General features: G+C 60.8%; 56 protein-coding genes, 3 pseudogenes and 1 other annotated feature (1 of these 60 only partly in view). Of the genes and pseudogenes, 30 read left to right on the top strand and 29 right to left on the bottom strand.

The annotated features are described in order from the left end of the window. The 3 genes in view from AC3WL8_RS29060 to AC3WL8_RS29050 are tightly spaced (at most 19 nt apart) and all read left to right on the top strand, a layout consistent with a single transcriptional unit that may run on beyond the window. Positions 1–446 carry the 3' portion of an MFS transporter gene (locus tag AC3WL8_RS29060; RefSeq protein WP_492379385.1) on the top strand. 925 nt of this gene lie to the left of the window's left edge, so the window shows 446 of its 1,371 coding nt (coding positions 926–1,371); its start codon lies off the left edge, out of view; the stop codon is at positions 444–446. A gap of 19 nt (positions 447–465) precedes the next feature. Further along, positions 466–1,224, top strand: coding sequence for an SDR family NAD(P)-dependent oxidoreductase (locus AC3WL8_RS29055; RefSeq protein ID WP_492379384.1), 759 nt, complete (start codon positions 466–468; stop codon positions 1,222–1,224). A gap of 7 nt (positions 1,225–1,231) precedes the next feature. Further along, positions 1,232–2,434 (top strand): acetyl-CoA C-acyltransferase, encoded by a 1,203-nt coding sequence (locus AC3WL8_RS29050; protein WP_492379383.1) that lies wholly within the window; start codon positions 1,232–1,234, stop codon positions 2,432–2,434. A gap of 61 nt (positions 2,435–2,495) precedes the next feature. Here AC3WL8_RS29050 and AC3WL8_RS29045 read toward each other — a convergent pair whose 3' ends face one another. The 3 genes from AC3WL8_RS29045 to AC3WL8_RS29035 all read right to left on the bottom strand — a co-directional run bounded on the left by AC3WL8_RS29045 (position 2,496) and on the right by AC3WL8_RS29035 (position 5,916). After that, positions 2,496–3,182 carry a Crp/Fnr family transcriptional regulator gene (locus AC3WL8_RS29045; RefSeq protein WP_492379406.1) on the bottom strand — a complete coding sequence of 229 codons (687 nt, stop codon included), beginning with the start codon at positions 3,180–3,182 and terminating at the stop codon, positions 2,496–2,498. 149 nt (positions 3,183–3,331) lie between these two features. Next, complete coding sequence (locus AC3WL8_RS29040) at positions 3,332–5,020, bottom strand: AMP-binding protein (RefSeq protein WP_492379382.1); 1,689 nt, start codon at positions 5,018–5,020, stop codon at positions 3,332–3,334. Positions 5,021–5,265: 245 nt separating this feature from the next. Beyond that, entirely contained in the window at positions 5,266–5,916 is a 651-nt protein-coding gene (locus AC3WL8_RS29035; protein ID WP_492379381.1) for a TetR/AcrR family transcriptional regulator, read from the bottom strand. A gap of 995 nt (positions 5,917–6,911) precedes the next feature. Here AC3WL8_RS29035 and AC3WL8_RS29030 point away from each other — a divergent pair. The 5 genes from AC3WL8_RS29030 to AC3WL8_RS29010 all read left to right on the top strand — a co-directional run bounded on the left by AC3WL8_RS29030 (position 6,912) and on the right by AC3WL8_RS29010 (position 9,949). Next, positions 6,912–7,343 (top strand): hypothetical protein, encoded by a 432-nt coding sequence (locus AC3WL8_RS29030; protein WP_492379380.1) that lies wholly within the window; start codon positions 6,912–6,914, stop codon positions 7,341–7,343. Positions 7,344–7,347: 4 nt separating this feature from the next. Then, complete coding sequence (locus tag AC3WL8_RS29025; protein ID WP_492379379.1) at positions 7,348–7,728, top strand: hypothetical protein; 381 nt, start codon at positions 7,348–7,350, stop codon at positions 7,726–7,728. Positions 7,729–7,962: 234 nt separating this feature from the next. After that, positions 7,963–8,244 carry a type II toxin-antitoxin system Phd/YefM family antitoxin gene (locus AC3WL8_RS29020; RefSeq protein ID WP_492379378.1) on the top strand — a complete coding sequence of 94 codons (282 nt, stop codon included), beginning with the start codon at positions 7,963–7,965 and terminating at the stop codon, positions 8,242–8,244. Continuing rightward, a complete protein-coding gene (locus tag AC3WL8_RS29015) occupies positions 8,241–8,561 on the top strand; it encodes a type II toxin-antitoxin system RelE/ParE family toxin (RefSeq protein ID WP_035825719.1) in 321 nt (106 codons plus the stop codon). The genes AC3WL8_RS29020 and AC3WL8_RS29015 overlap by 4 nt, the downstream gene beginning before the upstream one ends. Positions 8,562–9,292: 731 nt before the next feature. After that, positions 9,293–9,949 (top strand): GntR family transcriptional regulator, encoded by a 657-nt coding sequence (locus tag AC3WL8_RS29010; RefSeq protein ID WP_492379377.1) that lies wholly within the window; start codon positions 9,293–9,295, stop codon positions 9,947–9,949. Between the two features lie 132 nt (positions 9,950–10,081). Here the strand turns inward: AC3WL8_RS29010 and AC3WL8_RS29005 are convergent, their stop codons facing one another. After that, positions 10,082–11,008, bottom strand: a complete 927-nt coding sequence (locus AC3WL8_RS29005) for a LysR family transcriptional regulator (RefSeq protein ID WP_235205932.1) — start codon at positions 11,006–11,008, stop codon at positions 10,082–10,084. Between the two features lie 111 nt (positions 11,009–11,119). On the opposite strand from AC3WL8_RS29005, the gene AC3WL8_RS29000 reads away from it, so the two are divergent. The 3 genes from AC3WL8_RS29000 (at position 11,120) to AC3WL8_RS28990 (ending at position 14,576) form a co-directional block, all read left to right on the top strand. Then, complete coding sequence (locus tag AC3WL8_RS29000; protein WP_492379376.1) at positions 11,120–12,625, top strand: CoA-acylating methylmalonate-semialdehyde dehydrogenase; 1,506 nt, start codon at positions 11,120–11,122, stop codon at positions 12,623–12,625. A gap of 100 nt (positions 12,626–12,725) precedes the next feature. Further along, complete coding sequence (locus AC3WL8_RS28995) at positions 12,726–13,580, top strand: fumarylacetoacetate hydrolase family protein (RefSeq protein ID WP_492379375.1); 855 nt, start codon at positions 12,726–12,728, stop codon at positions 13,578–13,580. A 48-nt stretch (positions 13,581–13,628) separates the two neighbouring features. Beyond that, positions 13,629–14,576 (top strand): VOC family protein, encoded by a 948-nt coding sequence (locus AC3WL8_RS28990; RefSeq protein WP_492379374.1) that lies wholly within the window; start codon positions 13,629–13,631, stop codon positions 14,574–14,576. A gap of 357 nt (positions 14,577–14,933) precedes the next feature. Here AC3WL8_RS28990 and AC3WL8_RS28985 read toward each other — a convergent pair whose 3' ends face one another. The 5 genes from AC3WL8_RS28985 to AC3WL8_RS28965 form a co-directional block, all read right to left on the bottom strand. Further along, a complete protein-coding gene (locus AC3WL8_RS28985; RefSeq protein ID WP_492379373.1) occupies positions 14,934–16,037 on the bottom strand; it encodes a porin in 1,104 nt (367 codons plus the stop codon). A 182-nt stretch (positions 16,038–16,219) separates the two neighbouring features. Then, positions 16,220–17,380, bottom strand: coding sequence for an MFS transporter (locus AC3WL8_RS28980; RefSeq protein ID WP_492379372.1), 1,161 nt, complete (start codon positions 17,378–17,380; stop codon positions 16,220–16,222). After that, positions 17,377–18,732, bottom strand: coding sequence for an MFS transporter (locus AC3WL8_RS28975; protein WP_492379371.1), 1,356 nt, complete (start codon positions 18,730–18,732; stop codon positions 17,377–17,379). Before AC3WL8_RS28975 ends, AC3WL8_RS28980 begins: the two co-directional genes overlap by 4 nt. A 58-nt stretch (positions 18,733–18,790) precedes the next feature. Continuing rightward, positions 18,791–19,549, bottom strand: coding sequence for an SDR family NAD(P)-dependent oxidoreductase (locus AC3WL8_RS28970; protein ID WP_492379405.1), 759 nt, complete (start codon positions 19,547–19,549; stop codon positions 18,791–18,793). Between the two features lie 90 nt (positions 19,550–19,639). Further along, positions 19,640–21,397 carry an FAD-dependent oxidoreductase gene (locus AC3WL8_RS28965; RefSeq protein WP_492379370.1) on the bottom strand — a complete coding sequence of 586 codons (1,758 nt, stop codon included), beginning with the start codon at positions 21,395–21,397 and terminating at the stop codon, positions 19,640–19,642. A gap of 172 nt (positions 21,398–21,569) precedes the next feature. Between AC3WL8_RS28965 and AC3WL8_RS28960 the strand changes: the two genes are divergently transcribed. After that, positions 21,570–22,367, top strand: coding sequence for an IclR family transcriptional regulator (locus tag AC3WL8_RS28960; protein WP_035825971.1), 798 nt, complete (start codon positions 21,570–21,572; stop codon positions 22,365–22,367). A gap of 407 nt (positions 22,368–22,774) precedes the next feature. Here AC3WL8_RS28960 and AC3WL8_RS28955 read toward each other — a convergent pair whose 3' ends face one another. Together AC3WL8_RS28955 and AC3WL8_RS28950 are read right to left on the bottom strand one after the other, a co-directional pair. After that, entirely contained in the window at positions 22,775–23,149 is a 375-nt protein-coding gene (locus AC3WL8_RS28955) for a hypothetical protein (RefSeq protein ID WP_226798020.1), read from the bottom strand. A 596-nt stretch (positions 23,150–23,745) separates the two neighbouring features. Further along, positions 23,746–24,687 (bottom strand): AraC family transcriptional regulator, encoded by a 942-nt coding sequence (locus tag AC3WL8_RS28950; RefSeq protein WP_492379369.1) that lies wholly within the window; start codon positions 24,685–24,687, stop codon positions 23,746–23,748. 461 nt (positions 24,688–25,148) lie between these two features. On the opposite strand from AC3WL8_RS28950, the gene AC3WL8_RS28945 reads away from it, so the two are divergent. The 4 genes from AC3WL8_RS28945 to AC3WL8_RS28930 all read left to right on the top strand — a co-directional run bounded on the left by AC3WL8_RS28945 (position 25,149) and on the right by AC3WL8_RS28930 (position 28,102). Further along, the gene (locus AC3WL8_RS28945) at positions 25,149–25,973 is read left to right on the top strand and encodes an alpha/beta fold hydrolase (RefSeq protein ID WP_035825742.1); all 825 of its coding nucleotides are present in this window, start codon (positions 25,149–25,151) and stop codon (positions 25,971–25,973) included. Positions 25,974–26,052: 79 nt separating this feature from the next. Then, positions 26,053–26,550, top strand: coding sequence for a DUF2306 domain-containing protein (locus AC3WL8_RS28940; RefSeq protein ID WP_035825720.1), 498 nt, complete (start codon positions 26,053–26,055; stop codon positions 26,548–26,550). Positions 26,551–26,568: 18 nt separating this feature from the next. Then, on the top strand, positions 26,569–27,132 hold the full coding sequence (locus AC3WL8_RS28935) for a hypothetical protein (RefSeq protein WP_492379368.1): 564 nt from the start codon (positions 26,569–26,571) through the stop codon (positions 27,130–27,132). A gap of 31 nt (positions 27,133–27,163) precedes the next feature. Then, positions 27,164–28,102, top strand: coding sequence for an alpha/beta fold hydrolase (locus tag AC3WL8_RS28930; protein WP_035825723.1), 939 nt, complete (start codon positions 27,164–27,166; stop codon positions 28,100–28,102). Positions 28,103–28,724: 622 nt separating this feature from the next. On the opposite strand, the gene AC3WL8_RS28925 is transcribed toward AC3WL8_RS28930, so the two are convergent. From AC3WL8_RS28925 to purF, 5 genes are all read right to left on the bottom strand, one after another. Continuing rightward, positions 28,725–28,928: a hypothetical protein gene (locus AC3WL8_RS28925; RefSeq protein WP_492379367.1), complete on the bottom strand. Its 204-nt coding sequence runs from the start codon at positions 28,926–28,928 to the stop codon at positions 28,725–28,727. A gap of 394 nt (positions 28,929–29,322) precedes the next feature. Continuing rightward, the gene (locus AC3WL8_RS28920; RefSeq protein ID WP_492379366.1) at positions 29,323–30,531 is read right to left on the bottom strand and encodes an ISL3 family transposase; all 1,209 of its coding nucleotides are present in this window, start codon (positions 30,529–30,531) and stop codon (positions 29,323–29,325) included. A gap of 504 nt (positions 30,532–31,035) precedes the next feature. Then, positions 31,036–31,356, bottom strand: a complete 321-nt coding sequence (locus AC3WL8_RS28915; RefSeq protein WP_492379365.1) for a hypothetical protein — start codon at positions 31,354–31,356, stop codon at positions 31,036–31,038. Between the two features lie 130 nt (positions 31,357–31,486). Further along, the gene (locus AC3WL8_RS28910; RefSeq protein WP_492379364.1) at positions 31,487–31,816 is read right to left on the bottom strand and encodes a hypothetical protein; all 330 of its coding nucleotides are present in this window, start codon (positions 31,814–31,816) and stop codon (positions 31,487–31,489) included. Positions 31,817–33,168: 1,352 nt separating this feature from the next. After that, complete coding sequence (gene purF / locus AC3WL8_RS28905) at positions 33,169–34,626, bottom strand: amidophosphoribosyltransferase (RefSeq protein ID WP_492379404.1); 1,458 nt, start codon at positions 34,624–34,626, stop codon at positions 33,169–33,171. 404 nt (positions 34,627–35,030) lie between these two features. Here purF and AC3WL8_RS28900 point away from each other — a divergent pair, with 404 nt between their 5' ends. After that, complete coding sequence (locus AC3WL8_RS28900; RefSeq protein WP_492379363.1) at positions 35,031–35,303, top strand: ATP-binding protein; 273 nt, start codon at positions 35,031–35,033, stop codon at positions 35,301–35,303. A gap of 20 nt (positions 35,304–35,323) precedes the next feature. Here the strand turns inward: AC3WL8_RS28900 and AC3WL8_RS28895 are convergent. From AC3WL8_RS28895 to AC3WL8_RS28860, 8 genes and pseudogenes are all read right to left on the bottom strand, one after another. Then, positions 35,324–36,434: pseudogene (locus AC3WL8_RS28895) on the bottom strand (IS3 family transposase). Next, positions 36,096–36,212 (bottom strand) — a sequence feature (AL1L pseudoknot). Its footprint overlaps the pseudogene before it by 117 nt. Positions 36,435–36,567: 133 nt before the next feature. Beyond that, positions 36,568–36,831: a hypothetical protein gene (locus AC3WL8_RS28890; RefSeq protein WP_492379362.1), complete on the bottom strand. Its 264-nt coding sequence runs from the start codon at positions 36,829–36,831 to the stop codon at positions 36,568–36,570. 368 nt (positions 36,832–37,199) lie between these two features. Continuing rightward, the gene (locus AC3WL8_RS28885) at positions 37,200–37,457 is read right to left on the bottom strand and encodes a hypothetical protein (RefSeq protein WP_492379361.1); all 258 of its coding nucleotides are present in this window, start codon (positions 37,455–37,457) and stop codon (positions 37,200–37,202) included. 88 nt (positions 37,458–37,545) lie between these two features. Further along, entirely contained in the window at positions 37,546–38,016 is a 471-nt protein-coding gene (gene cynS, locus AC3WL8_RS28880; protein WP_492379360.1) for a cyanase, read from the bottom strand. A 38-nt stretch (positions 38,017–38,054) separates the two neighbouring features. Then, a complete protein-coding gene (locus AC3WL8_RS28875) occupies positions 38,055–38,717 on the bottom strand; it encodes a carbonic anhydrase (RefSeq protein WP_492379359.1) in 663 nt (220 codons plus the stop codon). Positions 38,718–38,785: 68 nt separating this feature from the next. Beyond that, positions 38,786–39,016 (bottom strand): DUF2798 domain-containing protein, encoded by a 231-nt coding sequence (locus tag AC3WL8_RS28870; protein ID WP_342916883.1) that lies wholly within the window; start codon positions 39,014–39,016, stop codon positions 38,786–38,788. A gap of 87 nt (positions 39,017–39,103) precedes the next feature. Beyond that, the gene (locus AC3WL8_RS28865) at positions 39,104–39,829 is read right to left on the bottom strand and encodes a cysteine hydrolase family protein (RefSeq protein WP_492379358.1); all 726 of its coding nucleotides are present in this window, start codon (positions 39,827–39,829) and stop codon (positions 39,104–39,106) included. Positions 39,830–39,955: 126 nt separating this feature from the next. Then, complete coding sequence (locus tag AC3WL8_RS28860; protein WP_492379410.1) at positions 39,956–40,318, bottom strand: hypothetical protein; 363 nt, start codon at positions 40,316–40,318, stop codon at positions 39,956–39,958. A gap of 183 nt (positions 40,319–40,501) precedes the next feature. On the opposite strand from AC3WL8_RS28860, the gene AC3WL8_RS28855 reads away from it, so the two are divergent. The 3 genes and pseudogenes from AC3WL8_RS28855 to AC3WL8_RS28845 form a co-directional block, all read left to right on the top strand. Then, positions 40,502–41,092 (top strand): TetR/AcrR family transcriptional regulator, encoded by a 591-nt coding sequence (locus AC3WL8_RS28855; protein ID WP_492379357.1) that lies wholly within the window; start codon positions 40,502–40,504, stop codon positions 41,090–41,092. Positions 41,093–41,171: 79 nt separating this feature from the next. Continuing rightward, on the top strand, positions 41,172–42,161 hold the full coding sequence (locus AC3WL8_RS28850; protein ID WP_492379356.1) for an alpha/beta fold hydrolase: 990 nt from the start codon (positions 41,172–41,174) through the stop codon (positions 42,159–42,161). Positions 42,162–42,164: 3 nt separating this feature from the next. After that, positions 42,165–42,512 (top strand): annotated as a pseudogene (locus AC3WL8_RS28845) (transposase); the annotation flags it as partial. A 575-nt stretch (positions 42,513–43,087) separates the two neighbouring features. Here AC3WL8_RS28845 and AC3WL8_RS28840 read toward each other — a convergent pair. After that, on the bottom strand, positions 43,088–44,158 hold the full coding sequence (locus AC3WL8_RS28840) for a hypothetical protein (protein ID WP_153956767.1): 1,071 nt from the start codon (positions 44,156–44,158) through the stop codon (positions 43,088–43,090). 1,042 nt (positions 44,159–45,200) lie between these two features. Here AC3WL8_RS28840 and AC3WL8_RS28835 point away from each other — a divergent pair. Continuing rightward, a pseudogene (locus AC3WL8_RS28835) lies at positions 45,201–45,517 on the top strand (DUF932 domain-containing protein). Here AC3WL8_RS28835 and AC3WL8_RS28830 read toward each other — a convergent pair. Together AC3WL8_RS28830 and AC3WL8_RS28825 are read right to left on the bottom strand one after the other, a co-directional pair. Then, positions 45,514–46,854 carry a type II toxin-antitoxin system HipA family toxin gene (locus tag AC3WL8_RS28830; protein ID WP_492379355.1) on the bottom strand — a complete coding sequence of 447 codons (1,341 nt, stop codon included), beginning with the start codon at positions 46,852–46,854 and terminating at the stop codon, positions 45,514–45,516. The pseudogene AC3WL8_RS28835 and the gene AC3WL8_RS28830 overlap by 4 nt on opposite strands. A gap of 3 nt (positions 46,855–46,857) precedes the next feature. Next, entirely contained in the window at positions 46,858–47,106 is a 249-nt protein-coding gene (locus tag AC3WL8_RS28825; protein ID WP_492379354.1) for a helix-turn-helix domain-containing protein, read from the bottom strand. Between the two features lie 800 nt (positions 47,107–47,906). Between AC3WL8_RS28825 and AC3WL8_RS28820 the strand changes: the two genes are divergently transcribed. Continuing rightward, positions 47,907–48,218 carry a DUF736 domain-containing protein gene (locus tag AC3WL8_RS28820; RefSeq protein ID WP_035815586.1) on the top strand — a complete coding sequence of 104 codons (312 nt, stop codon included), beginning with the start codon at positions 47,907–47,909 and terminating at the stop codon, positions 48,216–48,218. Positions 48,219–48,873: 655 nt separating this feature from the next. Here the strand turns inward: AC3WL8_RS28820 and AC3WL8_RS28815 are convergent. Then, entirely contained in the window at positions 48,874–49,116 is a 243-nt protein-coding gene (locus AC3WL8_RS28815) for a helix-turn-helix domain-containing protein (RefSeq protein ID WP_492379353.1), read from the bottom strand. Positions 49,117–49,373: 257 nt separating this feature from the next. Between AC3WL8_RS28815 and AC3WL8_RS28810 the strand changes: the two genes are divergently transcribed. The 3 genes from AC3WL8_RS28810 (at position 49,374) to AC3WL8_RS28800 (ending at position 52,316) form a co-directional block, all read left to right on the top strand. Continuing rightward, a complete protein-coding gene (locus AC3WL8_RS28810) occupies positions 49,374–49,724 on the top strand; it encodes a DUF2958 domain-containing protein (protein ID WP_492379352.1) in 351 nt (116 codons plus the stop codon). A gap of 170 nt (positions 49,725–49,894) precedes the next feature. Continuing rightward, complete coding sequence (gene gabP / locus AC3WL8_RS28805) at positions 49,895–51,283, top strand: GABA permease (RefSeq protein WP_492379351.1); 1,389 nt, start codon at positions 49,895–49,897, stop codon at positions 51,281–51,283. Between the two features lie 340 nt (positions 51,284–51,623). Next, positions 51,624–52,316 (top strand): helix-turn-helix domain-containing protein, encoded by a 693-nt coding sequence (locus AC3WL8_RS28800; protein ID WP_492379350.1) that lies wholly within the window; start codon positions 51,624–51,626, stop codon positions 52,314–52,316. A gap of 189 nt (positions 52,317–52,505) precedes the next feature. On the opposite strand, the gene AC3WL8_RS28795 is transcribed toward AC3WL8_RS28800, so the two are convergent. Further along, a complete protein-coding gene (locus AC3WL8_RS28795) occupies positions 52,506–52,721 on the bottom strand; it encodes a hypothetical protein (RefSeq protein WP_492379349.1) in 216 nt (71 codons plus the stop codon). Positions 52,722–52,753: 32 nt separating this feature from the next. Here AC3WL8_RS28795 and AC3WL8_RS28790 point away from each other — a divergent pair, with 32 nt between their 5' ends. The 5 genes from AC3WL8_RS28790 (at position 52,754) to AC3WL8_RS28770 (ending at position 55,910) form a co-directional block, all read left to right on the top strand. Beyond that, positions 52,754–53,509, top strand: coding sequence for a DUF2285 domain-containing protein (locus AC3WL8_RS28790; protein ID WP_492379348.1), 756 nt, complete (start codon positions 52,754–52,756; stop codon positions 53,507–53,509). Between the two features lie 125 nt (positions 53,510–53,634). Beyond that, a complete protein-coding gene (locus AC3WL8_RS28785; RefSeq protein WP_013959794.1) occupies positions 53,635–53,919 on the top strand; it encodes a helix-turn-helix domain-containing protein in 285 nt (94 codons plus the stop codon). A 26-nt stretch (positions 53,920–53,945) separates the two neighbouring features. Continuing rightward, complete coding sequence (locus AC3WL8_RS28780) at positions 53,946–54,779, top strand: replication initiator protein A (protein WP_492379347.1); 834 nt, start codon at positions 53,946–53,948, stop codon at positions 54,777–54,779. Between the two features lie 244 nt (positions 54,780–55,023). After that, a complete protein-coding gene (gene parA, locus AC3WL8_RS28775; RefSeq protein WP_013959792.1) occupies positions 55,024–55,662 on the top strand; it encodes a ParA family partition ATPase in 639 nt (212 codons plus the stop codon). Further along, a complete protein-coding gene (locus AC3WL8_RS28770) occupies positions 55,659–55,910 on the top strand; it encodes a chromosome partitioning protein ParB (protein ID WP_492379346.1) in 252 nt (83 codons plus the stop codon). Before parA ends, AC3WL8_RS28770 begins: the two co-directional genes overlap by 4 nt. Positions 55,911–56,010 lie beyond the last annotated feature (100 nt).

Below are 56,010 nucleotides of genomic sequence, written 5' to 3'. Positions count from 1 at the left end.
GCGGCTGGTTAGGGGACCGTTTCAATATCAAGCATGTGCTGGTGGCGTTCTATGCCACGGGAGCTGTGTCGCTTTCCCTCATGGGATACACGAAGGCGACCGAACTACTGTTCGTGCTCGTGTTCGTCGTCGGCGCCTCGACGCTCGGCACGCAGTTGCTTGCCTATGCATATGCCGGGGAATTCTACCCGGGCTCCATTCGTTCCACGGGCGTGGGCTTCGCCTCGGGCATCGGACGGCTCGGCGCCATCGCGGCACCGGTGCTCATCGGCGCACTCGTGGCAATGAAACTGCCACTTGAACAGAATTTCTTGGCCATCGGTCTTGCCGGCCTGGTCGGGACCCTGGCGGTCATGCTCATCGATCACCGCCAAAGCGCATCCGTGCAACCCCTGCAGGAAGCTTCTCTTGCCTCGCTCGACGTGCACACATCCACCAACCGCTGAACCAAGTATTTCCGTAGACATGCAGATTCAGGACAACGTATTTGTGGTGACCGGGGCCGGCTCCGGCCTTGGTGCTGCCACCGCAACAGCACTTTCTGAGCAGAGGGCGAAGGTAGTTATCGTCGACCTCGATTCGAACACCGGGCAAGACGTCGCGCGTATGACAGGCGGCGTCTTTGTCAGGGCCGACGTCACGAACGAAGAGAGTGTGAAAGAGGTGTTCCACGTAGCTGCAGCGCTGGGACCTCTGCGCGGGCTCGTCAACTGTGCGGGCGTTGCTCCTGCTGAAAAGGTGATTGGCAAGAACGGCGTGCATGCCCTGGCATCGTTCAGCCGCACGCTTCAGATCAACGTTGCAGGAACGTTCAACGTCCTCCGCCTAGGGGCGGCACTGATGGCTGAGCAGCAGCCATTGGCGGACGGCGAACGGGGCGTCATCATCAACACGGCATCGGTTGCAGCCTTCGACGGCCAAGTCGGCCAAAGCGCGTATGCCGCCTCGAAGGGCGCAGTCGTCGCAATGACGCTGCCGCTGGCACGCGAACTGGCGCGATTTGGCGTGCGGGTGGTAACCATCGCGCCGGGGATCATGGCGACCCCCATGCTGCTCGCGATGCCTGACGAGGTGCAGAAGTCGCTCGGGGCCTCCGTGCCGTTTCCCCAGCGCATGGGCAGGCCGCAGGAGTTTGCGGATCTCGTGCAGCACCTTATCGGCAATCCTTACCTCAACGGTGAGGTGATTCGGCTCGACGGTGCTATCCGTATGGCAGCGAAGTGAGGTACTCATGTTTAACTCGGCAAACGATCCAGTCGTAGTCCTGTCGGCGGCGCGCACGCCTATTGGTGGGTTCCAGGGCGAGCTGTCATCCTTGATGGCCCCGGAGATGGGCGGGGCGGCAATCCGTGCGGCCGTCGAGCGGGCTGGCCTGACTCCGTCCTGCATTCAGGAACTTCTCATGGGATGCGTCCTTCCAGCGGGCGTCGGACAGGCTCCCACGCGTCAGGCCGGTATTCACGGTGGCCTGGAGCTTTCGACGCCTTGCACCACAATCAGCAAGGTTTGCGGATCGGGGATGAAGGCGGTTATGTTGGCCCATGATCTGCTACTGGCAAAGAGCAACGACATCATGGTTGCCGGCGGCATGGAATCCATGTCGAACGCGCCGTACCTGCTGCCGAAAGGGAGAGCCGGCTATCGGCTCGGCCACGGCAAGGTAATGGACCACATGTTCCTGGATGGTCTCGAGGACCACTACAGCGAAGACATGCGTGGGCGCCTGATGGGTACATTCGCAGAGGATTGCGCCGCCGAGTATGGCTTCACAAGGGAGGCGCAGGACGAGTGGGCGGTGATGTCGACCCTGCGGGCGCAGGCTGCCATCGACGCGGGCAATTTCGCGTGGGAGACGGTGCCTCTTACTGTAGATACCCGGAAGGGGCCGCTATCGGTCACGCGTGATGAACAGCCGCTGAAGGCGGATCTGAATCGTGTACCGACCTTGAAGCCGGCATTCAAGATAGACGGGACCGTGACGGCAGCAAACTCGAGCTCGATCTCGGATGGTGCCGCGGCGATGGTCCTTACGCGGCAGTCCATTGCCGACAAGATGCAGCTCCAACCGATTGCTAGGATCGTGGGCCATGCGACGCACGCGCAAACGCCGGCGACGTTCACCACAGCTCCGATTGGCGCGATCCGGAAGCTTCTCGACGGATTGGGATGGGCCGCATTCGACGTCGATCTTTGGGAAATAAACGAGGCGTTCGCGGTTGTCGCAATGGCCGCAGTGCGGGATATGCAGCTAGATCGGGCAAAGGTCAACATTCACGGCGGTGCATGTGCCCTGGGTCATCCGATCGGGGCATCTGGGGCGCGAATCCTGGTCACACTACTCGGCGCACTCAGGAGGACCGGTGGCCGCCGCGGCATTGCAAGCCTGTGTATCGGCGGCGGTGAGGCCACCGCAGTCGCGGTCGAATTGGTCTAGCCGCATGCATGCATTGCGTTTCACCCGGATGCAATGCGGCTATTGCTAACGATCACTCGGCTCAGTCGCCCATGTGAGCGAACTGTCGGAGGCCTTCGAGATTGAGTACGTGAATCGCTCCATACTCCATCTCGACCATCCCAGCTTCGGCGAGTTCGCGGAGGGCTCGATTTGTGTTCTGACGCGACAGCCCCGAGAGTCGGCCAATCTCCTCCTGGGACAGTCCGAGCGTCCTGTCGGTGGAGGGATAGAGCTGACTGTGGAATAGTTCGGCAAGGCAGAATGCCACACGGCCTGCGGCTTCGTGAAGCCTCAGGTTGTGCACCAGCCCGACGTAGTAGCCACAACGTGCGTTGAGCTGGTCGATGACATAGCGGCTGAATGTGTGATTGTGTTCCAGCAGCCAAAGGAAGGTAGCCTTCGGAACATAGGCGACCCGGCTGTCCTTTAGCGCTACAACCGAGTACTGCCGTGGTTCGTTCTTCAGGACAGCACCTTCGCCGAACCACGCACCCGCTGGGACGCCTGCGAACGTAATCGCTCTCCCGCAGGCGGAGGCGGTATCCACTTTGACGATGCCGTCCACTACCCCTAGCCAGTAATCGGCCGGTGCACCCCGATGGCATGCGGTGCCGCCGGCGGTCAGATGCTTCTCGAATGAGTCGGCCATGACGCGCGCTTTCTCTTGAGACGTAAGGTGATCGAACCAGGCGGAACTCTCGAAGAAGGATGCGAGCGTCGACTGAATAGGTTGTTCAGCGACAAATGGTCGCTCAACCTGTCGTCTTGAGTCGTGGGATAGCGTTTGCATGGGAACGTCTCGTCGGTTACTACAGGAGCCAATCATTGCTGTTGGCGGTGCGAGCGAAGGAAAATGTCGTCAGGCCGATTGCGTCGCTATTTCCCCTTTTTACCAGGCGATGGCAGTGCAATCTCGCCACGTTTTTCGCGCAACAGAAATCGTTGAATTTTCCCGCTCGGGGTTTTGGGGAGTTCGTTCGAAAAGTGGACCTGACGCGGATAGGCGTGGGCCGCATATCGTGTCTTCACCCACTGTTGGATCTCTTCGGCCATTGCAGGACTGGCGGCGAATGACGGTCGAAGGACGACGAAGGCTTCCAAAACCTCCCCGCGAATCTTGTCGGGAGCCGCAATCACGGCACACTCTGCGACTGCCGGGTGGGAGGCGATTACCGATTCGACTTCAAAGGGTCCGATCCGATAGCCGGCCATGATGATGACGTCGTCTTCACGCGAGGAAAAATAGAAAGCACCGTCATCGCCCAACTTTCCGAGATCGCCGGAAAGGTAGTATTTGCCATCTGGGGAAAATTTCTCCGCACTCTTTTCGGGGGCTCCGTCATAGCCGTGGAACCACGCAAACGGACTTTCTGCGATGTCGAAGGCGACACGTCCGACTTCGCCAGGCGGCACTTCGACGTCGCCGACTCGGTCCAATACGACAGCTTTCCATCCAGGCATTGCTATGCCCATTGACCCCGGACGGATCGCCGTGGCGAGGCGCGGATCGTGATGGTTGTTGATCAGCATGCCCGCTTCCGTCTGACCATAGTGGTCAAAAACCAGAGTGCCCAAGGCCGCTTTCGCCCATTCATTCACGTCCGGAGTGAGCGGCTCGCCGGCGCTTGAGGCGCAGCGAAGCTTCAGGTCTGAAGGTGGGGCGACTTCCGAGCACATGAGGGACCGGTAGACGGTCGGTGCGGCGGCAAAGTTGGTGACCGCGCGGTCGACTAGCGTTCGGTAAGTGGTTGCAGCGTCAAAGCCCCCTTGAAGGAAGAGGCTATGAACGCCCGTACTCAGCGAGCCAATGACGCCGAAGTAGAGTCCATACGCCCAACCAGGATCCGCAGCGCACCAATAGACATCGCTTGGAAGAAGTCCGATTCCGAATTCGACATACGCGCGAAATGCCGCGATGGCCCGTATCGGAACAATTACGCCTTTGGGCTTCCGGGTTGTGCCCGAGGTGTAGATGTGAATGAACGGCGCATCGCCGCCCAAGGCTGCAGCCGGCACCTCCGATTGTTCCGCGGCCAATATGTCTTCAAATTTATGAGCGCGCCACGCAGCGGGTGTGTTGGTGCTTTCGCCTATGACGATCAGGTCGGTGACGGCGAGGGGCGCTGCGTCTTGGTCAATCGCGGCGAGTTTTGCAACTTGAGAAGCGTCGCTTACCACGACTTTTGTCTTGCTGCCGCTCAGGCGTTGGGCGATCGCTGGCGGCCCGAACGCTGTAAACAGCGGGACATGAACAGCACCAAGGCGCCAGATGCCCAAGAGGCAGATCAAGTACTTCTCGCTCTTTCCGGCGAGCGTCGCGACTCTGTCTCCAGCGCTGACGCCTATGGAGGCTAGGCCAGCGGCGAACGTCTCCGAACGGCGCTTAAGGTCCCCGTAAGTGATGCGTGCTACTCTTCCATGAGCGTCGACGACATCGTAGGCAATACTGTCCGCAGGGTGGCGATCGCACAGGAGCCAAGCCAGGGATGCCGAAGGACCTGAGTATTCCGACACCAGTTCCTTGACTCGGCGATCCAGGTCGGGGTTGAACTCGAGAACGCCCATGAACTTGTCTCCATGCTGGGTTCGCCGATCTGGATTGCCGGCCTTAAGTGAATCGTGATTTCACTTAAGGCTAAAAGGTCGTGGCTCGAATGTCAAGGCATGGAACTGCAGGGAAAATACTAGCATACGGGCGTGTTCGCGTACCAATTCCGCGTATTAAGGGTAACTTTTTCGGTCGACGGTGAGCTTAAGTGAAATCGCAATTCACGACTGGTCACTCGCCGAGATGCTCGCGTCGGATTGGGCTATGCGTCAGCCGCTGGCGGAAAGGAAAGCATCTGTCCCGCCACACCTCGGAGGCAGAAGGTGATGATTGCCGTGGCATGCGAACTCATGGAAGTTGATGCTTCGGCAGCGCCGTTGCTTAGTGGTGCAACCAGGCCTTCGAACAGGCAGCCGACGATGCAGTCGGCTGAGGCGCCAGCATTCTGGGGCGGGAACTCTTGATTCGCGATGCCCTGCTCAATGATTGTCTTGAAAACGCGGGACAGTGCGCGATGGTACGTCAGACGGGCTGACTCCACGTCAGGCTCTACAGGTTCCGCAACAAGCGCGTGGGCGAGTCTGCGGCCACGAAGGGCCCGGCTGGCAAATGTCCAGGCGGCGGCGCCAAGCTTCTCGCAAGCGGAGCCGTCGCGCATTGCGATACCAGCGACCACATCCACCTCGCGCTGAGCCGTCGACTTGACGACTTCCACCATCAGTTCAGTCTTCGAGGGAAAGTACCGATAGAGCGTGCCGATTGCGATGCCTGCGGCATCTGCGATCGCAGTCATTTGTGCTTCGCGAAAGCCTGATTGCGCCACAAGCTCACGTGCAGCTTTTAGGATCAAGGGATGCTTATCCGCGCCGCGGCGTCGGATGCGCACGCGAGGAGGATTCAGAATATCTTCCATGTCATCCCAGTGCCGGCCGTTTACATGGTTGGTGTTCGTGGTTGCCAACCGTAATGGCAGATATTATGCCACGCACTGCAGCATGGCCGCGGCCGCCTGAGCACTCTTCGAAGACACTTGGTACGGCGGAAGTCGCTGCCATCTCTCGCATCGAGGACGGCTTTGGCTGGGCCGAATCCACGCGGAGCGGACGCATACGCATAGTCCGTCAACATGTCCTCGTGCAGAGCAAACGATGCCCCCTGGCGACGTTGTCATATCGTGACCATCCTTGGCTGCTGTGGTGGCATAGACCCCGGTTTTGCAGGTTGGGGCTGCTGACTGGAGTCGCCGCTGAATCGCTGATGCGGCCGGCATCGAGGTAGCCGTCAAAGCCGCAGAAGAGCGACGAGGCTTCAGAGGCTTTCGTCAAGGGAAAAGGAGCCCGGCGCTACCCCTAGCGCCGGGCAAGGGCCTTGGAGACCAGAAGAAAGGACGAAGATCGAAGGTCCGCTTGGCTCCAATAAGGAACCGTCTGCAAATGTCACGTTGCTCGAGCGTGACAACTCCTGAGAAGCATCTGCATTCTAATTCCGCGGGGTCGATGACATTGTCTTGAGTGAGACAGTCAAAGGTTGGCCTTGAATCCGAGATGGCCAAAGGCTTGACGACGCTGCCAGAAACGCTAGTCGCAACCGCAGGTTATTGGTGTGGACAGCCGCTTTAACGAGCGCGCGGATGGGACTAAAAGTCACGCCTCATTGAAATGTCGATTCAACTACCACGGCCACGCGGCTCGCTATGACCGAAGACGGCGCGACTCCGGTCATTCGTCAGGTAGATGCGAATGGCGGTTCGTGGCCGGGATCGGCCGGTCGCTGCGGTATGCCGGTGTCTAGGCGCCTTCATCCAAGCCCGAGATGGAGTCCTATGGTAAGGTCGCCGGGATGAGTTCATGGACTTCAACTGGTGTTGCAATGGGCCGCACCTATGTGGTGCCGGGGAAGTGATGCAGCGTGAGTGATGCGAAGCAGGAAACGCGGCGCACGCTACGGACTGAGAGAGTTTCAATCAGCAGGGCTTTGCGCCTGAGCGTGCCGCCAGAGGCCAGGCCTGCGCCGGTCAACGGGAAAGACTGGCTGCGGCAGAGGAAAGAGCAATTGCAGGCTGCCCGTGCCGCTGCCAAGCAAAGGCGCGATCTACTAAGAGCTGAAATCATGTCGGCCGTGCAAGAAGTTGCGCGAGAGGAACGCACTGCTGCGCGGCTAGAAGCTGAACGCCTGAAGGCGGAAGCCAAGGCTGCGCGGACCTACACGCGGGAGGACGCACGCGCCGCCGCCAAGTTCGAGCGCGGCCAACCAACCCGCTCGGCGTCCAAACGAAAGACGCTTGCTAATGAGAAACGCAAGCTGGTCTCTTACGCTGATCTGTTGCGGATGCGTGGGTGATCTGGTGGAAGTTCGACAGGGCGGACTGCCGATCGATTTCGTGGAAGGCGGCGTGGATCTCGTGATCCGATTCGACGCGTTGTCGGACAAGCGGCTGAACGCGCGGTGGACCATGTCGAACCGGCGGTTGACCTGCATTCGCTATCGACCCAATGCAGCCGCTGCCGACCCGCTGCCGTCGTTCCCCCAAGTACGGCTCCGGCGTCAACTTCTGAAGTACAGCGGTCATTCAACGCTGCGTTACAGCCGGCAGATCATCGACATGGACATGCGTCAGTCTATTCTCGGGATGACTGTACTAGTCGTAGAACGTTCCGCATATCTGTGCGTGATTAAAAACGCACTCCTTCCTCGCCCAAGCCGGGCGGCCATGCAGTTTAGGTAACGTCGAGCGTCTGAGGAGTGGACTATTGGCGCCTGCCCTATACGAGGCGGAAAACTTTACGCGACTGTCTGAGCTAGGTCTGGCGCCCACTGGTAGAGTCGGCTCCTCACCGAGGACATGCATCGAGTGCATGCCTTATGCACCACTGCATAGCACAGGAAATTCCTTGCGCTGGACGCAGACTGAATTCAGGTCTATATTTGGACCGGAAGTCTCACGCCTAAGGAGCGGGATATGAAACCGAGTCAGGTCAAGCCCATAAGCTACCTGAAAAGCCACGCAGCAGAAATCGTCCGGGACATCACCGAGAGCGGCGAGCCCATGCTGATCACACAGAACGGCGAGGCAAAGGTAGTCGTGCAGGATGCCCAATCCTATGAGGACATGCAACAGACGGTTACCCTTCTGAAGATTCTGGCGATGGGTCAGAATGACATCGAGACGGGCAACTTCACCCCGACGGACGAAGTGTTTGCCGAACTGGAGCGGATGGACAGGGAGGAAGGGATCGAATGAAGTCTGTAATTCTCGGGCCTGCCAAGTCCGACTTGCAAGACTTGCGACGGTACATCATTAATAAATTTGGCAACAAAGCTTGGCTTGAGACCAGAAACAAGATTCAACAATCAATCAAGCAGGTAGAAGATTTCCCACTGAAGGGCAGCAACCCACCCGAGTTGATAGATTTCCAACCAACGAAATACTATCAAGTCATCAGCGGCATGAACAGAATCATCTACCAGATTGCAAACGACACCATTTACATACACATCATAAGCGACACCCGGCGAGACCTTAAAGCAATACTCGCAAAACGGCTCCTAAGAACGTAGGAACTAAGAAGGTCTCATTTTCCTGTCCTCCGTGGGAGCCTACGCTTGCTTCCGCAACACCTAACTCACACAGATTACGTTGCTCGCGCAGCGATTCGCGGTCGAGGTCATAGGTCTTCGATCTGGCGGGGTACCTTCACGGATCTGGGCTCGCGGGATCCTCGTGTGAATTGCAGTGCTGGCATGTATCTATGGTTCCAATGCCCAGGGGAAATGAGTTCGCGTGGAAATAGGTGAGATGCGTGCGTTTCGATCCCAAGGTGCAGGCCGACTTCGTCTACCACAATGGCCTTCGGTAAATGGCCCTGATGGCCGATCAGCAGCCTTGGCCTTCCTGATCCCGGTCGTCGCTTCCCGACTCTTCTGAGCCATTGGAAGGCGAAGATGCGAACGTCTGCCGCAAAGAAAAAGCGGACGCTCCCACCGACATGTAGCAGCAAGGCAACTCAGAAAAAAAAAAGGTTCATCGCCGATCTGCGTGACCGCTTAGAAACAAAAAGGGCCAACCGCCCACCGCTGTTATCTTGGAGTTGCGACACAACAAGAAACAGGAGGGTGGTGGTTGGCCCTACGCAATTGTATGGCCCAGCTTGGCTGCTGGGAAGGCTATCGCCTGCGCGATAGTTGGGAGGAAACCCGTGAAGGGCAGCGCTATTGCGTGATCCGATTGGAGCCCAAGGCGCGCCGGCGCCGGTACTGCAGTGGGTGCGGGCACGTAGTCAGCGCTTCCCGTGCAATCGCTACAAGACCGGATCAGAGAGAGCGTGATCGCCGCCATTCAGGCCGGGGATTTGAGCCCCGGCGCGCAGATCGACGAGAAGACGCTGGCCGACCAGTTCGAAAGTTCGCGCACGCCGGTGCGCGAGGCATTGCTGATGCTCGCCGCGCAAGGGCTGGTGACGATCGTTCCGCGGGCCGGCATGTTTGTGCACAAGCCGAGTGCCGCCGAACTGGTGGCGATGTTCGAGACACTGGCGGAAATGGAGGGCGTGGTCGCGCGGCTGGCTACGCAACGCATTTCGTCCGCAGGCAAGCTGGCGTTGTCCCAGTCTCACGAAGCAGCGGGCGTGCCTGCGCATGCGCGCGACGCGGCGGCCTATTCGGAGGCCAATCGTGCGTTCCACGAAGTGCTCTATATCGCCGCGGCGAACCCGTTCCTGTCGGAGCAGATCGTCCAGCTTCGGCGCCGCCTGGCGATCTACTGGCAAAAGAAAGACCTGATCAACGAAGCGCGTATCGCGACGTCATATCGCGAGCACGGGCTGGTTGTCGAAGCGATCCTGAGTGGGCAATCCGACGCCGCGGCCGAGGCCATGCGTACTCACATTTCGGCCGGTGGCAAGGCACTCGCGGATCTGGTTCTACTAGCCGAGGCGTTGGAAGAGTAGCAATCCAAGCCACTGAGCGGCAGGCATCCGCGCCGCTTCGTCGTTTCAAGGCGCAATGCTTGCCGAAGTCTCGGACGCGATTCGCTCACATGCTGACGCTCCGGATGGCCGCTTTCGAACCCGGTTGAGCGTCTACCGCGGCAGCCATTCAATGCTTGCGGACTTGCCCATGAGGAAATCGGCGTTTGCGTCGGCAACTTGCCGGAGGTAGTCCCATAGCGCCTTGATTCGCGCGAGCTCTCTTCGTTCCTGCGGTGCGACTAGCCAGAAGGTTCTGATGATGTCGATTTCGGCGGGAAGGATGGGAACGAGACCTTCAGTCACGGACCCCAGGAAACACGGCAAAACGGCCATGCCGAGCCCGGAGCGGACGGCCTGAAGTTGCGCGATTACGCTGGTGCTGCGCATGAACGGCCTTGCCGCGGGCAACCACTTGTGCAGGCTGAACTGCTGTTCCGCGAAGACCAGATCGTCCACGTAGTCGATCCATCGCTGACCGGGAAGGTCTGCCAGGCCACGGATCGCCGGGTGGCGGTGCAAATAGTCCTGCGTGGCGTATGGAAGCAGTCGGTACTGTGCAAGCTTGCTGGTGACAAAGGTGTCCGTGGTAGGCCGATCGACGGTAACGGAAGCGTCGGCTTCGCGCTTGGACAAATTGATGTTTCTCGGCATCGGCAGCAAGTCGACGGCGATGCCCGGATGTCGTGTGCAGAAGTGCGCCAGGTGCGGCGCCAGAAAGTAGCTGCCGAACCCTTCCGTCGCACCTAGCCGAATCTCGCCGGTTAGGGCCAGGCTATCTCCGAAGACTTCGGATTCCACGGTCGCGAGCGTGCTCTCCAGCTTCTCCACATGCTCCAGCAGGCGGTGACCCGCGCTTGTGAGGCGATGGCCTTGCGAACTCCGGTCGAACAGTTTCGATCCGATGTCCTCTTCGAGTCGCGCCAGACGACGGGAAATGGTGGACTGATTCATGTCGAGCACATGCGCCGCCTCCAACGCGGATTGCGCCCGCGCCAGGGCGAGAAATACCCGCAAGTTATCCCAGTTGAACTGATTCACCACCCCTCCCATTTATGCAAAAACGCATTGCGGCAATGCACATCTTGCCATACCGAATGCATAAATGTCGATGTAGCATTCGCTCTTATTGCTCACGGAGACACACGAACCATGGCGAGACCCATCGGACACTTCATTTCAGGAAAGCTTGAGCCGGACAGTGGCGCGCGTACCGGCGCGGTCTTCAACCCGTCGACGGGGGAGGAAATCGCGCGCTGCGCCTATGCGGACCGCGCCACCCTCGATCGCGCAGTCGCGGCCGCCACCGAGGCAGGCCAGCGCTGGGGCCGGGCCTCGCATGCAACGCGCCAGTCCGTCATCTTCAAGCTTCGCGAGCTAATGATCGCCAATATCGACCGGCTCGCCGAGATCATCGGTCGCGAGCACGGCAAGACCATCGCCGACGCAAAGGGAGAGATCGGCCGCGCCATTGAGGCGATCGAATTCGCGACCAATGCGCCCCACGTGACAAAAGGAGAGCACGCCATCAATGTCGGCGGCGACATCGACGTGTTCTCGATGCGCGTGCCAATCGGCGTGGTGGGTTGCATCACGCCATTCAACTTCCCGATCATGGTGCCTGCCGTGATGACTGCGATGGCCGTGGCGGTTGGCAATGGCGTGGTCCTGAAACCGTCGGAGAAGGTCCCCGGCGCTGCGCTGGAGTTTGCGCGCCTGTGGCAAGAAGCGGGTTTGCCCGACGGCGTTTTCAACGTGGTACAGGGCGACAAGGAGGTGGTCGACGGGATGCTCGAACACCCTGGCATCGCAGGCGTCAGCTTTGTGGGCTCCACGGCCGTCGGCGAGTACATCTATCAGAAGGGCACCTCGCATAACAAGCGCGTGGCCGCATTTGCCGGCGGCAAGAATCACATGGTGGTGATGCCCGACGCCGATCTCGAGGCTGCGGCCAATGCGTTCGTCTCGGCCGGCTATGGCTCGGCGAGCCAGCGCTGCATGGCCGTATCGTTGTTGCTACCCGTCGGCATGGAAACGGCGGAGCGTCTGCGTGCACTTATCGTGCCAAAGATCCAGGCGCTCAAGGTGGGCGCCTATGACGATTCCGCTGCCGATTTTGGGGCCGTGATCTCGGCGCAGTCCAAGCTGGCCGTGGAGAGGGCCATTGGCGATTGCGTGGAGGCCGGGGGGGAACTCGTCATTGACGGACGCAATCTGAGCGTACCCGGTCATGAACGTGGCTACTACCTCGGCCCTACGCTGATTGACCACGTAACGTGGGACATGGAGTTCTACAAGGAAGAGGTCTTCGGACCGGCGCGCGGCATCATGCGCGCGGCGACACTCGACGAAGCCATTGCCATCACGAACCGGCACGCCTACGGGAACGGTTCGGTCATCTTCACCCGCGACGGAAAGTCTGCGCATCGCTTCGCGAACGAGATCGAGTCCGGCATGGTCGGGGTTAACGTTCCGGTGCCGCTTCCCGTGGGGTACTTCAACTTCGGCGGCCTGCGGCGCTCGAAGTTCGGTGAATCCCATCTCTATGGGCCAGACGCCGCACGTTTCTACACCAAGCTCAAGACTGTATCGCAGCGATGGCCCGAACCAGACCAGAAGGCGTTGCCCATATCGCTCGCCTTCAGTGGCAGCGCCTGAGGCTCACTATGTCCCGCCATCCATTGGCGGATGCCGCGCTACCGCGGCGCACCCCTGTCGAATTGCAGCAGGGGAATCCCAATACCCCTGGAGAATTAGCATGCACTTGATCGCTTATCGCCCTTCCAACGCCGACGTCGAACGCGGGGCCGACATCGGCGTCCTGGCCGATGGCCTTATCGCGCCCTTGACGTCCTTGCGCAGCTTCTACAAGGATACGGAAGGCTGGCTGACGCAGGCCCGGACACTGCGCAAGGGCTCTCTGCCGCTGGCGGACGTTACCTTGGCGGTACCCGTTCCACCCAGTGCGAAGATTATCTGCGTAGCCATCAACTATGTTGAGCATGGCAAGGAGGGCGGCCTGCCGACGCCACCTTTCCCCAACCTGTTTGCGCGCTGGGCATCGACGCTGGTGACGTCGGGCACCGCTGTACCAGTGCCCTCGACGGAGCCGGACGGCGTGGATTGGGAGGTTGAACTCGCGGCGATCATCGGGAAGCCGCTGCTTGAAGCGAATCAGGGCGAAGCGCTGGACGGTGTACTGGGCTACACCGTCTTCAATGATCTGAGCGGACGAGCTGCCCAGCTCCAGAGCATGACGCTCAGCACGGGCCAGTGGGGCATCGGCAAGAATCTCGACAGCAGCGGGCCGATTGGATCGGTCATCGCTACCGCAGACTCGGTGGATCTCGCGAACACGCGGTTGACAACCCGGGTCGATGGCGAAGTCATGCAGGACGGTACCACTGCCGACATGGTGTTTTCCGTTTCCGAGATCATCGAGTTCATCACGCGGACGATCACCTTGCAGCCCGGAGATCTGATTGCCACGGGTACACCGGCGGGTGTCGGCTTTGGCCGGAATCCGCGTATATATGCCCGGCCCGGATCGGTCATCGAGGTGGCTGTGCAGGGTATCGTGGCGGTGACGACACCGATCGTTGCAAGGAACTGAATTCCAGCCCGCCGAGGCCAAAGAAGAATACGCGTACCGGAGACCGTCGTGATCAAGATTCGTGGTGGAAAATATGTCGTCTATGGGGTCAGCGACCTTGCCAGGACCCGGAGTTTCATGGCTGACTTTGGCCTTGTTCCCGTGGAATGGCCTGGGCACGCCGCCTATTTCAGGGGGGCGCTGTCCAGTCCCTATCTGTATGTGGCCGAACAGTCCGCCGAACCGGCGCTCAAGGCGATCGGTCTCGAAGTGGACAGTGAGGAAGATCTGAAGCATGCGACGCGTTTCGAGGGGGCATCGCGAATTCGTGAGCTCGATCGTCCCGGCGGTGGCCTGTGCGTTGACGTCGAGTTGCCAGGCGGCGTAAAGCTCGAATTGATTCACGGTATCGAGGACGTCGCGGAGTTGCCGGTCTGTCCGCCGTCCGTGCTGAATGAGGGCATCCGGAAGGCACGTTTCAACACGCCACAACGACCCCGCCGTGGACCGTGCCAGGTGCTTCGCCTGGGACATATCGCCTTGGGCGTGCCCGACCCTGTGGCTGCAAGGGACTGGGCGGTTCGGAACCTGGGCATGATTGTTTCAGACGCGATGCTGCAACCGGGCTCCACAGACGAATATCTCGGATTCTTCATGCGTTGTGATCAGGGGGTGACGCCTACCGATCACCACACGCTTCTGATCGCCAGGGCGGAAGCAACGAACGTCCATCATGTTTCCTTCGAAGTGCAGGATTTCGACGCGGTCCATATGGGTCATGAGTGGTTGAAGTCGAAGAACTACAAGGCCCACTGGGGTGTCGGCCGCCATGTTCTTGGCAGCCAGATATTCGATTATTGGTGGGACCCGGATGGTTTCCGCGTCGAGCATTACGCCGACGGTGACCTCTACGACAACACAGTACCGGCAACCACAGTCCAGGGAACGGAGGATCAGTTGTGGATATGGGGCCCGGAAGTGCCTCCCGCGTTCTTCCAACAAGCGCGGGAGGCTTAGGCCGCGACGCCTGCCATCGACACGGTAACGACGGGACGTCCAGCCAAGTTTTCGCTGATCGGATGGGCAGATGGCGGCTTCCAGCCTACAGCGGTCGTCCGAGCCTTCCTGCCGGCCGGCAAGTGCTCCGCCGTTGCGGAAGTTCGCAGAGGCTCGACCGCCGGCTGCGTGCGATCGTCGGCGAACCCACTTGGTGACGTCGCCAATGTGGCGAGACAAGGTGTCAGTCAGCAGGCCAGTCCCTTCGCTTTCAGGCCTGCAAAGCCCTCTGCCAGAGTACGAGCGCTGGCGCGTGCCTGCTCCCCAGACGTGGGAGCGAGGCAGGCAGAGGCAGAAGGAAGGAGCTACTTGCGGACTTCAAAAGATGTGCCGCACCCCTACGACGGCTCCTAGCTGATTCTGGCCGGGATTGGCATTTCCGAACGACTTGCCGGAGTCGAAGAAGCCGAGATTCGAGACGCCCTTGTTCTTTGTATAGCCGAGAGAGGTATACGCGTGTGTCCGCTTCGAGAAGGCATAGTCGGCATTGAAGGCAAACAGCCAGGGATCACTACCCGTATTTCTGAAATCCTGGAAATAGGCGGCACCAGCCAACGTGATAGCAGGCGTGAGTTGCCAGTTGGCGCCCAGCCAGTACAGGTTGGAGCCCTGGTTCGCTGCGCCCGCGACGGACCCGAGTACGACGCCGCCGTCATAGCCTCTTGCCCAGCGATAACCGGCAAACAGCTTCGCCGGGCCGATCCTGTAGGTCGCTGCCGTGGAAACTCGCCTCACCTTGGCATCCGGCGTGACGGTGACAGTGCCGGTGTTGATTTCGTCATACGCGGCAGCGACACCAAACGGCCCGGCGTCATAGGTCAGGAAGCCGCCGTACTCGCGCCCCAGGCTCGCATGGCCGGGCACTTCACTGCCATTGACCACGCTGCTGTCCGCGCCGAAGCTGTAGAACGCCGACGCGGTCAGGCCGCCAAAGGTGCCGACATATTTGACCGTATTGTCGGCCCGCTGGATGTATGCGAGATCCTGGGTAAAGATCGAATACTTGGTCGCCAGCGTCATGGGATCGTAGTTGCCGACGAAGTCGAAGAACGCGCTTTGCTGCCTTCCCAGCAGGATTCCGCCCCACGATCCCTGCAGTCCGACATAGGCCATGCGGCCGAAGAGGCGGCCACCCTGGCCGGATTTTCCGGTGTCGACGTCGAGCCCGCTCTCCAGTACGAACACGCCTCGCACACCATTTCCGAGGTTTTCGGTTCCCCGAAGTCCCCAGCGGGACCCGGCGATATTTCCGGAAGTCACGCGGTAAACGCTGTCTCCATTCCCGGGCTGGTGATTGGCGTATTCGATGCCGCTATCAACTACGCCATACAGGGTCACTTCGGAATGGGCCAATCCTGTGGCACCCAGCAGGGAGAGCGCCACGCAGCAGGTGATACCGCCTCTTGTCGTCAAGTCTTGCATCTTGGATCCTCCAGTTGTCTTGATGCGTGTTCGTTCGGGTTCTGAAAGAAGGGGATTTCCTCGACGCGCCGAACGGCCCGTCGTCAGGTGAATCGGGAAGTGGAGGCCAAAAGCGATCAGCGTCGTGATCGCTTCAGGGCAAACTGGTTCGGTGGCTGGCAGGTGGCAGGCATCTATGGCTGCTATCCGGGACGGTGACGGGGACCGTCTGTGCGGAGCCGTCCTCCGAATGCCATGCCGAGAAGGGGAAGAGCCACGGCGTTGGCGGCAAACAGCCATCGCTCGCCGAGGGTGCCGGCGACGGCCGCAGCGCCGCTCATGCCGAGCGCCTGCCCAAGAAACAGGCTCGCGGCAAACAGCCCTACCGCTGTACCGCGCGATGGTGGGAACACCTCGGTCGCCTGGGTCTGCAAGGTGTTGTGAAGCATGTAGAAGCCGAGTCCGCCGAGGAAACATCCGGGCACGCTCCATTCCCACCGTGGTCCGACCGCCACGATGGCGAAGGCGGCACCCAGGAGCGCGCCTCCGAGGGCGGCCAGCGCATCAGAGCCCAGACGCCTAATCAGCACGCCGGACAGCGCCACGTATACCAGGCCACCGACGCCATACATCGCCATCACCGCGCCGGCCGTACCCAGGCCGAGCCCGAAGCGGCCGTGCAGATAGGTCGGCACAAAGGCAAATCCCGTCAGGGTGAACAGGCCTTCGATCGCCGTCACTGCGAACACCAGTCTGGCGCGTGGCCGACCCAGCACGCTGCGGAACTGCTCCCCGAATGAACGCCTGGCAATCAGGTCGGAGACCATGCCCGATCCCTGCATCCGCACGACGAGCGCCGCGACGCCGGAGCCCGCCGCTAGCACCCAGAAGACAATGCGCCAGTGCAGCCAGTCGGCGATCAGCCCGGACATCCACTGGCCACCGATCATCCCGCCGATGGTCGCGAGGAAGAAGCGGGCAAGTACCTGCTGCCGGTCCCTGACCGGAACCGTATCGCCGATCATCGCCATGCTCATGGGGATGACACCCGCCGCGGCTGCGCCCGAGAGTCCCCGGGCCAGCGCGAGGGCGGGCATGGTCGGGGCCACGGCGGCCATGACGTTCGCAACGGCACAGCCTGTCAGCGCAAGGGTGACGACGCGGAGTTTGCCGAAGCGGTCGCCGAGCGGTCCATATACGAGCTGCATCAGGCCATAGGCCAGCGCGAACGCGGAGATGGACCACGCCGCCATGCCAATGGGTACATCGAAGCCCGACGACAGTGCCGGAAGCAAGGCGTCACAGGCGCGCATGGACGCCATGCTCATGACCGCCGCAATGGCGAGAGCGCCGAACCGCCTCACTCCGCCACCCTTGCCATCGGATAGGCGTGCCGGGGCTTCGCGATCATGAAGACCGACCCTGCCGCGAGCAGCGCCGGCACGGCGAGCAGGCCGAATACATCGCCGAAGCCCCAGCCAAGACCGAGAAGGCCTGCGCCGATGAAGGCGCCGGCCATGCCACCGATCCGCCCGATGCCCTGCATCCACGCCACGCCCGTCGTACGCGCCTCGGTCGGATAGAGGCCTGCGGCATAGGTGGACATCGAAGTTGCCGCGCTCGTGACCAGGGTGCCACAAAGGAAAAGCGAGATGCCGAGGAACTCCGGATGTTCGACACCGCGTCCCACCACGATGACGAGCACAGCGGCCAGCAGGTACGCTACGACGATGGTACGGTTGGCATTGAAGCGGTCCATGAGCCAGCCCGCAACAAGATTGCCGAGCAAGCCGCCAAGGGGAAAGAGGGAGGCCAGCAACGCGCCACGTTCCACGCTGAATCCGGCTTCACGGAACAGCGTCGGCATCCAGTTCGTCATCAGGTAATAGATCACCAGACCCATGAAGCACGACAGCCAGAGCAGGAACGTGCGCCGCCGGTATCCGGCCGACAGGATGAGTGCAAGAGCCGAAGCCTTTCCCGCCTTGCCTGCCGAAGCCATCGGCGCGACGAACACGCAGTGTTCGAGCGATTGCCGAGGTGCAATGCGCTTCAGGATGCGCGCGATCCGCTCGGGCGCCCCGGCGCGCACCGCCAGGAACTGGGCCGACTCCGGAAGCAGCGCAAGGAGCAGTAAGGCGAGTATCAGCGGCGCGATGCCGCCAGCCGTCAACACGCTTCGCCAGCCGAAATGAGGAATCAGCCAGGCCGATGCCGCGCCGCCCGCCACCAGCCCACCGGAGAAGCCGCAGTACATGGCATTCACCGCAAGGGAGCGCAGACGCGACGGTGCGTATTCCGACATCATCGTGATGGTCGTCGGCATGGCCGCACCGAGCCCGAGTCCGGTCAGGAAGCGCAGGACGGTCAATGCGCCGACGGTCTGTGCATGGGCGGCAACGAGTGTCCATCCTCCGAAGCACGTGACAGCCGCCACCAGTACCGTCTTCCGGCCAATGCGATCCGCCGCGGGTCCCGCGAAGATCGCGCCCAGGCTCAGGCCAGCCAGTGCTGCGCTCATGACGACACCGAGTTCGCCGCGGCCGATGCCCCACTCGTGCGCCAGCGACGGTGCGATAAAACCGATTGCCGCCGTGTCGTAGCCGTCGGCCGCCACGACGAGGAAGCAGAAGGCGAGGACCAGCCACTGGCAAGGGGAAAAGCGTTCGGCGTCGATGAAGGACTGCACGTCGATCGTGCGGGATGCCTGTTTCATCGTTGTCTCCTGGATGGGCGGGCAAGCGCGCTGTGCGCGCTTGCCTCGTTTGTGAGGGTCAGGCGGCGAGGTACCCGCCGTCCACGGGCAGGGTCACGCCGGTCACATAGGTGGACATCGACGAGGCGAGAAACAGCACCGCGCCCACCAGCTCTTCGGGTTGCCCAACCCGGTTCATCGGGATGCGGGACATGAAGCGTTCGAGCTTCGCCGGGTCCGTGCGCGTGGAAACGGTCATGGGCGTTTCGATGACGCCCGGTGCAATGGCATTGACGCGCACACCGTCGCGCGCGAGGTCGGCTGCCAGCGACTGGGTCAGCATCTTCACCGCGCCCTTCGAGGGCGAGTAGCCGAGCGTGTTCGGCTGGCCCGAAAGCGACGCGATGGACGCAACGTTGACAATGGCGCCACGGGTCTGCCGCAGGGCCGGCAACCACGCGTGGCAGACGTTGAAAGTCCCTTCGTGGTTGACCTTCATCACCCGCTGCAGGTTGGCCAGCGCATTCTCGCTGTCGATGCCCTCGCGAATGAGGATGCCGGCGTTGTTCACCAGCACGTCGACGGGGCCGACGCAGGCGGTGATCTCTTCGGCGACGGCGCGGCATTGCGCGGCATCGGTCACGTCCAGCGCGCAGGCGCGTGCCGCATGTCCACGGGCATCGATCATCGCCGCCGTCTCGTCGGCATTGGCTTCGTTCATGTCGGTCACGACGACCGTCGCGCCGGCTTCTGCGAGGCCGATGGCGATGGCCCGGCCGTTGCCCTGGCCCGCGCCAGTTATGAAAGCGACCTTCCCGGTCAGGAGTTTAGGAATCATCATGATTGCAATCGAGGGAAATTCAGGGTGAACGCCGCCACGCGGCCGCCGCAATGCGGCCGCGTGGGTGACAAAAATCGGTTAGGGAATTCAGTGCATGGCCAGAGGCTCGCGCGGGGCGGCCGTGCTCGCTTTCGGGGGCGTGGCCTGAACGTGATCGGCGATGTGGTTGCCCGCGACATAGCCAAAGGTCAGACCCGGGCCGAGCGTGATTCCCGCACCGCTGTACTCGCCGCCCATGATGCTTGCCGCATCGTTGCCCGCTGCGTAGAGGCCGGGGATCGGATCGCCGTCCCGGGAGACGACTTGGGCGTGCTCGTTCGTACGGATGCCCATGAATGAGCCAAGGTCGCCCGGTACGAGCTTGAGCGCATAGAACGGACCGTTGGCCAGCGGCGCGACGCAGGGATTGGGCGTGTGCAGCGCGTCGCCCTGATAGCGGTTGTAGGCTTTGCTGCCGCGCCCAAACTCGGGATCGCGGCCGTACTGCGCCGTTTCGTTGTACCGGCGAACGGTGGCGGCGAGTGTCGCCGGATCGACACCGATCTGCTTCGCAAGGTCCTCGATCGTCTTGCCGCGCTTGAGGTAGCCGTTGCGCAGATGCGGCCCGAGCGGCATTGGGAACGGCTTCACGAAGCCGAGGCCGTAGTGCCGGATCGCCGCATGGTCGGCGATCAGCCAGCACGCCGTCTCCGGCTTGCCCTTCGAGGCGGCGATCATTGCCTGCACGAGATCGTGGTACGAGTTCGCCTCGTTGGCGAAGCGCTTGCCATCCAGGCTGACGGCAATCACGCCTGGTTTCGCCCGGTCGATGAAGTGGGGCATGATGCCGGTCGTGCCGTCCTTGCGCGGCACGAGCGACATGGGCGTCCACGCGGCGGCATTCGACAGGGTCTTGTCGAACACACCGCCCACCTCTTCGGCCATTCGCATGCCGTCGCCCACATTGGTCTGCGGCGTTGGCGAGAAGTGGCCGTGCCCGGCCTTCACGTGCGGGTAAGTCTCCTTGCGCCGCTCGAGGTTGTGCGGGAATCCGCCGCTGGCCAGCACCACACCGTGACGCGCCTTCACGCTGACCCGTTGGCCGTCGCGCTCAAGCACCGCGCCGGTGACGCGCCCCCCCTCCTGCAACAACTGCACGGCAGGCGACGACAGCCATACCGGGATCGACAGGTCGGCTGCCGACTTCGCGAGCCGCGCGGCCAGCGCATTGCCGTTAGTCAGCGTCATGCCCCGCCCGTACTTCATTACCTCCAGGAAATGTTTGGTCAGGCGTTTGGTGACATACCACGCGGACTGCAGCGATCGCGTCACCCGCATGAAATGGACGATCTCCTTGCCGGAGCCGATCGTCACGCCGAAGACCGTCAGTTCCGGCAGCACGGGGCCGAGGGTTTTGAGCAACGGGCCGAGTTCGCGCGCGTCGTATGGACGCGTCACCATCGAGCGGCCGCCCTGTGCGGCGCCGGGCGCCTCGGCGTGGTAGTCCGGGAACGTGAGCGGCATGTCGAACTGGACGGCGGTCTTTGTCATGAAGAACTCGATCGCTTTCGGGCCGTTCGCCAGAAAGGCGCGTACACGCGCCTCATCGAACCCGGCGCCGGCCTGGTTCCGGATATAGGTCAGCGCCAGGTCCGGTAGTTCGTGATGGCCGTATGCCTTGCCCAGATGGGTGTTCGGCACCCAGAGCCAGCCGCCTGAGCGGGCCGTCGTGCCGCCGTAATAGTTTGCCTTCTCGGCCACGATGACCTTCAGCCCCCGGCTGGCGGCGGTAATGGCCGCGGACATGCCGGCGACGCCTGATCCGATGACCAGAACATCACATTTTTCCTGTTGCAGTGTAGACATCGACTTCTCCATTCAAGTGCGGGCGGTACGGACGCCAAGAGCGGTGCCACCATGTTTGCTAGATTAGTACTAGCGCGATTGAAAATATCTACATGTTAACCCTACGCTTGTTTATTAGATAATGCCTAGTGCTATACTGCGCGCACTATCCATCTCATAGCAGGGACATACCGTGGACCAGACCGACCAGGCACCCGAGCGAGAGCGCCGCGGCATCCAGTCGATTGAAGTGGGAGGAGAAATCCTGAAGGTACTGGCCTCCGAGGCCAGGCCGATGGCGCTACGCGATCTCGTGAAGGCGGCGAACATGCCGTCCGGCAAGATCCATCCGTATCTGGTGAGCTTTGGCAAGATCGGGCTCGTCGCCCAAGACCCGGTCACGGGTCACTATCTGCTCGGCCCGATGGCCATCCAGCTCGGGCTGACCAGCCTGCAGACGCTGAACCCGATCCGCGAGGCCACGCCGTTCGCCGAAGCGCTTTCGGAAGAAACGTCGCACGCGGTCGCGCTCGCTGTGTGGGGAAACCTTGGGCCGGTCATCGTGCGGCTGATCGATGCGTCCTATCCCATCCACACGAACATCCGCACCGGCACGGTCATGTCGCTCGCCAATACGGCGACCGGCAGGGTTTTCTCGGCATTCCTCCCACGTCAGTTCACCGAAAGGCTGTTGCTGGACGATCGCATACGGCTCGGCCCCGATATTGCGCATCCACTGGACGCCGCCGTGGTCGAGGAAATGATCAAGGAAGCGCGGGCGCGCCACATGTCTCGCAGCATCAACCATCCCACGCCAGGGATCGTCGCCTTTTCTGCGCCGGTGTTCGATTATTCGGGAAACATTGCGCTGACGATCACCATCATGGGACCGACCGGCACTGTTGATACCGATTGGGAGGGGCCGGTGGCCAAAGCATTGGATGCTTGTGCGCAGGCGGTTTCGAAGCGCCTCGGCTACAGGGGCTCGTAGAAGTGCTTACAGGCGTCTAGCTTCAGCGGGCTGAAATGGTCGTTTCCATGAGCGGCCATTTCTTGTCCGACGACGGTCCATCTATCTTAAGGCTTGTGCGATGCGGGCGCTTGCACGTGGGATTGGACGAGCGGCAGAAACGGCCGATGACCCGTCGACACGACCCCAGTACGGAGGTCCGTTGTTTGAGCGGAGCGGCCGCTTGAATGGCTGTCCGAGCGCGAAGGCGTACGGCTGAAGATGGCCGGTCTCTGCCCACATGTTGCGCACCCGCGCTTCCTTGAACATCTATTTCACCACCGCTGCTTCCAGCGGATGGGGCCCCCGCCGGGTGCTCAGGACCTGCAGCGGCTACCGCCGTTCCCACCACCGGGTAGCCAATATCGCAGACGCCCCCGCGCGCGGTGTCACACCCCGCTGAGGTGCTGGCAATGTTCGCGAAACCAGCGGTCCAGCCCCTGCTGCGCGCCGGACCAGGTCGGCATCTCGCCGACTGCGCCGGGCGCCAGACCAAGGCTCTCCCACGCCGACTGCAAGAGTTGATCTACAGGCTTCCAGAAACGCCCACCCAGAGTCTGCGGCTCTAGAACAACGTCGTAGGCTGCAATCCATGCGCAAAGAGCCCGCCGGTCTTGCTCCGAGGGCAGCTCGGCCGACTGCAGCGCCCGTGGCGGGGGCCTGCCGATCGCGGCCGCCTCCAGCCATGCGGCCAAGGCACCACCCAGCGGCTGTTCGGCCAGTATGGCCGACAGCGCGACGCCTCGGCGCAGGTCCGCGAGCACGTACAGGCATGCGCGCGGCGGAGTCTGCCCGCGAAAGAGCGTGCAGTGGAGGGCCCAGGTACGGGCGGAGGGCGAAGGGGGCGTCTGCAAGGGCATGGGCGATAACTGGAGAGCCGCTTCCTATCGCAAGCAAAGTTCGCGCCGGCCGAGATGTCAAGCGCTGGCCACTCGGGATGCATCGCTGGGTCGTCATGGGCCCGATTGCCGAGCCCATGCAGGGCATCCCTCGCGCACCGGGGTAGCGAGGGCGGGCCTTGCCCAGCACACGTGTTGCGAGAGCCAGCGCCGGTCGGCTGTTCCCGACCCTTCTGAGCCGTTCGACTCCTCCACAACTCGGTGGCAGCTATCCGAGTCCAACAGTCATCCGCTTCCACTGTCGCTTTGGCAGTTGATCGACCGACGCGGGCGATCGCTTGTCGACGGTTGTTCCGCATAGCCAATCCAGAGCATGATAAAGGGATCGCCGTTGTCCAGGCCCACGGTCCGCTCTATGTCAGGTTCGCCACATACCACGGCGTATCGGAGACGTTTGCGCCTGCTATCTCGCATTGCAGTCGCCCGTCCGCTGGTGCCCCAACCTATCCAAATTCTCCCCCTCATCCACGCCGGCGCCGTCGAAGCGTCTGCGATGGGAGAACCCCAAAGTAGGCGCGATAGAGCGCCGCGAACCGGCCAAAGTCCCAGACACCAAATCGTCCGCAGATCGCGGATACCGTATCGCCCGGCATCGCATTGCAGAGGGCTGCGCGAATAGCATGCATGCGGTACAGCGCTAGGTAGCGATGCGGTCCCATGCCCAGGTATCGATGGAACACGTTGCGAACCGTGCGTTCGGATGCATCGGCAGCCGCGCAGAGGTCGTCCACAAGGACCGTCGTTTCCCTCACGCACTTGAGGTAGCCCAGCGCCCTGCTCAGGATCTGCCGATGACGAGGGTTGAGCCGGAGATGGGTCGCGCCATCGCCGACCGTCAGCACGGCGCGAAACACGAGGTTGATCAGCTCGGCGCGAGCCGTGAGCGTGGCGGCCGGATGGCGCAATTGGTCTGGGTCGTCGCGCTCGACGCGCAAGATGCGCCGAATCGTTGCCAGCAGTTGCGGCACGCCGTTTCGACCGGTGCAGACCAGATTGTTGGAGAGCAGCGTGGCGTCGAACTCGTCGACGTGCGTGTGGACCCAGTGCAGGACCAATGGCGCCGATATCGCCACCGTCAGCCAGCTTGCCGCCCGCTCCGCAACGATGTGGAACATCTGGTCGGGCGCCATCCAGCCGACCGTGCGCTCGTCGAAGGCACGGCCATCGACAATGGTGCATTGTTGTGCACTCAACGGCACGAAGACATTGAAGTAGTCGGGCATGCCGATACCCGAATAGGCCGTGGAGGCGCCCTCCCGGCCCATCATGATCGCCACGCCATTGAGGTCGATCACCTTGAGCTGCCAGTCTCGCTGCGGCCGGGACCGCAAGACATACCTTCCCTGGACGCCGTAAAGCGCCGCCTCGAATTCGTCGAACTCCGGGCAGACCAGCTTCGTCAATGGATTGCTCCTTGGGCGGCCCTTCACGGCGGGTTGCCATGCAAGTCCAGGCGACATTTGCCGATTTTACGTAGCCGGGGACCAAGGTTTCAAGAAATAATTACCAGCAAATGGATGCGAAGGGGAGACCATGACGGAATCAAGCCAACCAGGGACGTATCCCGCGGCTTCCACAGGATTGCTGCTTGTGGATCCCTACAACGATTTCCTCAGTGAGGGCGGCAAGCTCAACGGCCGGGCAAAGCCGGTAGCCGACCAGGTCTATAGGGGACCGTACTGATCGGACGCAAGGGGAAGCGCAAAATGAACGACGAAAACGGTCGGTGATGACAGCGACGCGCCGTGGCGTCCTGAAGGCCGTCGCGTCAGTGGCGGCATTGTTCACGATGTCTCGCGCGGCGGACGCCGCCACCAACGCGACCGCCCCGGCGAGCAGGGGCAACCAACAAGGAGACAATGCCATGCATACGGTCAGAACGAAGGACGGCGTCGACATATTTTACAAAGACTGGGGCAGTGGCCAGCCCATTGTTTTCTCCCACGGATGGCCGCTGAGCGCGGACGACTGGGACGCGCAGATGATGTTCTTCCTGAACCACGGATTCCGGGTGATCGCCCATGACCGGCGTGGCCACGGCAGGTCGACCCAGACTGCCAGCGGTCACGACATGAGCCACTATGCCGACGATCTGGCAACGGTGACGTCCCATCTAGACCTGAAGAACGCCATCCATGTCGGCCACTCCACCGGCGGTGGCGAAGTCGTCCGCTATCTGGCTCGACACGGGGAAAGTCGCGTTGCGAAAGCCGTGCTGATCGCCGCGGTGCCACCATTGATGGTCAAGACTGAAGCCAATCCGGGTGGATTGCCGAAGGACGTCTTCGACGGCTTCCAGGCGCAGGTCGCAAACAACCGAGCACAGTTCTACCGTGACATTCCAGCCGGTCCCTTCTACGGTTTCAATCGACCGGGCGTCAAGGCGGACGAAGGCGTCATCGCGAACTGGTGGCGGCAGGGCATGCAGGGCGGCGCCAAGGCGCACTACGACGGCATCGTCGCCTTTTCACAGACCGATTTCACGGAGGACCTGAAAAAGATCACTGTGCCGACGCTGGTAATGCATGGCGACGACGACCAGATTGTGCCCTATGCTGACTCCGCACCCCTTTCGGCAAAGCTGTTGCGCAATGGCATCCTGAAGACATACAAGGGATTCCCACATGGCATGCCTACCACGCATGCCGAGACGATTAACGCGGACCTGTTGGCTTTCGTTCGCTCCTGATTATTCCCCCCGCTCGCGCAGACGTGCTGCCGATACGGATCCTCCACGGCGTCTAAGCAAGCGAACCCGGAGTGCCATCATGCTCAACCTCAGTCCGCTCGGAATACTCCACACCTCGATTGCCCTGGTGGCAGTGGCGTGTGGTCTGGTGGCGTTGTTTAAGCACGGCGAAATCGAGATGAGGACGCGATCCGGCCGGCTCTATATATGGCTGACGGCAGCTACGGCATTCACCGGGCTCTTTATTTTCCGCCATGGCGGATTCGGGCCGCCCCATGCACTGGCAATCTTGACGTTGGCAGTGCTCGCCATTGCCAGTGCCTGCGAGCGACATAGGGAAGCGGGCGTAGCACGCTACCTTGCCGTACTGGGCTACTCGCTTACGCTGTTCTTCCATCTGATCCCAGGATTGACGGAGACCGGCACGCGCATCCCGATCGGCAATCCGGCCTTCAGCGGTCCGGAAGATCCGACACTGAAGGCTATGGTTGGCATCGGCTTCCTCGTCTACCTGACTGGCGCGACGGTCCAGGCGATGCGTATCCGCCGCTCCCACCGACTGACGGTCAGCCCCTGAATCTCTGTTGCCCTTGCCATGAGCCAGCCAAAACAAGGACAGCCGCGGCTATTTGCCCAACTGCCGCTGCTCGACGGCATTCTTGAACAGCATAGGGCGCAACTCGGCGCCGACTTCATCGCCTATCGCAACCACGCGTATCGGGTCGCCAATTTTTGCAGCGCGCTAGCGCCATCCGCGGTGGCCGGAGAGCCTGTCATCAGCATCGCTGCCGCCTTTCACGACCTGGGGATATGGACCGGCCGGACCTTTGATTACCTGCAGCCGTCCCGGCAGCTCGCAAGCGACTACCTGGACGATGCCGATTACCGGAGCATGGGCGAATTGGTGGACGCCATGATCTGCCAGCATCACAAGATCCGACCCTATCGCGGCACCGAAGGCGAGTTGGTCGAAGTGTTCCGGCAGGCCGACTGGGTAGACGTGACCGGCGGATTCATCACCGCGTCGATTCCGAAAGGATTTCTGGCCGATGTATTCGCGCGGTTTCCCAGCGCCGGATTCCACCGCTGCCTTCTTCGGCTGACATGCCGGCACGCTGTCCTGCACCCCCTCAAGCCACTCCCAATGATCCGGTGGTGAGATAGCCACCAACTTTCCAAGAGATACAGTCATGAAGCGTTTTTTCGCCCGATGCATGCCAACCTTCGGCGTTCTGCCCACTGCGGGCCACGCGGCTGCCGTCGATGCCGCGGTCTCCGCGGGTACCGCCCCGACGTGCTACGTGACGGTCGAGGGCGACAGGATTGCCTACCGCAAGATAGGGCAGGGGCCGACGATCATTCTCGCCAACCGCTTACGCGGGACGCTCGATACATGGGATCCGTTGTTTCTTGACGGACTAGCGTCGCGGTACACCGTCGTCACCGTCGACTATCCCGGCATCGGTTACTCGACTGGCAAACTTCCCGACTCCATGGCATCGGCGTCGAAGTTCATCGATGAGTTCGCCAACGCAATCGAGGCCGATCGTTTCGTCATCCTCGGCTGGTCGTGGGGAGGACTTGTGGCTCAGACCTATCTTCTGGACCACGCGCAACGCGTTACTCACGCGATCCTCATCGGAACCAACCCACCCGGACACAACGATATCCCACTGCAGCAGGTGTTTCTCGATCGTGCATTCAAGCCTGTGAACGATCTGGCGGATGAGGAGGTTTTGTTTTTCGAGCCCGCCTCCCAGGCAAGCCGTGCCGAGGCCAAGGCATCTCACGAACGCATCTACGCTAGGGCTGACGTTACCTCCAAGATACCCTCCAGGCCCGACGAGTTGGCACCGTACTTCACGGCGGCAGAGGGCTTCCATAAGGATGAGGAGCACCGGCGCGATCGCATGGGGCAGGTGAATGTGCCGATCCTGGTAATCGCAGGAGACCACGATACGAGCACCGCTGGGCAGAACTGGTTTCCTTTGATCGGGAATATGCGACAAGCACAGTTCATCTTCTTCTCCGAAGCGGGGCATGCACCACAGCACCAACACCCCGAACTTATTTCCGACTACATTCACGATTTTCTCGTTAGGACAGTGACAAAGCTTTCCTCAAACTAGATTGCTGGGCGCCCTCAAATCTGAAGTGCAACACCTTGCCATCCGGTTAGGTGCATTCGCGAGCATGGGTGCCCCTCCTTCAGCGGGCGTCAACACAGCAAAGCGCGGCAGGATCGTCCGATACGACCGCCATGATCAGCGCAGGTACTGTCCGTTATCTGGTGCAGAGCTGCCTCTCAGGCGTCCGCACTAATCTGCGTGCCAGTGTCCGTAGATGGCCGACAGCAGTCAAATGCGCCCCGGTCAGTGCTTCCCCTCAAGTACGGGACGTAGGGAATCGGGATTCGCGCTCCTAGCGCGCAGCCCGCCTGGTCTCAAGGCAAGCACGCGCCAGTCGCACTAATTCCAAATTTCTAGTCTCACGGAAAAGCACCTAGTCTCACGAATTCCGGTTCCGTACAATAAGTTGCCCGTACCTGCGCGCGGTGAGGTGAAGTGGTCGCGCGCCCCTTCCGCAACCTTCGTCCCGTCTCGCGACGCATTGCGATGAATTTACAGCAAAGGGGGTTATCGCAGCTGAGTTCTGCCGGTCATCGGCAAGGGCAAGAATGCCGCATTTAGAGCCGCAAGTGGGAGCGAGCCAGGGACTTTGCTGACCTGGCTCGCTTTACCTTCTCTTCGCTCAGACATGAACGAAGCCGTCAGTCACTGAGTTGATCAGCACCCCGTCAACGTAGACGGATACCGGTTCGCCATCCGGGGACATCAGCAGGTCACCTGGCGGGCGTTGGCCTGGAAGCTTCATCCGTCCACCCTGGACGGCGCTCATTTGTTTGCTGTCCAGGCCTTCTTCGGCGGGCAGGTCTTTAACGGTCAGAGTTGTCATGGCAGTCTCCAGTTGAGGGCGGGCCACCGCCCAGGTTTTGATCGCGCGTGGGTTAGAGCGCGCTGGAGATCCACGCGAGGACTGTGCCAGCCACCAGGCAGCTTGGCGAGCCGGCAGCCAAGGCAGCGGCATCGCGCGGCGAGGCCACCCTTCCTCCTGTCGCGGGTGTGCGTTGTGTCCATGAAGTGTTGGGTAGCACCAGACAACCCCTGTCGCCCTGGTGGATGCAGGCAGACGCAGCGCCGGGAAGGTCGACTGCGGCCTGTCGCCGGTGACCTTGTCCTTTAGAAACTCGCTGTCCTGCGTCTGCGGAGGCGCAACGCGCCCCTTGCGGGATACGCGCGTCGCGGTTTGGCGTACTACGGCTGTTGCCATTGAACGCCCCAAAAAGGGTTCATCGCCGAATTCCGGGGAAGGCGGCGCGGATCTTGAGGAAGAAGTAGTAGTCATCGCGGAAGCCATAGGCCATGCGCTTGATCACCTTGATCCGGTTGTTGATGCCTTCGACCAGATTAGTGCCCAAGGGCCAGCGGGTGTGGGCCAAGATGCCCGGCAGGTAAGGCTTGAGCCGCCGGGCGAACTGGCACAGCGGCCCAATCCCGCTGCTCATGGCGCGCTCGTACCAGTCCTCCCAGAACCGCCTGGCGTAGCCCGGGTGCCGATAGTCCCACAGCGCCTTGAGATCGTCCTTGAGCACGTAGACCGTCATCAGCGCCTTGTTGGCCGCCAGGATCTCTTCGAGCCGGATCTGATCGGCCTCTCGTTTGACATTCTCGCGGTTGCGTAGCAGCAGCCAGCGCGAGGACTTCACCACCTTGCGGGCCACCCGGTCACCGCGCAGACGGTTCGCCTCGTCCACTCGAACTCGGTCGATGACCTCCCGCCCGTACTTGGCTACCACGTGGAACAGGTCGTAGACCACCTCGGCTTGCGGGCAATGCATGCGCACCTCGAGATCGTAGGCAGTATTCATGTCCATGACGGCGGCACGTAGCCGAGCACGTCCCTCAGGGCCGAGCAACTCGAAGAACGGGCGGATGTCCTCGCGCGAGCGCCCGCGGCCCACCCACAGTACCCGCTTGCTCGACGGCTCGACGATGACCGTCGCGTAGCGATGACCCTTCTGGATCGCAAACTCGTCCATGGCAATGACCGTGACGCCGCTTAGGTCCACCGGCCCAAGTTCCTGCTCCAGATGGCGCTGGTCTATCCGCTTGACCGCGGTCCAGGACAGCCGATAAAACGCTGCCACATGGCGCAGCGACATCACCTTGCAAAGCCGCGCCACGCTGGCGGCCAGCCGTGCTGTCACCCGCGCATAGGGAGCCAGCCAGTCCAGGCGCTCCAGCTTGGGCCCACACCGCCGGCACGCCAGACGAAGCCTCGGCACGATCAGTTCAACTGGCATCTCGAATACCGGCAGATCTCGCACCCGGCGCTCGGCCCAATCGTGCACAGCGCTAACTACGTGCCCGCACCCACTGCAGTACCCGCGCCGGCGCGCCTTGGGCTCCAATCGGATCACGCAATAGCGCTGCCCTTCACGGGTTTCCTCCCAACTATCGCGCAGGCGATAGCCTTCCCAGCAGCCAAGCTGGGCCATACAATTGCGTAGGGCCAACCACCACCTTCCTGTTTCTTGTTGTGTCGCAACTCCAAGATAACAGCGGTGGGCGGTTGGCCCTTTTGTTTCTAAGCGGTCACGCAGATCGGCGATGAACCAAAAAAGAGCCCCGGGGTCCGGGGGGTACCTCAGGGCCCGTAAATGCGGGGCCCAAACACCCGCCCCGCATATTCAATGTTGGACGAGAGTTACTGATTCGACATCCGCCTTAGTGTCTACACCACTGTCACATTTAAGGTTGTTTCAATGACGAAAACGCACCATCCACGGATCCACTAGACAGGGAATGAGGCGCGCTTATCAGACCGCGCATGACGGCGAGGTTGCGCGGAATCCCGCTGTCAGCGTTGAGGTGAGCCAACAGGCATGGACGCTCAGTGCCTGTTTCTCATTGGTGTCGTCCGATGCCGAGGCGGGCAGGGGTACTAGTCCTCCAATCAAGCAGAAGTACACACGTTGGCGTAAGATCGAGCGCCGGACCACCTAGTGGGCGTTGTCCTTTTCGGCGGGAAGGTGGACTTGACCCGACGACCCTTCAGCGTCAGGCGTTCCTTGGTCGGGCATTGCTGAAAGCCCATGCCCTTCGTTAGCGACCATTGCATTGCCAAAATCGATGCGCTCAGCAATGCCACCTTGCTTGTCGTGCACATAGAGAAGGACTCGCCGCTCCACGGCAAAAGAGGTTGCTATTGCAATGGCTGTTGTGAAGTCCAGACCCGATTCCAAACGACCTTCGCCTTCCACTGCAATGGCCCAGGACGCACCGTCATACACCACGTGTAGATTGCTATTCTGAAATTGCATATTTGGTCCTCCAGTTGTGAGGGACTTGGATCCGCTCATCACCGAGGCAACGTAGCAAAAGCGAGGCTGGAGTAGGTTGCGACAGCCCGGGTGCAAGGTAAGCCAATTCACGATATTAGGGTGGCTTTCCTCAGCCACGCCGCATGTAACCCTTGAAGCTCAGGAACCCGCCAAGCGCACCGATTATCAGTGCGGCTACGATAATAGAGGCGCGGCTGCTATAGAGGGTCGAACCTACCGAAATTGCGACCTGCGGCAAGACGATGCGGATAATGCCACCTATTGTCATGAGCCAGCCCAGCCCTGTGATGATCACGCGCCAGTCCATTTGCCATCTATTGTGCAGGTTGACGATTGCGAGACCAGCGAGCAGCGACAGTAAGCCGGACAGATAGAACAGGATGCCAGGATGCAGCGCCTCCGTGATCATGCTCTCATACATGCCGAGATTTATCAGCATACCGAGCGCGACCGCGACGAATGTCGGCCCTAGGAGTCTGGAGAGAAATAACGATCGATCTAAGAGGCTCATCCTCACCCTGTGCGCGCTAATCAATATGCCAGGGGCGCGCGATGGCTCCGCACGTGCGGCGCACCATGCCGCGTGTCTCGCACTTGCACCGCGTCTGAGCGGACGGCAGCGCGCACTGCGATCCCCGACGTCAGCCGGATTCGACAAGCGTTCCGATAAGCCGTAACAACTCGGCATGCTCTGGTCCGTGCGCATCGCACACGAGGAAATCGCCGACGGCTATTTCGGATGCTTGGCCGCCCGATGGGATGTTGGGCTCATGCCGGATGAACACTCGCCCCGAATCCAGGTCGCGAACCAGCGACCATCGGTCGCCATTGGAACTCCGATAAAGATGCCGTGCTCGCTGAGTCATGTACCACCCCCTCAATTTTGGCTGGCGAACATCGTCAAGCATGCATCTATCCGATGCCGTACTCAATAAGGAGACTGTGGTGAACGTCTTTTTCGGTCGACTGCGGCCCGTCGCCGGTAACCTTGTTCTTCAGAAACTCGCTGATTTGCGTCGGCGGAGGCTCAACGCGCTCCCCGCTGAGTCCCCGCAGTCTCATCAATTCGCTATTTCCTGTCTTACAAGAAGCGGCGAAGTCTCACTAATCCCGTTTCCCCGCAATTTGTGCGAGGAATCGGAATTCTCGAGACTGCGTTCTCCGAAAAATCAACGACTTAGCGTCCAATTCGGTCCGCGCTCGTTCGGATGAGAACCGGAAATACCGAGACTGACCTGAATTGAAGCGCGAATTCCTTGGACTGCCCCGCACCGGTCGCTCACTGTCTCTTTGCGACCCATTGCTGTCGTTCAGGTCGCCATGACGGTAGCGGCCATTCCTAAAAGTCCAACGGCCATTCGCTCGCGCAGGGCCGCCTGCCGCTTGTCGGCCGACCCTCCCAATCGACCTGTTCGAGATAAAACGCACCAGCCTAGAATCCGTTGTCATGTTTTTTGTAAATCTCAATAGCTTGTGGCCAGTTTCCGGCTCAGTTCTGCGATCCCGGAGTGCTAGAGCAAGTCACAGAACAAATACGAGCATGTCCTCGCCTTATGCCAAGATGACCGAAGTGTGGAGATGGCGAAACAAGTCCGGCCGGCGACCCCGAGGCTGCGCTAACGGACTTGTCCGACGCGCGGGGGCAGAGGCCATTCGGGCACGTCCTCGGGCGCGTCCGGAAGGAGGGGTAATCGAATGGAAGGGACTTCCCCGTCCCGAGGTTGCGGCGGAAGCCCCTTCCATTCGATTACCCCTAGTAGTGGGAACGGGTTCTTCCATTGGATGAGAGAGCTAGCATCGCCGCAGCTCACCTAGCTTCTCCAGGTATTGGGGCGTAATGTCGCCCGTTACGTATCGGCCATCAAAACATGACGTCTCGAGCTCTTTGAGGGCCGGATTAAGATCGGTTACCGATCTTTGCATGTCCATGATGTCCTGATACACCAAACCATCCACGCCGAGGATGGTGCAAACCTGGTCGACATCGCGGCCGCTTGCAATCAGTTCCTCTCGCAGGGGCATATCGATTCCGTAAACGTTTGGGTGACGGATTGGGGCTGCCGCAGAGGCAAGGTAGACTCGATTGGCGCCCGCAGCGCGTGCCATGTTGACGATTTCACGGCTGGTAGTCCCACGAACGATTGAATCATCAACGATGAGAACGTTCTTCCCCTTGAACTCTATGCCCATGGCGTTAAGCTTTTGGCGTACGGATTTTTGGCGCATTTGTTGGCCAGGCATGATAAAAGTGCGACCTATGTAACGGCTCTTTACCAGCCCCTCGCGATAAGGAAGGTTTAGGCTGGCTGCAAGCTGCATGGCTGCGGGACGGGACGAATCGGGAACTGGCATTACCACATCAATGTCGGCCGAGCGGAAATTCGACGCGACCGATCTGGCAAGGTATTCGCCCATCCGCATCCGTGCGGCATACACTGACACTCCCTCAATCACCGAGTCCGGCCGAGCGAAATAAACATATTCGAACACACATGGAAGGTTGCGCACACTTGATGCACATTGCTTGTAAGACAATTTTCCTGCGTGGTCAATGAATATACCTTCGCCGGGCGCTACGTCGCGCATCAAGGTGAACCCGCTCGCTTCCAGGGCTGCGGATTCTGAAGCGATCATCCATTCCCTCGTCGGCCCGAATTCACGGTAACCAATGCACAGGGGACGGATGCCGTTAGGGTCGCGAAATGCGAGCAACCCCTGATCGGCGATACTCGCAACTGCGGCGTACGCTCCACGCACGCGACGATGGACGCCGGAGACTGCGCGGAATACGGCGTCGCTATCAATACCTGTGCCACAGGTCACATCCTGTAACTCGCTCGCGAGGACGTTCAACAGGACCTCTGAGTCAGACCGGGTATTGACGTGTCGGTGATTGAGCGACTGAAGTTCGGCGCGCAACTGCGTCGTATTGGTTAGGTTGCCGTTGTGCGATAACGTAATGCCGAAAGGGGCGTTTACATAAAACGGCTGGGACTCCTCGTCGCTCGCAGCTGAACCTGCCGTTGGATATCGTGTATGGCCGATTCCGCTGTGCCCGTAGAGTGAGCGCATGTCGCGGGTACGAAACACATCGCGTACAAGTCCCTTCGCTTTGTGCAAATAAAACTGACTTCCCCGCGAAGTCGCAATGCCAGCGGCATCTTGCCCACGATGTTGTAGTAACAGGAGTGTGTCATACAACAACTGATTGACTGGTCCTGCCCCGACGATTCCTACAATTCCGCACATCATGCCTCCGCGCTCTTGCGGCTTGGTCGAACAAACTATTCATAGCACCCGCCCCGAACGCTAGACAATCATTGGACGTAGCCGTCGCGTCGTTTCTGGGGTTATAGGATGACTGGTCGTCTATGTATTGTCAATGAAACGCTGCGTGATGGTCTGCCGGACCCCATTGAAACCGGCGCTGTGAATCACACGACCATCGTCGATAAGCAGTCGGTTACGGGTTCTCGGGGTTAGCGGGTCTTGGCATGTCGCGGTGGTCGGTGAGCAGTGGAAATAATAATAGACGACTGGTTGGTTATTGTCAAGTTCCCATCGCGCGGTCTCACTGAACTGGCACGCGCAAAGTCGAGGGCAACCATGCAAGATGTCCTCGCGCTGCGTGGCGATCACGATGAAACGTCTGGATGGGCAACAGGCACCGTGAATTGAAAGCTCGCACCGCGGGGCACGTTCGCGCTCGCCCGGCCGCCGTGGGCTTTAACGGCAGGGCTGCCTTGCTCGTGACCGTGCGCGATTCGGTGTCGGGCTTTGCTCCGCACAACCCCGAGCATGTGTTCGCTCCCTTCTACACGATGAAGCGCACCGGCTTGGGGATGGGGCTGTCGGCCTTCCCGGTGCTGCTGAGCAACTGTCGTACACTGAACCGCGCCGGGAATCCCGGAGGCTCATTTGTTTGAGTCACGCGGCCATGCGGGACTCAGGTCTTCGGCCTCGGCGGGGGAATGTTTCCAATCGGCCCCAGAAGGCCGCGGTGGTTGAACCAGTCCACCCATTCGAGGGTGGCCATTTCGACAGCCTTCAGGTTGCGCCAAGAGCGGGCGGTGAATGAACTCGGCCTTGTACAGCCCGTTGATGGTTTCGGCCAGGGCATTGTCGTAAGAATCCCCTACGCTACCCACCGAGGGTTTGATGCCGGCCTCGGCCAAGCGCTCGGTGTAGCGGATCGAGACATACTGGGGCGCGGTCGCTGTGATAGACCAGACCAACCTGACGGGCGGGCTGGCGATCATGCAGGGCCTGTTCCAGAGCGTCGAGCACGAAGTCTGTCTGAGCAGAGGCGGATACCCTCCAGCCGACGATGCGCCGGGCGAACACGTCGATGACGATGGCGACATAGACAAAGCCCTGCCAGGTCGAGACGTACCGTAAAATCCGACACCCACAGGGCATTGGGGCGCGGGGCCTGGAACTGCCGGTTCACCAGATCGGCTGGAGACGGCATTGCATGGTCGCTGACCGTGGCCCGCACACCCCACGCAGGCCCATCTCGCGCATCAGCCGACGCACCGTGCAGCGGGCAGTCGGGATGCCTTCGCGCAGCAACTGGCGCCAGACCTTGCGCACCCCGTAGACCAGGAAGTTCTCGTCCCAGACTCGCCGGATCTCCTTGCGCAGCACCGCGTCGCGTTGGGCCCGCACTGGCAACCTGGACGGATCGCTTGCCGGGCGGCGTGGCTGTAATACGTCGACGGAGCGATCGGCAGCACCTTGCAGATCGGCTCGACTCCGTAGACGCCACGGTGTTCGTCAATGAAAGCCTTCATGGCTTGAACCGGCGGTCAAGCTCCGCCTGGGCAAAATACGCGCTGGCCTTGCGCAGAATCTCGTTGGGTTGGCGCAGTTCCCGGACTTCCCGCTCCAGGGCTTGATGCGCTCGCGCTCGTCAGTGGTCGTCCCGTACAGCCGATCTTAGCCGCAATCGAGACTATCGCTTCTCATTGCGAACCGTGGTCGCCCTGGTGCTCCAGCACCATGCGAACTGCCCGCTCCCGGACCTCCCGGGAAAACCTGTTTGACGTCTTCTTCATAGGCTCCATTCTCACTCAAGAGTGGGAGCCTCCGGAAAAACCGGCGCGGTTCACATTGAGCAGTGTGCGGTGTGGAACGAGCTTACATGTTGTGCTTGGCCGCGGCCTGATGAGTCATCCGACCGTTTTCGAATCATCCAACTCTCATGAGCATTTCCCCGGTGTGAAGGACGAGAAACAGATCCTTGTCGATCAACTTGACAAGTTCTCCGCTGGACAGGCACCAGTTTTTTGCGCCTGGATAGACGCGCAGGCCTCTAGGTGTCATCACTGACGTGAAGTAGCGACACTCAAGCACAAAAACGCATCGGTCGTCGTCGCCAGCGCAAGTCAGTCGCTGTACCACCGTGTTGCCGCGGCGTGGGCCGGCCAGGGGATGCAGCAGCTTGATGGCCATGTCGGGAAACTCGTAATAGTAAGAAATCCGAGGCAACTGGACGGCTTGATCGATAGGCGTCTTGAGCGCATGCCTCGAGCAGCCCTGGATGCATTGCCTAAAGACGCGCTGGTCGACTTGCCTGGCTGCTCGGCGTGGCGCAGTGATCGACCTTGATTGTCAGGCGCGAGCCTCCTCAAGTCAGTACCCCTGAAGTTTTTGACCTGATCGCTGTGGCCGAGACGCGCGACCGAAAACATGCGATGCTGGTGGCCGGGCAGCATGCCATAGCTGCCGAAGTGCACGCGCAATGACGGCTTACGGTCAGGTTTCGATGCAAATCCTGGGTCCAGATTCGCTGCAAACCGACTGGAAGCACCGGTCAGTCGCTATCCGGTGGTTTCGTCTGCGGCTGCCGCCGCCAGGCTGCGCGCGTCATCCGACAAGGGGTCGCGTCGCCTATCGAGGCGGGCGACGCTCAGCGGCGTCCAATCGGAAGGCTGGGCTTGCGAGGTCGTCCGCTCGTCAATACGCTGATAGACACAGGCCGGCTTGTCGACCGAAGGATTACTGGCGATGACGGAAGAAATTGCGAGCGCGCTTCCCATCAATGCGGCGATGGCCGGGGCTGCGGAAAATGTGGACATGATGGTATCCAATAGCGACCACGTTCGTGTGATCGACTAAAAAAAGGCGCACCTTCGGCGCCCTGCAAGTAGGTGCCACATTAAGAGACTAGAACGGCTTGGTCGGCAGGTACTTGCCGTCGAGGGTGATCACCGCGCGGTGGCCGCCCTCGGGGTCGTCCACCTTCTTGATGTCGAGCTTGAAGTTGATGGCGCTGATGATGCCGTCGCCGAACTGCTCGTGAACCAGGGCCTTGAGCGTCGAGCCGTAGATCTGCACGATCTCGTAGAAGCGGTAGATGGTCGGGTCAGTCGGAACGCCGCCAGGAATGCTGCCGCGCACAGGAATGGTCTGCAACTGGCGCACGGCATCTTCGCCCAGGTCCAGCTTGTCGGCGACGATCTTTGCCGCGGGGGAGGGCAGCGGATGCTGGCCGAGCAGGGCGGCCGTGACAAATGCCAGGCTCAGTCCGGTGCCTTCGTTGATCTGCTCGAATGTGAGCCCCTTGCGGATCTTGGCGTCGATGATGTCATCGCTCAGGGCTTGACGGGAAGATTGGTTGAATTGGGATTGGGTCATGCTGACTCCTTGAGAGGATGGAACGTGGGGTGAGGCATTCAGGCGCCGATCGACTCGCGACTGCGTGGGGTTGCGGATGCATCGGGATGCGCCGCGATCGAAACGAAAGTATTGGTAGCGCCATCCAGGGCATCGATCGCGCCGGTTTCGATGTCGAAGACCCAGCCGTGCAGGTTCAGGCGGCCTTGTTCAAGCGCGAGCGCCACGGAAGGGTGGGTCTTGATGTTGGCCAGCTGAGCGATGACGTTCTCGCGGACCATGGAATTCACGCGTGCTTGCGCGGATGCGTGCTCTCGCGCTTCGTTGACGGCCTTGGCGGCGTCCGCGTGGTGAAGCCAGCCTTTCACAGCGGGCATGTGGTCCAGGCATTTGCACGTGGCCACCGCGGTCATGGCGCCGCAGTCGGAGTGGCCGCAGACCACAATGTCGGTGACGTTCAGTCCGGCGACGGCATATTCGACACTGGCCGATACCCCGCCGGGCTGTGCGCCGTATGCCGGCACGATATTGCCGGCGTTGCGGATGACAAACAGTTCTCCGGGTTCGCTCTGCGTGAGGAGTTCTGGCACCACCCGGCTATCCGAGCACGCGATGAACAATGTGCCCGGGCTCTGACTGTTAGCGAGGCGCTTGAAGAGGTCTGATCGTTGTGGGAGGGCGTCTCGTTGGAATTTCAGTACGCCGTCGATAATGTCTTGCATCTAGTTGCCGCTCCATGAGTCTTGGACAGAGTTTCGTCATGGGAAGAGTGGATTGAATTTGCTATGACCTAAGAGTGGTTTGTCATGCGATCGACCAGGCGGCGAATGATGGGCGTGGCCGACACGACAACCGGCAGCATGGTCAGCCAGGAAACGCTCCAGGACCTTAGCCAGTGCTGAAAGAACAGGCCTTCGTCTGCAAATGGAATGCTTGCGATGGCAGCAGCGATGGAGCAGGTCAATCCGGCCTGGATAACGCCATATGCGAAATAGCTGTAGCGCGAAGGAATCTTAGGCATGTGAGTCGCCCCTATGCATTTTTTGAACCGTTCATGCACCCTGCCATTGCCGCGCCAGGGGCTGTCGCCCCTGGCGCATGACAGGCGCTACGCGGCGGCTCCAACCTTTCCTGCCAACCGCTGCACGGTTTCGTTGGTATCCCACAGCGCGTTTGCGATAAAGCGGAAGTTGACCAGTGCCGCGTGATACCCGTCGCCCTCCGGTAGCTTCGGCCCTGCTACGGCGTCGCGCACGACAGCAACTTCGAAACCTTGCTCCAGCAGATCGCGCAGATGGGATTCGACACACAGATTGGCGGCCATGCCCGCAAGGATCACCTGATCCACGCGCTGCTTGCGCAACTGCAGGACAAGGTCGTTGGCCTGCGGGCCGTACAGCTTGTGCGTAGAGCAGATGATGGTCTTGCCATCCTCAATATACGGCTTGAGTTCCGGCATGAAGTCCGCGCCCGAGTCACGGAATCCGTCCAGATTCAGCGCGCCCGGACGGTCGAACATGCCGATGGCATGCTGGAACATCTCGGCGGGGCCCTGCACTTTCCATGTGTGATCATGGGGAAAGTAATAGTGGGGAGAGATGGCGACCGTGATGCCCGCCTGTTTTGCTGCCTCGAACAGACGGACCAGGTTGGCCACGAGGTTCTGCTCCGTCACGCTTTCTCCGACCACGCCCCAGCTGCGGCCTTCGGGGCTCATGAAGTCGATCTGTGGGTCGATCACGACGAGCGCGGTGCGTGGCAGGTCCAGCGTAATGCTGGACTTCGGCAGAGCCGGATCAACGGGATCTGCATACTGGGTGGGGAGATTGGACATGCAAAGTACCTCTTAATGGTGAGCCCCGTGGGCGTCGTTTCAACTACGGATGAATGTCAACAGGTCCGCGTTGAGCCTGTCCTTTTTATATACGACCAGTCGTCTATTTAAAACTATAAAAAAATTTCAGTACAACAACCACTGGAGCGTCACTTGCAGAAATCGTCGGCAGCGCACCAGAATGCGCTCCAGAGCCGTTCGGACTTCGTCGCTGACATTGGACAATTCGAGCGAAAAGTCGCCCGCAAGGCACCCTAGCTTGAACTCTTGCCCCGCGTGGTCCGCCAGCAGCAACTCGAACAACTTTTCAATTCTGGCCAACGGCTTGAGTTGGCGGTTCTTGGCATGTCGCGATGATTCGTGAGCAGAGAAAAAATAATAGACGACTGACTGGTTATTGTCAAGTCCCCATCGCGCGGTCTCATTGATCTGGCACGTGCAAAGTCGGGGGCAACTACGCAAGATGTCCTTGCGCTGCGTGGCAATCACGATGAAACGTATGGGCAGGCACCGTGAATTGAAAGATCGCACCGCAGGGCACATTCGCGCTCGCCCACAGTCGGCCGCCGTGGGCTTCGCAGATGGACAGCCCCATCACCCGTCATCGCATGCTTGACAAATAGCCAACCAGTCGTCTATTGTTCTCTCCACCGCTCACCAACCACAGCGAACATGCCAAGACCTGCCAACCCCGAGATCCGTAACCGGCTGCTTATCAACGGTGGTCGTGTGATTCACCGCGCCGGTTTCAATGGGTCCGGCGTGCAGGACATCGTAGCTGCCGCGGATGTTCCCAAGGGATCCTTCTACAGCTACTTCGACAGCAAGGAGGCCTTTGCCGCCGAAGTGCTCGAAGCCTATTGGGAGTCCATTGAACAACGCCATGGCAAAGTGATGTACGACGCGCGCATCACGCCGTTGGCCCGGATCGAAAAATTATTCGAATTGCTGGTGGCCGACCACGCAGCACAAAATTTTAGGATCGGATGCCTTGTAGGCAACCTTTCCCTCGAATTGTCTAATACCAGCGATGAAGTCCGAAAGGCCCTGGAGCGCATTTTGGCGCGCTGGGAAGGCATGATCACGCCCTGTCTTGATGAGGCCAGAACGCGCCAGGAACTGCCGGCGGACGGTGATTCCGCGCAACTCGCGTCCGTCATCATCGAGGCCTGGGAAGGGGCGGTCCTGCGCAGCAAGGTTGAGTGCAATGGCGACGCCTGCCGCCGGTTTCAGCAAGTCACGTTAAAGCGATTGCTGTACTGATTTTTTTTGCATATTTAAATAGCCGACTGGTCATATATACATAACGATGCGCTCACGCGCTCAAGAAAGGAGCCTCACCATGTCTTCAAATCGCAACCTCGACCGAGGCGTATCGCGACGTAACCTGCTGCTCGGCGGCGCGGCCGCAGCCAGCGCGCTGGTGGCTTCCGGCGTGCCCGGACCTGCTGCGGCAGCATCGTCGACAGAAAGGGCGAATACCGCAAAGGCTAGCGGCAAGGCCTCAGGCAGCTACATCACGGCAAAGGACGGTACCCAACTTTATTTCAAGGACTGGGGTGCTGGTCGCCCCGTCGTGTTCTGTCATGGCTGGCCGCTTAGCTCGGACAGTTGGGAATCCCAGATGATGCTCGTTGCATCGGAAGGGTATCGCGCCGTTGCACATGACCGTCGTGGCCACGGCCGTTCAAGCCAGCCATGGAATGGCAATGAGATGAACACCTATGCCGACGATCTGGCCACTGTGTTCGAAACCCTTGACCTGCGCGCTGCCATCCTGGTGGGCTTCTCCACAGGTGGAGGCGAGGTGGCCCGGTACATCGGCCGGCACGGTACGCGACGCGTTTCAAAGGTGGTGCTGGTTTCAGCCGTGCCGCCTTTGATGGTGAAGACCGCCGCCAATCCGCGCGGACTGCCAATCGAAGTATTCGACGGCCTGCGTGCCGCACAACTTGCCAATCGGTCCCAGTTCTACAAGGACGTGCCGGCGGGGCCGTTCTATGGCTTCAACCGTCCCGGTGCAAAGCCGTCGCAGGGGTTGATCGACGCATGGTGGGCGCAGGGCATGCAGGGTGGACACAAGAGTATGTACGACTCGATCCAGGCATTTTCTGAGACCGATTTCACCGAGGATCTCAGGAAGATCGATGTGCCGACCCTGATCATCCACGGCGACGACGATCAGATCGTGCCGATCGATGCCGCCGGACGTGCATCGGCAAAGCTCGTCAGGAACTCGAAGCTGATCGTCTACCCCGGTGCGCCGCATGGGCTCACCGACACGCACAAGGACAGGTTCAACGCGGACCTGCTCGCATTCATCCGTAGTTGAAGGTGGCGGCGCTTTCACAACCGGCGCGAAGTCGCAGGTTGCCTGGGACTGGCACCGACGCCCTACAGCAGTGGCGAAAGTCAGGTCGAGCAAGGCATCAACAAGGCGGGCAACAAACGATCCCGCTGGCTGATGATCGAACTGGCCTGGAGCTGGCTACGCTACCAGCCAACGAGTCAGCTCACGCAATGGTTCAATGAGCGCTTCGCGCCAGGTAGCAGGCGCATGCGGCGCGTCGGCATTGTCGCACTTGCCCGCCGATTGGCAATTGCCCTGTGGCGCTATCTCGAGTACGGCGAGATTCCCCCCGGGGCAAGCCTCAAACCAGTAGTGACGTGTTCAAACCAGTAGTGACGTGATGCCGATCTAAGCGTGGAGAGCGACGCGGTAACGATAGCAGGTCAGCGTGCCCGTAACAGAGCCGGGCTACCTCCGCGGGTAGCCGTTCTTCTAGATGGGCCGCGCAGGTAACAGGGGAAGTCCCAGCGCTTTGCGCATGTGGTATGTGGTGCCCGGCCCTGCGCCGGCACGGATAGAAGGTAGTCCGGGCCAATAGCCCAAAATTGAGTACCCCGACCTCGATTTCGCGCCGCATCAGTCCGCGAACGAAGTAAATCGCTTGCAAGGATAAAATATCGCGCCAGACATACCTATGCTGAAATCCAATACTGAAGGGGGTTGACACCCTCGCCCTCATAGAAGGCTGTGTTCACAATTGAACCAATGATCCAAAGGCACAGGCAAGCAACGCGAAGACGAGATAGCTGTCGGCCGGGCTGGGCCGAGGCCAAGGTGTTGATCAGAAGTAAGGCCGCGATCGTCAATGGAACGTTGGCCACAGCAATGCCGGTCCGCATTTCGGCCTTCCTTAGGGCAAAGACGACTCCGCGGAAAATGCCGGATGCGCGGCCGCCGGGAGGCGGCGTTCAGTCGTACATGTGATAGCCGCTTACGACCTTCAGGCGATAGCCCTCCTTGGTAAATTTATCGAACTCTTCTTGATATCCGTCAGCGAGCATTTGATGCCGCGCCAGCCACGGTGGCCCATCGACCTTCTCCCAGATCGCAGCGAAACGCGGCTCGTTGGTCGATCGCCAACCACTCACCGTGACGACGCGATAGCCTTGCTGCCCAAGCCGGTTGAACTCCTGTTGATACTGCGCGGAGGTCATTCCATGTCGTGCGACCCAAGGAACGGAGCTGCGCTTCTCCCATATCGCTGCGTAGCGGTCCTGGCCGTTCACGTTGTAGCCGCTGACCACGACTGGCCGATATCCATCCCTCGTAAGCCGGTCGAATTCCCTCTGGTAAGAGGCGGAATCCAGGTTATGCCGAGCGACCCAGGGTGGCGCTGGAGCTTTTTCGAAGATGGCGTTGTAACGGTCCGCGTTTCCGACGGCAAACCCATCCACAAAGACGGGATGGTATCCAGACTGCGTTAGGCGATCGAATTCGCGCTGGTAGGCGTCGCCGGTAATACCATGAAAAGCAGCGAACTCGGGGCCGGCGCGCTTTTCAAAGATGGCTGCATAGGTAGGCTGACCACCAACGCTATAGCCGCTGACATCGACCGGCCTATATCCTTGGCGAACCAGTTCATCAAACGTCTGCTGGTACTGCTGACTAGTGAGCCCGTGGCGAGCCTGCCAGGCAGGACCGGGCGACTTTTCCCAGATGGTGGCGTACTCCGTCAACTTGGGGTTGGATGTGAGCGCCTGTCGCGAGCTGCCGACCGACGCTCGGCAGCAGAACTTCTTCTGCCCAGTGACACATGCGGCGCCGCTTGTTGATCCTGCCGGCGGCGCCGCGGCGACTTCACCGGGTCCGCATTCGCCATCGCAAAACGGGGCGGTGCCATCCCATCGACATTGACTGCCAGCCGACGCCTTACAGCAGAGGGCTTTGGAGCCGAAAACGCATGCTGCGCCGAAGTTGGTGTTCTGGGCTATGGGAAACGCTTGCTTCCAGTGCTCGGGCAAATCGGATACGCGTGCCATTTCCGTTTCGCCGCTGCCGCAAGAGCCGCTACACCATGGGGCCGTGCCATCCCACCGACAAGTTTGTGCAAGGCCGATGCCAGGAAGCAGCGAGAGTGACAGGGTCACGAGAATACGGTTCATGAGGCGCATATGAACCTCTCTGCGTCAAACTTATAGGACCGAAAGCCGGGAAATCGTGCCTTGCGCCCCGACGTCGCCACTGCGTGTACTCCACGCAAACTGAAATATATTCAAACCGATTCGCAAGGCAAGTAGGCGGGACTAACTTGAGATCTTCTTAGCTTTTATAACGAAGCGCCGTTGTTTCTCTTTTGGAACGAAACGGTGCGAAAGTGACGAGGATCGTTGGCATCGGTAAGAAAGCTTGCGTGTTCGTTCGAGATATGCAGAATAGAGTCCTCGCCAGAAATCTAGCCGCAATGGAGTACGCCGCGTCGCTTCCACGTTTATCTCTCCCGGACAGTTGTAGGCGCCCGGGTAGATTTGACTCAGCACGCCCGGTCCTTGAGGAAGGTAAGCGGAGGACGAGGCCTAGCGCTGATCGTTGTGAATCATAAACTCGATGTGCGAACGTACTGGCCAGGCAAGCTCTGATCTCACCAGATCGATGACCTTAGTCTCGCCCGGATCGGTGTTGTTAGCAAGAGCGGGTTCGACACGGCACCGAAGGAGCGCGCGCAGGCAGAAGCAGGTGAGGGGGATGCGCCGGACGAGCCCGCCGGCGAAGTGACAGCCAACGCTGGCCGCGTGACGTAGCAGCATGGCCCCGGCGCGTTGCGCCGGGGCACCCCCTCAAACCGGGCGCGGCAGATCTGCCGCGCCCGGCCTCAACGTCCACAGCAAAAAACGCCACGTCGCCGCCTTCAGCCAGGCGAAAGACCATGCAACTCGCATCCCGCTTCGCTTCCCGCTCCCCGGTGCTGCGCTCGGAATCCCCCTTGTCGGATGACCAGATCCGGGCGGTGGCGCGTCCATCTTCGCGGAAGCCCCGCACGAAAGCCGCTCGGAACGGTACAGCTACATCCCGACCGCAACGGTCTTGCAGGAACTGCGCGGTGAAGGGTTCCAGCCCTTCATGGTTTGCCAGACACGCGTGCGGCAGGACGACCGCCGCGAATACACCAAGCACACGATCCGACTGCGCCACGCCAGCCAGATCAATGGCCGCGAGGCCAACGAGATCATTCTGCTGAACTCGCACGATGGCACGAGCGCTACCAGATGCTCGCCGGCATGTTCCGCTTCGTGTGCCAGAACGGCCTTGTCTGCGGCGACGCCATCGCGGACGTGCGCGTACCAACGGTTGACTCTCTGAGGATTCGAAGCCGCCAACCGCCGGCGGTTTTGCAGCGCTAACCTGCGTTCATGTCACCGAGTTTCTTGGCGGACGCCTGAAGGCCTTCCAAGATGCTGTCCGAGACATGAGCAGGGAAATTTGGTGGCAGTCGATTGGCCACGTTCGAAACGGCCGTTGGTACCTTGGCAATCAACTCCTCCATGATTGGTTCCGCAGTTGCGTCTGCATAGCACTTAGGTGCCATGGCATTGAAATGGCGGCGCCGAATATCCTTCAACAGATAGTGGCGGTTCTTGCCTGCAACTGCCATGGCGAGCTTAGCCTTGTGGTACGAGACGTGGTTGGGCCCATCCCCGATAATCGGCCAAGCGGACAGAATGTCATAGAGCGGTGTGAGGTTGTAACGTCCCCCTGACAACATATGGATGCTGAAGTTCTTGGCGTGGCCGTCTGTAGCAGCCAGCATCCAGAACAGGACTTGTGTTGCCAAGAAAGTTTTCAGGTCCCGCTCTGGAGTTTGTGACTGCCGGAGGATTGCCGCAATGTCGACCATTGCAGGTCCGCCTTCTGCTTCGTACTTCAGATGGGGAGGCACGCCGAGGACCTGGCAGAAATCCTCTTGCGGCAAACGCATTATCCATTTGCCGCTGTGATGAAGTTGTCGGTCGAATCGCGTGACGACGAGCACCTTCTGCTTGCCGAAGGTCAATATCTCACAGTCGGCCACCGGCAGTCCGAACTCCTTGAAGAGCTGCATGCAAAGCCATTCGTTCTCTACCGAGGTCGACAAGTCAGCTTTTCGGTTGCCAACCAAGCCGAGCGGTAGCTTCAAGATATGTGTAGTCGGCGTTGCCCCATGCGGAAGCAGCCATTTCCCTTCGTGACGGAGCAGGGCGGTCATTTCTTGGGCGCCTGCAATGGAGATGCGGAAATCTTCATCTTCCATTATTGTTCCAGGCCCCGTTGTGGTAACCGTGTTCTCGAGGAGCTTCTCAATGTCGGTGTCAGATAGCGGGGTGCCTTCAATACTGTTGACGTTCTGGGGGGCTTCGTCTTCCTTGAGAAGCTGGACGGCGCCAACGCAGTCTCGTCCTATTGCTTCCAACAGGTCGAAGGGGTCGGTGGAAGCGGTCTGATATTTGGTAGCGAGCCGCCGGCGGATGTTGTCGTTATCCGGCAGAAGGTTGTCGAAGTAGTTGCGGACCCGCTCGCCCTTCAAAGGAGAGGTGTCGATGCCGAACGGCAGTGAAAGGGACAAGGGGCGTCCTGCGGCAGAAGCCATCCAGTCTTTGTCATACTGGAGCTCCATAGGGCTATGCGGCGGGATGCGCCAGGTGCCAACACGTTGGCCATTGGCCCAGACTGACAACGCCCGAGTGTGTGACTTTCTTCCCATTGCTTACCACTCCGTTTCTTGCGATGGAGGGGCGTGGTTCTTCGACTGGAGAACGAGCTCTAAGCCATAAAGGCTGACCAAGGCCAGTAACTGTTCCGAAGAGATGGCTTTGGGCTCAATCTCCAAGGCAGACAGCCGGCTTTGGCTTAGTCCCAGCCTGGTGGCGGCTTGGCTCTGCGTGAGTCGTTTGGCTCGGCGAGCCGACCGCAATATTTCGCCTAGCTGAGATGGCGTTGAGAGCACTTGCTTCATTTTGGATACCTGCAATGCGCGTAAATCAATTTTACCTCATTTGCACGTAAAGGCAAATTACTTGCTATGCAGGTAGACACGACTTACCACCATAACGAGTAAAGTTGAAATAACTGTAAAGCAAGTAAATGTGTGTGGCAGGTATTTCAAGCCCGCGGTCTTTGAAGTGTGCGCTGGAGTGCATCTGGCAAATAAGGCTTCCTACGGCTTTTTGAATGAACTGTCAGGGTCGCAAGCGTTGCGCCCCGCTGCAGGGGGCGGTGCCGTGGGGCTACGCCTCGGCTTGCTGCAACAGGTTGTGCGAAAGCCTTCTGTCCTCGACGCTAGCGATTCGTCGCCCACAACGTCATGAAGGGCGTTTCACGGATACGCCGCTCGGCCTCTATGGAGCATCCACGCCATGCCTCGAAGGCGTCGCCGCGGGCTACGGCAGGGGCGTTCTCGCTTGTCGTTGAAGGACGGGTCGTTTCCCGCGTCAGGGCGCAAGCCGGTACAGCCGCCATGCGGGGATGCCGAGTCGGCCACGGCTCCTTTCGGAGAGGTGGTCAGCCCATGCGTCCTTTGGCTGTTGTGCATCCTGGCGGGGGCGCGGCTGCGCCTCGGGCTTCATGGCCGCAACCTTCCGGCACAAACAATTTCCCCGCCGCTGCGCGGCTTCCTCGCGCAGCAAATTGTTCGCGCCTGCAGGTCCTCCACTGCGTCTCGGCCGCAAGCGGTGCAGCCAGCCCGGCCCCCGCGGATCGGATCACAACAAGGACGCGATGGGCGCGACCTTGGTTCATCCGAAAGGAGAAAGCATCATGGCCAACATCGGCATCTTCACCGCTCAGAACGACGGCTTCATTGGCACGGTTCGCACCCTGACGCTCAACGTCAAGGTCCGGTTCATCCCCAACGACAAGGCGAGCGAGAACGCCCCCGACTTCCGCGTCCAGGCGGCTGGCGGCTATGACCTCGGCGCGGCGTGGAAGAAAGTCAGCCAGTCCGAGCGGCCCTACCTGTCCGTGACCCTTGATGATCCTTCATTCCCGGCGACGATATACGCCCGGCTGATCGAGGAAGATGATGGTACGCACAACCTGATCTGGTCGCGCAGCAAGCCGACGGCCTGACGGCCGCCCCAAAAACGCCCCGCCCATTGCGGCGGGGCAGCAGTTGCTGCTAGCCGCAACATCGCGCGCACGCCTACGGCGCGTCGCGCTCTTTCAAAGATTGCCTCCAGCTTCTGGCGCATTGGCGCCAGAAGCTGGTCGCCCTTCCGGTTGAATGAGCTGCTTACGGCTTCTGTTGGGATCCGCATTTGCGGATCCCAACAGATCAGGGTGACCGCATCCGTGCCTTGGCCTGGCTACTGAAATTCCGCTTCCGTGCCTGTGGCTGCACGATTCCGAGGGTTTTTGGATCCGTGCTTGTGTACGAATGCGCAAATCAGTGTCGCGTTTTCGCGCTTTGGCGGACACAGTGTCATGCGTCCTCGGATTTCAGGGTCCTTACAATGGCCACGAGCATGGGAGGAACCGCTAGTCAAATGCCGCTGCCCCGCATTCTGCCTATATCAGTCTGATTCAAGACGACGGCGGTCGAGATCGACGAATTTCGGCGTAGCATGGAAGGCCGTCAGCCAACTCCAGAGACCCCACAATATCGTGACCCTCCACGGCCTTCACTGCCGGCGACGATCTACGTCCGACTGACCAAGGAAGAGGGGTATGCAGCGGATTGGACTGGTCGCGCAGTCGAAGATATGGCCGCCCAATGAAGGGGCTCTCATAACCGCGCTTCGGCCATCAGTCTAGCCATCGTCACGCCAAGTGCTTCGGAGATGCGCTCAAGCCTAAGAATTGCGACGTTGTTGTCGCCGCGTTCCACCCGTCCCAGATAACTTACGTCGATTTCCGCGGACAGGGCTAATTGTTCCTGTGACATGCCCTGTTCTTTCCGGATGCGTCGAATCGCATCGCCGAGGGCGACAAGGGTTGGATTCTGGCGTTGACTGCTGAGATTTGGCACTCCCGCATCATTCAGATATGATGCGGTTTGTTCTAGGGTACATGTACCCTATTGACGCTGTACGGGGGCGATGGCTACCGGGTGGAAGAGCGACGTGGCTTCACGCCGTCCCGGAAAGGAGCTCAAAGCTTGTGCACGCTGCTTGCTTTAAACGCTGCCCGCACCGGACCGTGTTGGGATGTGACGACCCGCGATAGGGGCGTGCGCCCAGTATTGCCTTGCTCCGCGTGGAGCGAACTTTCCCGGAGGCTGCACTCATGAATCCAACCCTCATCACCGCAGAGCAACGCGAGCAGCTGCTCGCAAACGGCCAGGCATACGTAGCCGGCCATGCTTGCGACCCGCTGCCCGTGGTGCGGCTGTTTACCCCCGATGCGCATGCGACCTGGCTACTGGCCGCGCTCGACCCGGCCGACGGTGACACCGCCTACGGTCTGTGCGACGTGGGTATCGGCATGCCCGAACTGGGCAATGTGAAGCTGTCCGACCTGGCATCCATCGTTGGGCCGCTCAAGAGGCCGATTCTTCGCGACCGGTACTTCCGGCCACCGCGGTCGTTAGGCGAGTACGCCCGGCTGGCACAGTCCAGTGGGTCGATCGTCGATTGATCGAGTGGGCAATCTTCAGAACCCCGTTGTTCGCGTCAATGCGATGCGGCATGCCGCATTTGGGGTCAGGCGACCGCGGCTTGCTGGAACGCCAGCGGCGGTCAATTTCCATGTCATAGGAGCACCAACGTAGCGGCTCATGTAGGTCGCGCTTCACCTAGGAGAGAGACATGAACCCGTCAGGGAAAGGGCTGAGCCATGGACTCAAGGCGCGTCACGTCACGATGGTTTCGATTGCAGGCGTCATCGGCGCCGGACTGTTTGTAGGTTCCGGGCGAGCTATCGCCGAGGCGGGCCCGGCCGCGCTGCTGGCCTATGCCATGTCTGGGCTGCTGGTGGTGCTGGTCATGCGCATGCTGGGCGAGATGGCTGTGGCACAGCCGGATACCGGATCGTTTTCGACCTACGCGGACGGCGCCATCGGACATTGGGCCGGTTTCACGATTGGCTGGTTGTACTGGTGGTTCTGGGTCCTCGTGATCCCGATTGAAGCGACAGCGGCGGCGGCCATTCTGAGCGCCTGGTTGCCCGCCATACCCCAGTGGACGTTTGCGCTGGCGATCACGCTCGCGCTGACCGGCACCAATCTGTTCTCGGTCAGGAACTATGGTGAGTTCGAATTCTGGTTCGCGCTCATCAAGGTGGTCGCCATCGTGGCGTTCATTGCCGTAGGCGGTCTGGCGGTGTTGGGTTTGCTTCCGGGGGCTCAGGTATCGGGCGTGGCGCGGCTGGTTGACTATGGTGGGTTCATGCCGAATGGCGCACATGCTGTCATCGCTGTCGTCCTGACAACGATGTTCGCATTCATGGGGGCGGAGATTGTCACCATTGCGGCGGCCGAAGCGGAACACCCGGCCCGGCAAATCGTGCGCGCGACGCGCTCGGTGGTGTGGCGCATTTCGCTGTTCTATCTGGGCTCGATCTTCATTGTTGTTGCACTGGTGCCGTGGAATGACCCGCTGCTCGTCACCCATGGGGCGTACCAGCGCGCGCTGGAGATCCTCGGCGTGCCGCACGCCAAGGCGATCGTCGACGTCATCGTTCTGACAGCGGTAATGAGCTGCCTGAACTCGGCGCTCTACACCGCCTCGCGCATGCTGTTTTCGCTGTCGACGCGGGGCGATGCCCCGAGCGGCCTAAGCCGGACTGCCGCGTGTGGCACACCGCGCGCCGCGGTACTGGTGTCCACCGCATTCGCTTTCGTGTGCGTGCTGGCGAACTACCTTATGCCAGAACGCGTCTTCGCGTTCCTGCTGGCTACCTCTGGCGCCGTGGCGCTTCTGGTCTACCTCGTGATCGCAGTATCGCAGCTGCGCATGCGCGCAGTACTGGAACGACGCGCGGCAGAGCTGCCGCTGCGTATGTGGGGCTACCCGTGGTTGACGTGGTTGGTTGTCGTGGTGATTCTCGGTGTCCTCGCGGCCATGGCCTGGCATCCCGCCCATCGCATGGAAATTCTCGCGACAGCGATGCTGCTTGCCGGCGTGCTGGCTGGTGCCTGGCTAAATTCGCGTAACCGAAGCGCAGACGGGCAAGCACTGGCGATGGATGACCTGTGAACAGGTACGTTCGGCCCACGCGGTGGTTACGTGAGTACACAAGTCTGGCGTGGGTCAATGGCTCGAAAGTCGACTGAGCGGACCGCTGAGCGAACCGGCTCGCCCATTGTGGCGGGCCCGCAAGATCCGCACGAAGTCGGGCTCTGACCGACGGTGTACATACCACTATGCAAAGAGACCTGAACATTAATCCACAACAGGAACCCCATGTGAATCCCCTGAGCGTACCGGGCGGCGTTTTGCCCGTTCCGGCACGCACACTGAGCGCTTGCGACTACAACACCATGGCGCCTGCTCACTATGTGGCAGCCACGTCAGTCGATAACGAAGGAGCAATGAAATGAATGCGACGGAAAACACGCCACCAGTACGCCTGCTGACCCCCGCCGAGCTGGCTGTCTGCATCAAGGTGTTCCGCGACGCCCGGCAATGGACGCAAGAGCAGCTAGCCGTGATCGCAGGACTCAACGTGCGAACCGTTCAGCGCGTCGAGCGAGGCTGGCCGGCCGACGCCGACACCTGCCGGGGGCTGGCCAGCGCGTTCGATTTCCTGGATATCGACGCGCTCAGCAAGCCATTCGCGATTCCACCCGAAGACGAACTCAAGGCTGCGCAGGAACAGTTCGACCTCGAGCACGTCACCTTCGCGGCGATTCGGCTGACCACGGGTAAGCAGTTGGCCGAGCTGGCGCAGACCAGCACGATGGACATGTCGGAGCTGGCCTTCGAGATGGGCGCCGAAGCGGACAAACGCTTCGCCGCACTGATGGAATATTTCCGCAACTACCGCGATGCCCTGGACGCCTATACCGAAGCGCAGAAGCGCGAGGCGGCTGACACGATGCAAGCCAACATCGATGTGCTCAAGACCCTTGGCGTTTCGCTCTGCTATGCCGAGCGCAACGTGCTGCTGAAGGGGGGCTCGGACCCGGACAGGCCAATGCCAGCTAACGTCCTGTACGTGATCGGGTTTCCGCTCGGCAAGGAACCCAAGCTATTCGCGACACCAACTTCCGTTGATATCCGTCTGTAGGTTGATGGATCGGGATCCACGCTTGCCAGCGCCGCTCTAATCCGCCCTGCGATTCGCAGTCGAAATGGCACCAGAGAGGGGAGAGAGGCGCTGCGCACCTCGATGGTTCGATCCCCCACTGAACTGGATCCAAGGTCCCGATGCGGCGGGAAATCCAGACACAGGCCATTGCAGCTAACCGTGCCTATTTCAGTCTGATTCAAGACGGCTGCGGTCTAGATCGACAGTATTGCGCCAAGACGGCGCGGCCTTGAGCCAAAGAGACATGATGCCCTGCGCGGCTTGCGGCAGGATTCGCTGTGCCGCGCGCGATTTCCGCGCTGCGCGGCGGTCGCATTCGGACGATCTGGACAAGGCGTTGGAGTCAAAGACCTTGTGATGTATTTTCTTGTGCTCGATGTCCATCGCGACGTTCCTGTTCGACAGAAGGTTGCGTCATGGCCGATCGAAGTGCTGATTCTTGGCTTCCGACCGCAGCGTATCTCTACGTTCTGCACCTGGACGGGCCCGGATTGGCTTGGGAGTACCTGCGCCGCCATCCCGACTACCGGCGTGACTGGCTGCGCCGTCGGCGCCGGCCGGAGGCGGCGCATCGCTGGGGCCTTCGCTTGTTGGAAGACCCGTCTCTGGATGCGCGCGACGCGCATCCAGCCTGGTACCCTGACCATGACGCGGTGCTCCAACTCTACCCGGATGCCGACCCATCGCCCAATGCCAGCGCCTTCCAGTTTTGGCGCATTCCCGGCCAAAAGCATCTGATTCATGACGGCAAACGTCTGATACTGATGGCTCGCCGGTCCGACAGCTGCGTACGGCTGGCGCTGGCGCCCGGGCTGGAGGATGGCATGGCCGTTGTCTATGCCGTCCGGCCCGGCGCCGCACTCAGCGCGCGCTACCGCACGGTCGTGGCCGAGTGGGACAAGTTGGCGGAGGTTACCGAAGCTTCCCCGACTGTCACTGGCCGACCCCGGCCGACACCCTCCGCAATGCTGGAAATGCGCACCTTGCAAGCGCTCGACGCGACCCAGGCAGGCGCGTCCCTGCGCGAGGTCGGGGAGGGGCTGTTCGGTGCCGATGCTGTGGCAAGTGACTGGCACGCCGACAGCGGCCTGCGTTCGAGCGTGCGCCGCCTGGTACGCCGCGGCCGATCGTTGATGCACGGCGGCTACCGTCGCCTGGCGCAGCTCGAGTGACCTCCATAGGGTCATCTTACCTTCGCTGCAAAACGACCCTCCGCGCTCAGCCCCCCTTTCTTCAGACTGGTCTCCATCCGGTCGCGTTGTGCGGCCAACGATCTTGATCGATGGAGGATCATCCGATGCGTCCCGCTCCCTTGCGGCCTGCAGCCGCTGCCGTCGCTACGACGACCCCGCAACTCCAACGTTATCTCACCAACGACGAAGCTGCCGACTACCTGCGGTTGTCGCCGCGCACGCTCGAGAAGCAACGGGTGATTGGCGGCGGGCCGAAGTTCCGCAAGTTCGGCCGGCGCGTCATGTACGCCGTCGCCGATCTCAACACCTGGGCCGACCAGCGCAGCTACGAGGCCACCTCCGATCCTGAATACACCGAACAGCATGCGGCGGACAGCCGTGCGCGCTGATCGCTGGCTCGCCGGTGGTCATTGCCATGTCAAGTCGATCAGTGGAGCGGGAACAACTCGACCGCTTCCACGCCTTGCCGGGCGACATGGCGCCGCGCGATGCCCAGGACTTGATGGCGTACCCGTTCTTTTCGCTGGCGAAGTCGCGGCGCACGGCGCCGATCGATTTCCGCAGCGGGAACGTCATTATCCGCGTGGAAGGCACGCAGGAGCATGGCATCGCCACGATCTGGGATGCGGACATTTTGATCTGGGCCGCCAGCCAGATCGCGGAAGCGCACGACGCGGGCCTGCGCCCATCCCGGCTGATGCACGCCACACCATACGAAATCCTTCGATTCGCAGGACGCGGGGTGTCGCTGCGCGACTACCAACGCCTCAAGGCCGCGCTCGACCGGCTGCAATCGACCACCGTGGCAACCTCGATCCGCGAGACGAGCGGGCGGCGCCTGCATCGGTTCTCATGGATCAACGAGTGGAAGGAATTGGCCGATGCCCGTGGCAGGCCGCTCGGTATCGAGCTGATCCTGCCGGACTGGTTCTACGCCGGCGTCGTCGACGCTGCCCTGGTGCTGACCATCGATCCGGCGTATTTCCGGCTCACTGGCGGCATCGAGCGATGGTTGTACCGCCTGGTGCGCAAGCACGGTGGCAAGCAGCCGGGCGGCTGGCAATTCGATTTTCGGCACCTGTACCGGAAATCGGGCAGCGCCACGCGCTTCTCGGATTTTGCCTACGACCTGCGCGCACTGGTGGCGCGGCAACCCTTGCCTGGGTACGTCCTTGGCATCGCGCGTGTGCCGGGCGATGCCACCGAAGTGCTGACCTTCAGGCCCGTGCTTTCCACGGCACGGGGATAACTTGGGGACAACCTGTGAAGAGCCTCGTGCTATCAGGAGTAAGGGGTATCGTGCTATCAGGAGTACGCGTATCGTGCTATCAGGAGTATGGAATGCCCACAAAGCCAATACCGGCGCGGGTTTTCGGCTCCGTTAACTTATCTAACTTAAAAAAACTAACTAGTAGTAGCGCGCGGCGTCGGTGGACAACCTCCGACCGGCACGACGCAGCAAAGGCCGGTGTTTCAGTCCGTGAGGCGAGGTCATGATTGTCGCCTTACTCAACCAGAAGGGTGGCGTGGGCAAGACCACGCTCGCCACGCACATCGCCGGGGAGCTGGCGCTACGCGGCCAGCACGTCGTCCTGCTTGATGCCGACCCACAGGGATCGGCGTTGGACTGGACACAACGACGAAGCCAGCAGGGCTTGGCTCGCCTATTTGGCGCCTTGGGCCTCGCCCGCGAAACGCTGCACCAGGAAGCACCGGACTTGGCGCGACGCTGCGACCATGTCGTCATCGACGGCCCGCCACGCATCGCCGCTTTGGCGCGCCCGGCATTATTGGCCGCCGATCGCGTCGTGGTTCCAGCGCAGCCCAGTCTCTACGACCTGTGGGCATCTGCCGAGATGGTCGCGCTGATCCGTGAAGCGCCAGTCTTCCGGCCGGCGATACGCGCTGCCTTCATGATCAATCGGCGCATCAGCACCACCGTCATTGGCCGCGAAGCCCGCCAAGCATTGGCTGATCAGCCGCCACCGGCGCTGCGCGCCGAAGTGCATCAGCGCATCGTGTTCGCCGACAGGGTGGCTGCAGGCCGGCTCGCCCGCGAAACCGCGCCAGACAGTGCCGCCGCGCACGAAATCACCGCGTTGGTCGATGAACTGCTGCGGTGGCCGACATGACGATCACCCGTGGCAAACGCATCGCCATTGGCGCGCGTCCGGCCGTGAACCCGCACGCTCAGGCGTGGGTTCGACAGGGCGAGGCAGACGGCCTCCAGAAGAACGACCTGTACACCGCACGCCTGACGCTCGATATCACACCGGCGACGCGCGCACGCATCAGAGTCTCGGCGTTCACGCAAGGCGTGACCGTCGCCGAACTGCTGCGCGCGCTGCTGGAACGCGAATTCCCGGAGTCACCCCATTGACGTCCTCCCCTGCCTAAAGGCAAGGGATTCCCACACCTGGCGATGCACGTCCGCATCGGAGAATGTTTAACGCAGCATTGGTATCACGGTCATGCACGAC

This window comes from Cupriavidus sp. FW305-F7, from assembly GCF_058782875.1.
Note: the sequence above shows the minus strand (reverse complement) of the source record. Positions and strands in the feature narration are given on the sequence as shown.

What these genes read in the sequence shown, in the direction of transcription:
- AC3WL8_RS28790 (WP_492379348.1), top strand. Translation starts at nt 52,754, where the DNA reads ATGGCCGATCGAAGTGCTGATTCTTGGCTTCCGACCGCAGCGTATCTC.
- AC3WL8_RS29050 (WP_492379383.1), top strand. Translation starts at nt 1,232, where the DNA reads ATGTTTAACTCGGCAAACGATCCAGTCGTAGTCCTGTCGGCGGCGCGC.
- AC3WL8_RS28915 (WP_492379365.1), bottom strand. Translation starts at nt 31,356, where the DNA reads ATGCAATTTCAGAATAGCAATCTACACGTGGTGTATGACGGTGCGTCC.
- AC3WL8_RS28885 (WP_492379361.1), bottom strand. Translation starts at nt 37,457, where the DNA reads ATGTCCACATTTTCCGCAGCCCCGGCCATCGCCGCATTGATGGGAAGC.
- AC3WL8_RS28870 (WP_342916883.1), bottom strand. Translation starts at nt 39,016, where the DNA reads ATGCCTAAGATTCCTTCGCGCTACAGCTATTTCGCATATGGCGTTATC.
- AC3WL8_RS28975 (WP_492379371.1), bottom strand. Translation starts at nt 18,732, where the DNA reads ATGAAACAGGCATCCCGCACGATCGACGTGCAGTCCTTCATCGACGCC.
- AC3WL8_RS28940 (WP_035825720.1), top strand. Translation starts at nt 26,053, where the DNA reads ATGCTCAACCTCAGTCCGCTCGGAATACTCCACACCTCGATTGCCCTG.
- parA (WP_013959792.1), top strand. Translation starts at nt 55,024, where the DNA reads ATGATTGTCGCCTTACTCAACCAGAAGGGTGGCGTGGGCAAGACCACG.
- AC3WL8_RS28850 (WP_492379356.1), top strand. Translation starts at nt 41,172, where the DNA reads ATGTCTTCAAATCGCAACCTCGACCGAGGCGTATCGCGACGTAACCTG.
- AC3WL8_RS28910 (WP_492379364.1), bottom strand. Translation starts at nt 31,816, where the DNA reads ATGCTGATAAATCTCGGCATGTATGAGAGCATGATCACGGAGGCGCTG.
- AC3WL8_RS29055 (WP_492379384.1), top strand. Translation starts at nt 466, where the DNA reads ATGCAGATTCAGGACAACGTATTTGTGGTGACCGGGGCCGGCTCCGGC.
- AC3WL8_RS28820 (WP_035815586.1), top strand. Translation starts at nt 47,907, where the DNA reads ATGGCCAACATCGGCATCTTCACCGCTCAGAACGACGGCTTCATTGGC.
- AC3WL8_RS28800 (WP_492379350.1), top strand. Translation starts at nt 51,624, where the DNA reads ATGAATGCGACGGAAAACACGCCACCAGTACGCCTGCTGACCCCCGCC.
- AC3WL8_RS29000 (WP_492379376.1), top strand. Translation starts at nt 11,120, where the DNA reads ATGGCGAGACCCATCGGACACTTCATTTCAGGAAAGCTTGAGCCGGAC.
- AC3WL8_RS28785 (WP_013959794.1), top strand. Translation starts at nt 53,635, where the DNA reads ATGCGTCCCGCTCCCTTGCGGCCTGCAGCCGCTGCCGTCGCTACGACG.
- AC3WL8_RS28890 (WP_492379362.1), bottom strand. Translation starts at nt 36,831, where the DNA reads ATGGCCATCAAGCTGCTGCATCCCCTGGCCGGCCCACGCCGCGGCAAC.
- AC3WL8_RS28985 (WP_492379373.1), bottom strand. Translation starts at nt 16,037, where the DNA reads ATGCAAGACTTGACGACAAGAGGCGGTATCACCTGCTGCGTGGCGCTC.
- AC3WL8_RS28875 (WP_492379359.1), bottom strand. Translation starts at nt 38,717, where the DNA reads ATGCAAGACATTATCGACGGCGTACTGAAATTCCAACGAGACGCCCTC.
- purF (WP_492379404.1), bottom strand. Translation starts at nt 34,626, where the DNA reads ATGTGCGGAATTGTAGGAATCGTCGGGGCAGGACCAGTCAATCAGTTG.
- AC3WL8_RS28825 (WP_492379354.1), bottom strand. Translation starts at nt 47,106, where the DNA reads ATGAAGCAAGTGCTCTCAACGCCATCTCAGCTAGGCGAAATATTGCGG.
- AC3WL8_RS28830 (WP_492379355.1), bottom strand. Translation starts at nt 46,854, where the DNA reads ATGGGAAGAAAGTCACACACTCGGGCGTTGTCAGTCTGGGCCAATGGC.
- cynS (WP_492379360.1), bottom strand. Translation starts at nt 38,016, where the DNA reads ATGACCCAATCCCAATTCAACCAATCTTCCCGTCAAGCCCTGAGCGAT.
- AC3WL8_RS29015 (WP_035825719.1), top strand. Translation starts at nt 8,241, where the DNA reads ATGAAGTCTGTAATTCTCGGGCCTGCCAAGTCCGACTTGCAAGACTTG.
- gabP (WP_492379351.1), top strand. Translation starts at nt 49,895, where the DNA reads ATGAACCCGTCAGGGAAAGGGCTGAGCCATGGACTCAAGGCGCGTCAC.
- AC3WL8_RS28795 (WP_492379349.1), bottom strand. Translation starts at nt 52,721, where the DNA reads ATGGACATCGAGCACAAGAAAATACATCACAAGGTCTTTGACTCCAAC.
- AC3WL8_RS28930 (WP_035825723.1), top strand. Translation starts at nt 27,164, where the DNA reads ATGAAGCGTTTTTTCGCCCGATGCATGCCAACCTTCGGCGTTCTGCCC.
- AC3WL8_RS28920 (WP_492379366.1), bottom strand. Translation starts at nt 30,531, where the DNA reads ATGGCCCAGCTTGGCTGCTGGGAAGGCTATCGCCTGCGCGATAGTTGG.
- AC3WL8_RS28925 (WP_492379367.1), bottom strand. Translation starts at nt 28,928, where the DNA reads ATGACAACTCTGACCGTTAAAGACCTGCCCGCCGAAGAAGGCCTGGAC.
- AC3WL8_RS29035 (WP_492379381.1), bottom strand. Translation starts at nt 5,916, where the DNA reads ATGGAAGATATTCTGAATCCTCCTCGCGTGCGCATCCGACGCCGCGGC.
- AC3WL8_RS28865 (WP_492379358.1), bottom strand. Translation starts at nt 39,829, where the DNA reads ATGTCCAATCTCCCCACCCAGTATGCAGATCCCGTTGATCCGGCTCTG.
- AC3WL8_RS28810 (WP_492379352.1), top strand. Translation starts at nt 49,374, where the DNA reads ATGAATCCAACCCTCATCACCGCAGAGCAACGCGAGCAGCTGCTCGCA.
- AC3WL8_RS28855 (WP_492379357.1), top strand. Translation starts at nt 40,502, where the DNA reads ATGCCAAGACCTGCCAACCCCGAGATCCGTAACCGGCTGCTTATCAAC.
- AC3WL8_RS29040 (WP_492379382.1), bottom strand. Translation starts at nt 5,020, where the DNA reads ATGGGCGTTCTCGAGTTCAACCCCGACCTGGATCGCCGAGTCAAGGAA.
- AC3WL8_RS28780 (WP_492379347.1), top strand. Translation starts at nt 53,946, where the DNA reads ATGTCAAGTCGATCAGTGGAGCGGGAACAACTCGACCGCTTCCACGCC.
- AC3WL8_RS29020 (WP_492379378.1), top strand. Translation starts at nt 7,963, where the DNA reads ATGAAACCGAGTCAGGTCAAGCCCATAAGCTACCTGAAAAGCCACGCA.
- AC3WL8_RS28935 (WP_492379368.1), top strand. Translation starts at nt 26,569, where the DNA reads ATGAGCCAGCCAAAACAAGGACAGCCGCGGCTATTTGCCCAACTGCCG.
- AC3WL8_RS28770 (WP_492379346.1), top strand. Translation starts at nt 55,659, where the DNA reads ATGACGATCACCCGTGGCAAACGCATCGCCATTGGCGCGCGTCCGGCC.
- AC3WL8_RS28945 (WP_035825742.1), top strand. Translation starts at nt 25,149, where the DNA reads ATGCATACGGTCAGAACGAAGGACGGCGTCGACATATTTTACAAAGAC.
- AC3WL8_RS28840 (WP_153956767.1), bottom strand. Translation starts at nt 44,158, where the DNA reads ATGGCACGCGTATCCGATTTGCCCGAGCACTGGAAGCAAGCGTTTCCC.
- AC3WL8_RS28900 (WP_492379363.1), top strand. Translation starts at nt 35,031, where the DNA reads ATGGGCAACAGGCACCGTGAATTGAAAGCTCGCACCGCGGGGCACGTT.
- AC3WL8_RS28995 (WP_492379375.1), top strand. Translation starts at nt 12,726, where the DNA reads ATGCACTTGATCGCTTATCGCCCTTCCAACGCCGACGTCGAACGCGGG.
- AC3WL8_RS28970 (WP_492379405.1), bottom strand. Translation starts at nt 19,549, where the DNA reads ATGATTCCTAAACTCCTGACCGGGAAGGTCGCTTTCATAACTGGCGCG.
- AC3WL8_RS28965 (WP_492379370.1), bottom strand. Translation starts at nt 21,397, where the DNA reads ATGTCTACACTGCAACAGGAAAAATGTGATGTTCTGGTCATCGGATCA.